Source organism: Streptomyces sp. AC555_RSS877, assembly GCF_019049245.1.
Lineage (GTDB): Bacteria > Actinomycetota > Actinomycetes > Streptomycetales > Streptomycetaceae > Streptomyces.
In genome coordinates this window covers 117,303-173,350 of the sequence record NZ_JAGMUK010000053.1, presented here as the reverse complement: position 1 = coordinate 173,350, position 56,048 = coordinate 117,303, and the positions used below count along the sequence as shown (strand labels likewise).

Annotated in this window: 51 protein-coding genes, 1 tRNA gene and 2 pseudogenes (1 of these 54 only partly in view); 29 read left to right on the top strand and 25 right to left on the bottom strand. The window is 71.9% G+C overall.

Annotated elements, in window-relative coordinates:
- A protein-coding gene (locus KUM49_RS23625; protein ID WP_217238913.1) for a glycerol-3-phosphate dehydrogenase/oxidase crosses the window boundary here: on the top strand, window positions 1-989 show its 3' portion. It extends 628 nt beyond the left edge of the window; only the last 989 of its 1,617 coding nucleotides appear in the window; its start codon lies off the left edge, out of view; it ends in the stop codon at window positions 987-989.
- A 99-nt stretch (window positions 990-1,088) separates the two neighbouring features.
- Here KUM49_RS23625 and mtnK read toward each other — a convergent pair whose 3' ends face one another.
- The 3 genes and pseudogenes from mtnK to KUM49_RS23610 form a co-directional block, all read right to left on the bottom strand.
- A complete protein-coding gene (mtnK, locus tag KUM49_RS23620) occupies window positions 1,089-2,249 on the bottom strand; it encodes an S-methyl-5-thioribose kinase (RefSeq protein WP_217238912.1) in 1,161 nt (386 codons plus the stop codon).
- Between the two features lie 12 nt (window positions 2,250-2,261).
- On the bottom strand, window positions 2,262-3,308 hold the full coding sequence (locus tag KUM49_RS23615) for an ABC transporter permease (RefSeq protein WP_217238911.1): 1,047 nt from the start codon (window positions 3,306-3,308) through the stop codon (window positions 2,262-2,264).
- Between the two features lie 76 nt (window positions 3,309-3,384).
- A pseudogene (locus KUM49_RS23610) lies at window positions 3,385-3,687 on the bottom strand (ATP-binding cassette domain-containing protein); the annotation flags it as partial.
- Here KUM49_RS23610 and mtnC point away from each other — a divergent pair.
- Window positions 3,638-4,324 carry an acireductone synthase gene (gene mtnC, locus KUM49_RS23605; protein WP_254401663.1) on the top strand — a complete coding sequence of 229 codons (687 nt, stop codon included), beginning with the start codon at window positions 3,638-3,640 and terminating at the stop codon, window positions 4,322-4,324. The pseudogene KUM49_RS23610 and the gene mtnC sit on opposite strands and share 50 nt — an antisense overlap.
- Window positions 4,321-4,929 (top strand): methylthioribulose 1-phosphate dehydratase, encoded by a 609-nt coding sequence (gene mtnB, locus KUM49_RS23600; RefSeq protein ID WP_217238909.1) that lies wholly within the window; start codon window positions 4,321-4,323, stop codon window positions 4,927-4,929. Before mtnC ends, mtnB begins: the two co-directional genes overlap by 4 nt.
- A gap of 64 nt (window positions 4,930-4,993) precedes the next feature.
- Here the strand turns inward: mtnB and KUM49_RS23595 are convergent, their stop codons facing one another.
- Both KUM49_RS23595 and mtnA read right to left on the bottom strand, forming a co-directional pair.
- Window positions 4,994-5,182, bottom strand: a complete 189-nt coding sequence (locus tag KUM49_RS23595) for a hypothetical protein (protein WP_217238908.1) — start codon at window positions 5,180-5,182, stop codon at window positions 4,994-4,996.
- 2 nt (window positions 5,183-5,184) lie between these two features.
- Window positions 5,185-6,245 (bottom strand): annotated as a pseudogene (gene mtnA / locus KUM49_RS23590) (S-methyl-5-thioribose-1-phosphate isomerase).
- Between the two features lie 86 nt (window positions 6,246-6,331).
- Here mtnA and KUM49_RS23585 point away from each other — a divergent pair.
- The 3 genes from KUM49_RS23585 (at window position 6,332) to KUM49_RS23575 (ending at window position 9,080) form a co-directional block, all read left to right on the top strand.
- Window positions 6,332-7,084: a purine-nucleoside phosphorylase gene (locus KUM49_RS23585; RefSeq protein ID WP_217238907.1), complete on the top strand. Its 753-nt coding sequence runs from the start codon at window positions 6,332-6,334 to the stop codon at window positions 7,082-7,084.
- Between the two features lie 159 nt (window positions 7,085-7,243).
- Window positions 7,244-7,915 (top strand): FadR/GntR family transcriptional regulator, encoded by a 672-nt coding sequence (locus tag KUM49_RS23580; RefSeq protein WP_217238906.1) that lies wholly within the window; start codon window positions 7,244-7,246, stop codon window positions 7,913-7,915.
- Between the two features lie 142 nt (window positions 7,916-8,057).
- Window positions 8,058-9,080 carry a PAC2 family protein gene (locus tag KUM49_RS23575; RefSeq protein ID WP_217238905.1) on the top strand — a complete coding sequence of 341 codons (1,023 nt, stop codon included), beginning with the start codon at window positions 8,058-8,060 and terminating at the stop codon, window positions 9,078-9,080.
- 50 nt (window positions 9,081-9,130) lie between these two features.
- Here KUM49_RS23575 and KUM49_RS23570 read toward each other — a convergent pair whose 3' ends face one another.
- The 5 genes from KUM49_RS23570 to KUM49_RS23550 form a co-directional block, all read right to left on the bottom strand.
- Window positions 9,131-10,084, bottom strand: coding sequence for an SMP-30/gluconolactonase/LRE family protein (locus tag KUM49_RS23570; RefSeq protein WP_217238904.1), 954 nt, complete (start codon window positions 10,082-10,084; stop codon window positions 9,131-9,133).
- Window positions 10,085-10,395: 311 nt separating this feature from the next.
- Window positions 10,396-11,625 (bottom strand): cysteine--1-D-myo-inosityl 2-amino-2-deoxy-alpha-D-glucopyranoside ligase, encoded by a 1,230-nt coding sequence (gene mshC, locus KUM49_RS23565; protein ID WP_217238903.1) that lies wholly within the window; start codon window positions 11,623-11,625, stop codon window positions 10,396-10,398.
- Between the two features lie 322 nt (window positions 11,626-11,947).
- The gene (locus KUM49_RS23560) at window positions 11,948-12,778 is read right to left on the bottom strand and encodes an SCO1664 family protein (protein ID WP_217238902.1); all 831 of its coding nucleotides are present in this window, start codon (window positions 12,776-12,778) and stop codon (window positions 11,948-11,950) included.
- Window positions 12,742-13,332: a DUF3090 domain-containing protein gene (locus KUM49_RS23555; protein WP_217238901.1), complete on the bottom strand. Its 591-nt coding sequence runs from the start codon at window positions 13,330-13,332 to the stop codon at window positions 12,742-12,744. Before KUM49_RS23555 ends, KUM49_RS23560 begins: the two co-directional genes overlap by 37 nt.
- 57 nt (window positions 13,333-13,389) lie before the next feature.
- Window positions 13,390-14,076, bottom strand: coding sequence for a histidine phosphatase family protein (locus KUM49_RS23550; RefSeq protein ID WP_217238900.1), 687 nt, complete (start codon window positions 14,074-14,076; stop codon window positions 13,390-13,392).
- Between the two features lie 62 nt (window positions 14,077-14,138).
- On the opposite strand from KUM49_RS23550, the gene corA reads away from it, so the two are divergent.
- On the top strand, window positions 14,139-15,134 hold the full coding sequence (gene corA, locus KUM49_RS23545; RefSeq protein ID WP_217238899.1) for a magnesium/cobalt transporter CorA: 996 nt from the start codon (window positions 14,139-14,141) through the stop codon (window positions 15,132-15,134).
- Window positions 15,135-15,192: 58 nt separating this feature from the next.
- Here the strand turns inward: corA and KUM49_RS23540 are convergent, their stop codons facing one another.
- Window positions 15,193-15,981 carry a ferritin-like domain-containing protein gene (locus tag KUM49_RS23540; RefSeq protein WP_217238898.1) on the bottom strand — a complete coding sequence of 263 codons (789 nt, stop codon included), beginning with the start codon at window positions 15,979-15,981 and terminating at the stop codon, window positions 15,193-15,195.
- Window positions 15,982-16,216: 235 nt separating this feature from the next.
- Entirely contained in the window at window positions 16,217-17,272 is a 1,056-nt protein-coding gene (locus tag KUM49_RS23535) for an LLM class F420-dependent oxidoreductase (RefSeq protein ID WP_217238897.1), read from the bottom strand.
- Window positions 17,273-17,468: 196 nt separating this feature from the next.
- Between KUM49_RS23535 and KUM49_RS23530 the strand changes: the two genes are divergently transcribed.
- Together KUM49_RS23530 and KUM49_RS23525 are read left to right on the top strand one after the other, a co-directional pair.
- Entirely contained in the window at window positions 17,469-18,452 is a 984-nt protein-coding gene (locus tag KUM49_RS23530) for an aldo/keto reductase (RefSeq protein WP_217238896.1), read from the top strand.
- Entirely contained in the window at window positions 18,449-20,749 is a 2,301-nt protein-coding gene (locus KUM49_RS23525; RefSeq protein ID WP_217238895.1) for a helix-hairpin-helix domain-containing protein, read from the top strand. Before KUM49_RS23530 ends, KUM49_RS23525 begins: the two co-directional genes overlap by 4 nt.
- Before the next feature lie 95 nt (window positions 20,750-20,844).
- Here KUM49_RS23525 and KUM49_RS23520 read toward each other — a convergent pair whose 3' ends face one another.
- A complete protein-coding gene (locus tag KUM49_RS23520; RefSeq protein ID WP_217238894.1) occupies window positions 20,845-21,579 on the bottom strand; it encodes a hypothetical protein in 735 nt (244 codons plus the stop codon).
- A gap of 47 nt (window positions 21,580-21,626) precedes the next feature.
- Here KUM49_RS23520 and KUM49_RS23515 point away from each other — a divergent pair, with 47 nt between their 5' ends.
- Window positions 21,627-21,815 carry a DUF5703 family protein gene (locus KUM49_RS23515; protein WP_005485166.1) on the top strand — a complete coding sequence of 63 codons (189 nt, stop codon included), beginning with the start codon at window positions 21,627-21,629 and terminating at the stop codon, window positions 21,813-21,815.
- 103 nt (window positions 21,816-21,918) lie between these two features.
- Here the strand turns inward: KUM49_RS23515 and KUM49_RS23510 are convergent, their stop codons facing one another.
- The 3 genes from KUM49_RS23510 to KUM49_RS23500 form a co-directional block, all read right to left on the bottom strand.
- The gene (locus KUM49_RS23510; protein ID WP_217238893.1) at window positions 21,919-22,719 is read right to left on the bottom strand and encodes a chaplin; all 801 of its coding nucleotides are present in this window, start codon (window positions 22,717-22,719) and stop codon (window positions 21,919-21,921) included.
- A 226-nt stretch (window positions 22,720-22,945) separates the two neighbouring features.
- Window positions 22,946-23,179 carry a chaplin ChpH gene (chpH, locus tag KUM49_RS23505; protein ID WP_217238892.1) on the bottom strand — a complete coding sequence of 78 codons (234 nt, stop codon included), beginning with the start codon at window positions 23,177-23,179 and terminating at the stop codon, window positions 22,946-22,948.
- 158 nt (window positions 23,180-23,337) lie between these two features.
- The gene (locus KUM49_RS23500; RefSeq protein ID WP_217238891.1) at window positions 23,338-24,663 is read right to left on the bottom strand and encodes a M20/M25/M40 family metallo-hydrolase; all 1,326 of its coding nucleotides are present in this window, start codon (window positions 24,661-24,663) and stop codon (window positions 23,338-23,340) included.
- 213 nt (window positions 24,664-24,876) lie between these two features.
- Between KUM49_RS23500 and KUM49_RS23495 the strand changes: the two genes are divergently transcribed.
- The 4 genes from KUM49_RS23495 to KUM49_RS23480 all read left to right on the top strand — a co-directional run bounded on the left by KUM49_RS23495 (window position 24,877) and on the right by KUM49_RS23480 (window position 30,930).
- Window positions 24,877-24,961, top strand: a tRNA-Leu gene (locus KUM49_RS23495).
- A gap of 275 nt (window positions 24,962-25,236) precedes the next feature.
- A complete protein-coding gene (locus KUM49_RS23490; RefSeq protein WP_217238890.1) occupies window positions 25,237-29,109 on the top strand; it encodes a Pls/PosA family non-ribosomal peptide synthetase in 3,873 nt (1,290 codons plus the stop codon).
- A gap of 89 nt (window positions 29,110-29,198) precedes the next feature.
- Window positions 29,199-30,542, top strand: a complete 1,344-nt coding sequence (locus KUM49_RS23485; protein ID WP_217238889.1) for a M1 family metallopeptidase — start codon at window positions 29,199-29,201, stop codon at window positions 30,540-30,542.
- 4 nt (window positions 30,543-30,546) lie between these two features.
- Complete coding sequence (locus KUM49_RS23480) at window positions 30,547-30,930, top strand: YchJ family protein (RefSeq protein ID WP_217238888.1); 384 nt, start codon at window positions 30,547-30,549, stop codon at window positions 30,928-30,930.
- A gap of 24 nt (window positions 30,931-30,954) precedes the next feature.
- Here the strand turns inward: KUM49_RS23480 and KUM49_RS23475 are convergent, their stop codons facing one another.
- Window positions 30,955-31,656 (bottom strand): FadR/GntR family transcriptional regulator, encoded by a 702-nt coding sequence (locus KUM49_RS23475; RefSeq protein ID WP_217238887.1) that lies wholly within the window; start codon window positions 31,654-31,656, stop codon window positions 30,955-30,957.
- Window positions 31,657-31,799: 143 nt separating this feature from the next.
- On the opposite strand from KUM49_RS23475, the gene KUM49_RS23470 reads away from it, so the two are divergent.
- From KUM49_RS23470 to KUM49_RS23455, 4 genes are read left to right on the top strand one after another with little or no spacing between them, the layout of a single operon-like run.
- Window positions 31,800-32,333, top strand: coding sequence for a gluconokinase (locus tag KUM49_RS23470; protein ID WP_217238886.1), 534 nt, complete (start codon window positions 31,800-31,802; stop codon window positions 32,331-32,333).
- Between the two features lie 43 nt (window positions 32,334-32,376).
- A complete protein-coding gene (locus KUM49_RS23465; protein WP_217238885.1) occupies window positions 32,377-33,774 on the top strand; it encodes a GntP family permease in 1,398 nt (465 codons plus the stop codon).
- A gap of 10 nt (window positions 33,775-33,784) precedes the next feature.
- Window positions 33,785-34,543 (top strand): SDR family oxidoreductase, encoded by a 759-nt coding sequence (locus KUM49_RS23460; protein WP_217238884.1) that lies wholly within the window; start codon window positions 33,785-33,787, stop codon window positions 34,541-34,543.
- Window positions 34,544-34,560: 17 nt separating this feature from the next.
- Window positions 34,561-35,586, top strand: coding sequence for an L-idonate 5-dehydrogenase (locus KUM49_RS23455; RefSeq protein ID WP_217238883.1), 1,026 nt, complete (start codon window positions 34,561-34,563; stop codon window positions 35,584-35,586).
- Window positions 35,587-35,658: 72 nt separating this feature from the next.
- Here the strand turns inward: KUM49_RS23455 and KUM49_RS23450 are convergent, their stop codons facing one another.
- The 4 genes from KUM49_RS23450 to KUM49_RS23435 all read right to left on the bottom strand — a co-directional run bounded on the left by KUM49_RS23450 (window position 35,659) and on the right by KUM49_RS23435 (window position 39,640).
- Entirely contained in the window at window positions 35,659-36,279 is a 621-nt protein-coding gene (locus KUM49_RS23450) for a cytochrome b/b6 domain-containing protein (RefSeq protein ID WP_217238882.1), read from the bottom strand.
- Window positions 36,263-37,021, bottom strand: a complete 759-nt coding sequence (locus KUM49_RS23445; RefSeq protein ID WP_217238881.1) for a molybdopterin-dependent oxidoreductase — start codon at window positions 37,019-37,021, stop codon at window positions 36,263-36,265. Before KUM49_RS23445 ends, KUM49_RS23450 begins: the two co-directional genes overlap by 17 nt.
- Before the next feature lie 93 nt (window positions 37,022-37,114).
- Window positions 37,115-38,653 (bottom strand): APC family permease, encoded by a 1,539-nt coding sequence (locus KUM49_RS23440; RefSeq protein ID WP_217238880.1) that lies wholly within the window; start codon window positions 38,651-38,653, stop codon window positions 37,115-37,117.
- A gap of 33 nt (window positions 38,654-38,686) precedes the next feature.
- On the bottom strand, window positions 38,687-39,640 hold the full coding sequence (locus KUM49_RS23435; RefSeq protein WP_217238879.1) for a hypothetical protein: 954 nt from the start codon (window positions 39,638-39,640) through the stop codon (window positions 38,687-38,689).
- Window positions 39,641-40,067: 427 nt separating this feature from the next.
- Here KUM49_RS23435 and KUM49_RS23430 point away from each other — a divergent pair, with 427 nt between their 5' ends.
- From KUM49_RS23430 to KUM49_RS23400, 7 genes are all read left to right on the top strand, one after another.
- Window positions 40,068-40,967, top strand: a complete 900-nt coding sequence (locus tag KUM49_RS23430; RefSeq protein ID WP_217238878.1) for a DMT family transporter — start codon at window positions 40,068-40,070, stop codon at window positions 40,965-40,967.
- Between the two features lie 31 nt (window positions 40,968-40,998).
- Entirely contained in the window at window positions 40,999-41,514 is a 516-nt protein-coding gene (locus tag KUM49_RS23425; RefSeq protein ID WP_217238877.1) for an NUDIX hydrolase, read from the top strand.
- A 202-nt stretch (window positions 41,515-41,716) separates the two neighbouring features.
- The gene (locus KUM49_RS23420; protein ID WP_217238876.1) at window positions 41,717-42,109 is read left to right on the top strand and encodes a DUF202 domain-containing protein; all 393 of its coding nucleotides are present in this window, start codon (window positions 41,717-41,719) and stop codon (window positions 42,107-42,109) included.
- Entirely contained in the window at window positions 42,106-42,438 is a 333-nt protein-coding gene (locus KUM49_RS23415) for a DUF202 domain-containing protein (protein ID WP_217238875.1), read from the top strand. The genes KUM49_RS23420 and KUM49_RS23415 overlap by 4 nt, the downstream gene beginning before the upstream one ends.
- A 185-nt stretch (window positions 42,439-42,623) precedes the next feature.
- Window positions 42,624-42,920, top strand: coding sequence for a hypothetical protein (locus tag KUM49_RS23410; RefSeq protein ID WP_217238874.1), 297 nt, complete (start codon window positions 42,624-42,626; stop codon window positions 42,918-42,920).
- Window positions 42,921-43,091: 171 nt separating this feature from the next.
- A complete protein-coding gene (locus KUM49_RS23405) occupies window positions 43,092-44,114 on the top strand; it encodes a phosphotransferase family protein (RefSeq protein ID WP_217238873.1) in 1,023 nt (340 codons plus the stop codon).
- A gap of 6 nt (window positions 44,115-44,120) precedes the next feature.
- Window positions 44,121-45,344: an acyl-CoA dehydrogenase family protein gene (locus KUM49_RS23400; protein ID WP_217238872.1), complete on the top strand. Its 1,224-nt coding sequence runs from the start codon at window positions 44,121-44,123 to the stop codon at window positions 45,342-45,344.
- A 289-nt stretch (window positions 45,345-45,633) separates the two neighbouring features.
- Here the strand turns inward: KUM49_RS23400 and KUM49_RS23395 are convergent, their stop codons facing one another.
- Genes KUM49_RS23395 through KUM49_RS23385 form a run of 3 tightly spaced genes read right to left on the bottom strand, consistent with a single transcriptional unit; the run spans window position 45,634 to window position 48,697 of the window.
- Window positions 45,634-46,227 (bottom strand): TetR/AcrR family transcriptional regulator, encoded by a 594-nt coding sequence (locus KUM49_RS23395; RefSeq protein ID WP_217238871.1) that lies wholly within the window; start codon window positions 46,225-46,227, stop codon window positions 45,634-45,636.
- A 41-nt stretch (window positions 46,228-46,268) separates the two neighbouring features.
- The gene (locus tag KUM49_RS23390; protein ID WP_217238870.1) at window positions 46,269-47,930 is read right to left on the bottom strand and encodes a class I adenylate-forming enzyme family protein; all 1,662 of its coding nucleotides are present in this window, start codon (window positions 47,928-47,930) and stop codon (window positions 46,269-46,271) included.
- Window positions 47,927-48,697 (bottom strand): SDR family oxidoreductase, encoded by a 771-nt coding sequence (locus tag KUM49_RS23385; protein ID WP_217238869.1) that lies wholly within the window; start codon window positions 48,695-48,697, stop codon window positions 47,927-47,929. The genes KUM49_RS23390 and KUM49_RS23385 overlap by 4 nt, the downstream gene beginning before the upstream one ends.
- A 201-nt stretch (window positions 48,698-48,898) precedes the next feature.
- On the opposite strand from KUM49_RS23385, the gene KUM49_RS23380 reads away from it, so the two are divergent.
- A complete protein-coding gene (locus KUM49_RS23380; protein WP_217238868.1) occupies window positions 48,899-50,131 on the top strand; it encodes an exo-beta-N-acetylmuramidase NamZ domain-containing protein in 1,233 nt (410 codons plus the stop codon).
- A gap of 102 nt (window positions 50,132-50,233) precedes the next feature.
- Window positions 50,234-51,553 carry a serine-threonine protein kinase gene (locus KUM49_RS23375; protein WP_217238867.1) on the top strand — a complete coding sequence of 440 codons (1,320 nt, stop codon included), beginning with the start codon at window positions 50,234-50,236 and terminating at the stop codon, window positions 51,551-51,553.
- Window positions 51,554-51,571: 18 nt separating this feature from the next.
- Here the strand turns inward: KUM49_RS23375 and KUM49_RS23370 are convergent, their stop codons facing one another.
- The gene (locus KUM49_RS23370) at window positions 51,572-54,370 is read right to left on the bottom strand and encodes a penicillin acylase family protein (RefSeq protein WP_217238866.1); all 2,799 of its coding nucleotides are present in this window, start codon (window positions 54,368-54,370) and stop codon (window positions 51,572-51,574) included.
- Window positions 54,371-54,590: 220 nt separating this feature from the next.
- Here KUM49_RS23370 and KUM49_RS23365 point away from each other — a divergent pair, with 220 nt between their 5' ends.
- Both KUM49_RS23365 and KUM49_RS23360 read left to right on the top strand, forming a co-directional pair.
- Window positions 54,591-55,193 (top strand): hypothetical protein, encoded by a 603-nt coding sequence (locus KUM49_RS23365; protein WP_217238865.1) that lies wholly within the window; start codon window positions 54,591-54,593, stop codon window positions 55,191-55,193.
- Window positions 55,194-55,290: 97 nt separating this feature from the next.
- Window positions 55,291-56,019: a 3-keto-5-aminohexanoate cleavage protein gene (locus KUM49_RS23360; protein WP_217238864.1), complete on the top strand. Its 729-nt coding sequence runs from the start codon at window positions 55,291-55,293 to the stop codon at window positions 56,017-56,019.
- Window positions 56,020-56,048: the final 29 nt, after the last annotated feature.

Genomic DNA, 56,048 nt, shown 5'->3' with positions numbered 1-56,048 from the left:
AGGTCACCGGCCTGCGCTTCACCAAGGGCCGGGTGACGGGCGCGGAGCTGCGCGACCGCCAGTCCGGTGACGAGTTCGGTGTGAACGCCCGTCTGGTGCTCAACGCGACCGGTCCGTGGGTCGACCACCTGCGCAGGATGGAGGACGCGAACTCCGCCCCGTCCATCCGGCTGTCGAAGGGCGCGCACCTGGTCCTGAAGCGCACCTCCCCCTGGAAGGCGGCACTCGCCACCCCGATCGACAAGTACCGCATCACCTTCGCCCTCCCCTGGGAGGACATGCTGCTGCTCGGCACGACCGACGAGGAGTACGAGGGCGACCCGGCGGACGTCACCGTCACCGAGAAGGACACGGCCCAGATACTCGACGAGGCCGCGTTCTCCATCCGCGACCAGCAGCTCGACCGTGACCTCATCACGTACGCCTTCGCGGGTCTGCGCGTGCTGCCGGGTGGCCCCGGCAGCACGGCGAAGGCCAAGCGCGAGACGGTGGTGACCGAGGGCAGGGGCGGCATGCTGTCCGTCGCGGGCGGCAAGTGGACGACCTTCCGGCACATCGGCCGTACGGTCATGCAGAAGCTGGAGGCGCTGCCGGGGCACCCGCTGGGCGACGACTTCGAACCGATCTCCTCGCTGCCGAAGAAGCTGCCGCTGCCGGGCGTCGCCAACCCGCGCGCGGTGGCCCACCGGCTGCTCGTCGACCACCCGGCGCCGGGTCCGCGCATGGGGGCCGACACGGCCAGGCACCTGGCCACGCACTACGGCTCGCTGGCCTTCGACATCGCCCGCCTCGCCAACGACAACCCCGAACTCGCCGAGCGCGTCCACCCGGACGCCCCGGAGATCTGGGCGCAGGTCGTCTACGCCCGCGACAACGAGTGGGCCGAGACGACGGACGACGTGCTGCGCCGCCGGACGACGCTGACGATCCGGGGCCTGGCTACGGACGACGTCCGTGCGAAGGTCCAGGACCTGCTCGACAAGGAGTAGGTCGTACGAGGCGAAAGGGGCGGCTCCACACCGACGGAGCCGCCCCTTTCGCGCGCCCGATGGGGTGGTTCGACGCCGGCCGGCACCGGCTGCCGACCGTCAGACCAGCGTCCGGACGTGGTCCGGTGTCGTCAACTCCGTACGCCGCACGATCAGTTCGCGGCCCAGCAGCAGGGCGCGGCGGGACGCGGGGACCGGGTCCGGCAGTGTCGTCAGGTCCGTCAGGTGGGCGAAGCCGATGATGCGGCGGACGATCTCCGTGCCGGCGTAGCCGACGGACTCCGTCCAGACGCGGCCCAGGAAGCGGTCGAGGTAGGCGTCGTCGAAGAACGTGTCGACGCGGGTCGGCCACAGGCGGCGGAACTCCGCCTCGAACGCCTCCCAGGACAGGCGGAGCTGGTCGGCGTGGTCGCTCAGGGTGCCGAGAGCGCGGGCCCGTTCCTCCGAGACCAGCGCGTTGGCCCAGTACAGACCGAGGTCGTAGCCGATCGGGCCGACGAAGGAGAACTCGGGGTCGAAGACCCGGACGACCGGGGCGCCTTCGCGTTCGCCGACCATGACGCTGCCGGTGTGCAGGTCGCCGTGGAGCAGGGCCTGGGCGCTGGTCATGAAGGTGTGGCGGAGGTCGGCGACCTCGGTGCGCAGACGGGCGTCCGCGCGGAACGTGGCCGCGAGGTCGTCCAGCCCCGGGTGCCAGTGGTTGTGCTCGTGCTCGACGTACGGCTCGGACAGGACGACGTCCTCGGTGATCTTGCAGAGCTCAGGGCTGACGGAGGCCGCGACGAGCGCCTTGCGTTCGGCTGACGGCATGCCGAAGTCGCTGGTCGCGAAGGAGAGTTGGGCGACCAGTTCGCCGATCCTCGCCGACGTGTGCGGGCCGTAGGCGGCGCCCTCGTTGAGGAGGGTGCGCAGGACCTCCAGGTCGGACATGTCCTCCATGACGAGGGCGTGGTTCTCGGGGTCGTACCCGTGGACCGCCGGGATCTTGTCGGGGGCGACCTTGGCCAGCTGCTCGTAGGCGCGGGCCTCGGCGTCGGCGCGGTCGGGGTTCATCGGCCAGGACGGGCCGGCGACCCGGACCCAGGGCAGGGCCTGCTTGACGGCGAGGCTGCGGGTGCCATCCGCGGACGAGGCGAGGAACACCCGGTTCATGTTGCCGTCGGAGACCTCGCGGACGTGGATGTCGTCCGGGTTCGCCCAGTGGCCCCGCTCGTGCAGGTGGCCGGGGATGTCGTCGGTCTCCAGAATGCGGTAGCCCATGTCTGATTTCCCTTATGCGGTACGGCGCTTGGACAGGGTGAAGCTGAAGACCAGGGCGAGGATGAGGACCGCGCCCTCGACGACGTCCTGCGTGCAGTACGGCAGGCCCTTGATGGTCAGGCCGGTGGTGATGATGCCGATGAGCACCGCGCCCAGGGCCGTGCCCCAGACGTTGGGACGTCCGCGGCCCAGCACCGACGTACCGACCAGGGCCACGGCGACAGCCTCCAGGAGCTGGGACGTGCCGGCCGAGACGTCGCCCTGGCCGATGCGGGACGCCAGGATCAGGCCGCCGACGGAGGCGAGGACGCCGGACAGGACATACGCCAGGGCCCGGTACGCGCCGACGCGGATGCCCGCCAGGCGGGAGGCCTCGGGGTTGGCGCCGATGGCGTACAGGACGCGGCCCCAGCGGGTGCGGGCGAGGAAGACCCAGGCGGCGACCGTGAGCGCGCCGAAGATCAGCACGGAGACGGGGATGCCGAAGAGCGCGCCGCGGTCGATGCGCAGGAAGCCCTCGGTGAACCGGCCGGGCGCGGTGGAGCCGTCGGACGTCGTCATGCCTGGGGTGATGGACTGGCCGTCGACCAGGATGAGCTTGCTGCCCTGGATGACGAACATGGTGCCGAGCGTGGCCAGCATGTCGGGGATCTTCAGGACCACGATGAGGAGGGCGTTGAGCAGGCCCGCCAGCGCGCCGGCCGCCAGCACCGCGATGATCGCGACCGTGCCGACCTGGTTGAAGACGACCATCGTCTGTGCGGCGACCGAGACACCGAGGCCGGCGACCGCGCCCACCGACATGTCCATTCCGCCGACGGCCATGGTGAGCGTGACGCCGAGGCCGAGGATGGCGGCGACGGAGACGTAGCGGAGGGTGTCGAGGAGGGTCGCCGACTCACGGAAGGAGCCCTCGCTCAGCGCGAAGTACGCGAAGAGCGCGACCGTGACGAAGATGAAGCCGTACTTGATCACGGCGTTCTGGACGCGTACGGCGGTGGAGGTCGCGGGCGGGAGCGCCGCCTTGGTGGGGACCTCGGTGCTCTGCGTGGTGGTCATGAGGTGCTTCCGGTGGTCATGAGGTGCTTGTGGTGGTCATGGAGTGCTCTTCCTCGGCGGCCGGTGTCGGAGGGGCTCAGACGGAGACGGCGATGGTCTGGATCACGCGGTCGCGTTCCGCGTCCTCGCCGTACGCGTCGAGGTGGATCTCGCCGGCGGCGAGGACGACGACCCGGTCGGCGACCTCGAGGATTTCGTCGACGTCGGCGGACAGGACGAGCACGGCGGCGCCCTCCGCCGCCAGGGCCCGGGCGCGACGGCCGATGTCCCGGCGGGCGCCGATGTCCACGCCTCGGAACGGTTCGTCCAGGATGAGGACGCGGGGGGTCTTGGCGAGCCAGCGGCCGACGACGACCTTCTGCTGGTTGCCGCCGGACAGTTACTCGCGCTCGCGCTTCGCCGCCCTGCTCACCGAGCGGGGCGACGATCCCGAGGTGGCGCGAGCGGTCGGGCAGGTAAGGGAGCTCACCGGGGCCCCGGACGCCGGCACCGCGGAGGTCGAGAAGACGCTGAACGCGTGGCTCGACGAGGACCGCAAGGCCACGCCCCTGAAGACGCTCCAGGGCCTCATCTGGTCCGAGGGCTTCGCGCGCGGCGACCTGGTCTCGCACTTCTACGACGACGTCGTACCGGAGCTGCGAGCGTGGCACGCGGCGGGCGTACGGCTGTACGTCTACTCGTCCGGGTCGGTGGCCGCGCAGCGGGCGTGGTTCACCAACAGCCCGGAGGGCGACCTGACGTCCCTGGTCTCCGGTCTCTACGACACCGAGAACGCGGGGGCGAAGCAGGAGCCGGCCTCGTATCGCCGTATCGCGGAGTCGGCCGGGATCCCCGGGGAACGGCTTCTCTTCCTCTCCGACCGGCCGGGCGAGCTGGACGCGGCCCGTGCGGCGGGCTGGTTCGCCGTCGGGATCCGGCGGCCCGGGGAGCCGTACTACGAGCAGGGCGTCGGGGACCACGCGCAGGCGGGGACGTTCGACGACATCAGCATCAGCACTCCTGGGAGCAGCACGTGACCGTCGACATCAGCGCACTGGACCTAAAGGAGGCGGGGGCGGTGCTCGCCGCCGAGGCCGCCCGTTTCGCGTCCTTCGGCTGGATGCGGGGGACCTCCGGCAACCTGTCCGTGGTGTTGTCCCGTGAGCCGCTGCGGCTCGCGGTCACCGCGAGCGGGCACGACAAGGGCGAACTGACCCCCGCGGACGTGGTGTTGGTCGACGGCCGGGGCGCGGCCGTACAGGGCGGCAAGCCGTCCGCCGAGGCCGAGCTGCACGCGCGCGTGGCCGCGCTGACGGGTGCCGGTGCCGTGGTGCACGTGCACACCGTGGCGTCGGTGGCGATGGGCCGCCGGGAGCCGGGCGGGATCGTCCTCAGGGATCTGGAAATGCTCAAGGGCGTCGGCCTGCCCGCCCACGACGTCGAGGTGACGCTGCCGGTCATCGCCAACAGCCAGGACATGACGGTCCTCGGGGACCGTCTGGAGGCGGCACGCGATCCGCGGATGCCGGCGGTGGTGGTGGCCGGGCACGGGCTGTACGTGTGGGGCGCGGATCCGCGGCAGGCCCGGCACCACACCGAAGTGGTGGAGTGGCTGCTGGAGTTGGAGCTGAGCCGGCGGTAGCCCGCCGCCGCGGCACAGTGTCGCCGTACGCCGTCCGGGCGGCCCTCCCGCCCGGACAGTGGTCCTAGCCGTCGTCGCCGCTGTGACCCGAACTCCGGTCTCCCCGCCCCGACACGCGCACCAGCTCACCGGCCGCCAGCGTGACGGTCGCCACCGCGCGCACCCAGGCCGGGCCGCCGCGCGAGGCCCACACGACGCAGGCGCACCCCGCGACGACCAGCACGAGCACGCCGGCCAGCACGAGCACGATCATGCTCACTCCCCTGCCCTCGCCGATGTACCGGCGTCCCGCAGGTGCTCCCCCGGCACCTGCCCCGCCGACACCTCCAGCACGCCCCGTTCCGTCACCAGCCCCGTCACCAGCCGCCCCGGCGTGACGTCGAACGCCGGGTTGTGGCCGCGGGACCCGGCCGGAGCGGTGCGCAGGCCCGCCCACTCCAGCACCTCGGTCTCGTCGCGGAGTTCGATGTGGATGTCGTCGCCCGTCTTGGCCGCCAGGTCGATCGTGGTGGTGGGCGCCGCGACCAGGAACGTGATGCCGGCGTCCGCGCAGGCCAGGGCGACGCCCACGGTGCCGACCTTGTTCGCCGTGTCACCGTTGGCCGCGATGCGGTCGGCGCCGACGACCGCCGCGTCGACCTCGCCGCGCAGGATGGTGCCGGCGGCGCCCCGTCGGCCTGGACGTAGTGCGGTATGCCCTCCTGGACCAACTCCCAGGCGGTCAGGCGGGAGCCCTGGAGCAGGGGGCGCGTCTCGTCGGCGTAGACGACCTCCAGCAGTCCGCGCGCGTGCAGCTCGCGGATCACGCCGAGGGCCGTGCCCCAGCCGGCGGTCGCCAGCGCGCCCGTGTTGCAGTGGGTCAGGATGCGCAACGGGCGGTCCGCGCCGAGCCGTTCGAGCAGCCAGTCGGCGCCGTGCGCGCCCATCGCCCGGTTGGCCTCGACGTCCTCGCGCTGGACGGCGGCGGCCTCCTCCAGCATCGCGCCGAGGCCTTCGGGCAGGCGGTCGGCGACCCGGTCGACGCAGACCATGAGGTTGACGGCCGTCGGCCGGGCCTCGCGGACGCGGGCGACGGCCGCGCGGATCTCGCGGTCCGTCCAGCCCTCCCGCTCCCCCTGGAGCTGGGCGAGCGCCACCCCGTACGCCCCCGCCGCGCCGATCGCCGGCGCCCCGCGCACCACGAGGCGCCTGATCGCGTCCACCAGAGCGTCCACGTCCTGGACGTGCCTCGTCTCGGTGCGGTGCGGAAGCAGCGTCTGGTCGATCAGCGCGATGCCGGAGCCCGTCCATTCGACGGCGCGGAGTTCGTGCGGCATGACGGGCCACTCCTGAGGTTCCGGGGGTGTCGCATACCGTACATGACCTCGGGGAACCCTTCTTCGGCATGTCGAGGAGCCATCGCATGACGCTGGACCTGTCGCCCGTCACCCGCATACCCCGCACCGGCCTTCCGGAGTACGCGGTCGTCGTCGGCGACCCGGCGCGGGCGGCGGCCGTGGCCGCGCTCCTCGACGTCGCCGAGGAGGTCTCGTACCACCGCGAATACCGTGTGTTCAGCGGCGGCTGGAAGGGCCTGCCGGTCCTCGTCGCCTCGCACGGGGTGGGCGGGCCGGGCGCGATCCTGCTGTTCCAGGAGCTGGCGGACGCGGGGGTGCGCACGCTCATCCGGTTCGGTACGGCGGGCGCGATGAAGCCCGGCATCGGGGACGGCGACCTCGTCATCGCGGAGGCGGCCGTGCGGGACGACGGGGTCACACAGCAGTTGCTGCCCCCGGAGTTCCCGGCCGTCTCCTCGCCGGAGGCGGTCCTCGCGCTCCAGCGCGCGGCCCGCGCGGCGGGCGCCCCGCACCACCGGGGCATCGTGTGGACGCGGGCGGCCTTCCAGCCGGGGCTCCTTCCCCTTTTCTCCTACGCCGGTGCCGGGCTCGCGGCCATCGAGATGGAGCTGTCGGCGCTGTTCGTGACCGCCTCGCTGCGCGGGCTCGTCGCGGGCGGCGTCCTCGTCGTCGACGGGGTGAACGCCGACGAACTGGTCGACGAGGAGATGACCGGCGGGTACGACCCGCACCGGGAGGTCGTCGCGGCGGGCATCCAGAAGGGCGCCGTCGTCTCGCTGGAGGCACTGCGGCTGCTGGCGGAGGAGTACCGGGCGTGACCGTCGGCCTGCCGGGGCAGGAGGGGCCGACGGCCGCGCGCCCCGTCCCGCCGCCTTGGCGGGGGCAGTGATCGCCTGGAGGCACTTCTCCGAGCAGGCCGCATAATGTGGCTGAGACATCCGATGTCTCAGGATCATGGGGTACGAGGGAGGCCGGTCATGGCAGTCACCGACGAGGCGATCGAGAAGATCAAGGGCATGATCGTCTCCGGCGCGCTGCGCCCCGGGGACCGGCTCCCCAAGGAGAGCGAACTCGCCGCCGAGCTCGGCCTGTCCCGCAACTCCCTGCGGGAGGCGGTGCGCGCCCTGTCCCTGATCCGGATCCTGGACGTACGCCAGGGCGACGGCACGTACGTCACCAGCCTCGACCCGCAGCTCCTCCTGGAGGCGCTGAGCTTCGTCGTCGACTTCCACCGCGACGACACGGTGCTGGAGTTCCTGGCCGTACGCCGCATCCTGGAGCCGGCCGCGACCGCGATGGCGGCCCTGCGGATCAGCGAGCAGCAACTGGACGCGCTCTCGGCACAGTTGGACAGGCTGGGCGACAGCCCGTCCGTGGAGGAGCTGGTCGCCTGTGACCTGGACTTCCACCGCGGCATCGTGCAGAGCTCCGGGAACTCCGTGCTGTGTTCCCTGCTGGACGGTCTGTCCGGGCCCACCACCCGGGCCCGCGTCTGGCGCGGGCTGACCCAGGAGGACGCGGTCAGCCGCACCCTGCACGAGCACCGGGCGATCCTGGCGGCACTGCGCGACCGGGACGCGGAGGCGGCACGGTCCTGGGCGACCGTGCACGTCGCGAGCGTCGAGCAGTGGCTCAGGTCGAGCCTGTGAGGAGCACCCCACGAGTGGTGTCCCGAGGTGACGATCGGGGCAGTGATCCGTTCACTCCCCCGTGCAAGGGGGCTGCGGGCGCCCCCGCCGCACGCCGTAAGGTTGGGTCGTTAAGCGAGGGCACGTCGGAAGGAGGCGCTGGGTGATCGAGCTGGAGGGAGTTCCCGAGCTGATCGACCCAGTCATGGTGGCCGCGTTCGAGGGCTGGAACGATGCCGGCGACGCCGCCTCCGCCGCGGTCGCGCACCTGGACCGGGAGTGGAAGGGCGAGGTGTTCGCGGCGCTGGACGCCGAGGACTACTACGACTTCCAGGTGAACCGCCCCACGGTGTGGCTGGACGCCGGTGTCCGCAAGATCACGTGGCCCACGACCCGGCTCTCGGTCGTCCGGGTCGGCGGCGAGAAGCCGCGCGATCTCGTGCTCGTCCGAGGCATCGAACCCTCGATGCGATGGCGCTCGTTCTGCAACGAGATCCTCGGCTTCGCCCATGAGCTGGGCGTGGAACTGGTGGTGGTCCTGGGCGCGCTGCTCGGTGACACCCCGCACACCCGTCCGGTCCCGGTCAGCGGCGTCACGTCCGACCCGGACCTGGCCCAGCGCATGGATCTGGAGGAGACCAAGTACGAGGGCCCCACAGGCATCGTCGGCATCCTCCAGGAGGCGTGCACGCACGCGGGCGTACCGGCCGTGTCGCTGTGGGCGGCCGTCCCGCACTACGTGTCGCAGCCGCCGAACCCGAAGGCGACGCTGGCCCTCCTCAACCGCCTGGAGGACCTGATCGACGTACGCATCCCGCTGGGCGAGCTGCCCGAGGACGCGCGCGCCTGGCAGGTGGGCGTCGACCAGCTGGCCGCCGAGGACAGCGAGGTCGCCGAGTACGTCCAGTCGCTGGAGGAGGCCCGGGACACCGCGGAGCTGCCGGAGGCATCGGGTGAGGCGATCGCCCGCGAGTTCGAGCGGTATCTGCGGCGCCGGGACGGATCCGGGCCGGGCGGCTCCGGTGGGCACGCCACGGCCGACGGCAGCGACAGCACGCCCTACCTCAGGGACAACCCCGGCGGTCGTACGAAGCCTCCCAAGCCGCCGAAGCCGGACGCCGAGTCGGCGGACGCGGCGGACGCGGACACAGAGGCGGACGACGGGGATTCCTCCTCGGAGGACTGAACCGGTGAGGGCGGTGCGCCGGCCGGCGCACCGCCCTTCCGTGTCGGACGTCAGACCTGGCGCACGGCCACCGCGTCGTAATCGGTCCCCGGTGTCGGCTCCACGTCGAAGCGCGCGTTCGGCAGGTAGAGCCGCCTGCCCCACGCCGCCGCCGTCGTCGGGATGCGGAAGCGCGGGTCGGTGATCCGGGCTATCGCCGTGCCCTTGGTGCCGGTGTCGTTCAGCCGGAACACGTCGATCGCGTTCTGCTGCTGCTGGACGGCGTAGAGAATCCGGCCGAGCAGCAGCAGGCCGTCCCCGTTGGGGAGCTTCGCCGTGCCCAGGTCTACGGTGCGGGCGACCCCGGTACGCGGGTCGACCCGCATGAGGCCGCCGCCGTTCGCGAAGGCGTTGACCACCAGCAGGGCGCTGCCGTCGGGGGTGCGCTCGATGCCGTTGGCGGTGAAGTCCGGGCCCTGCTCCCAGTCGCCGGTCAGAGGAAGGGCGTCCACTGCCTCGGGCGGGCGGTGCCCGCCACGGGCCAGTCGGTAGAGCTGCGGCTTGAAGGAGTCCGTGAACCAGGCGGCGCCCGGGGTGAGGATCACGTCGTTCACGAAGGCGCCGCCAGTGGCGTACACCTTCAGGATCTCGCCGGTGCGGGCGTCGACCGTGCGGATCTCGCCGCTGCCGCCGCCGGCCAGGAAGAGCGTGCCGTGCCGGTCGGTCTTCAGGCCCACGACGGCGTGTCCGGTGCCGAGGCCCTTGCTGATGACGGAGCCCCGGCCCGTGGCGAGACTCGCCCGGTAGATGTCCCCGTTGTCGAGCGAGCCGAAGTAGGCGACGGGGTGCGCGCCGATCGTGATGCCCTCGGGCTGGAAGCCGTCGGGCAGGGGGAACTGTGCGGGCCACGGGTGCTGTCGGGTCTCGGCCGCGTGCGCGGTGCCGCCGACAAGGGCCGCGCCCGAGAGCGCGGCGGCCGTGGTGAGCAGTCTTCGTCGTGCGAAGGAACGGTCTGCGGGTGCCACTGTGCGTCCTTCCGCAACAGGGCCGGACACTGCCGGCCGTACGGTCAACAGGCGCTCTCACCCCACCACATGACCGTGGCCCCCGCAGCCCTTGATGGGATTGTGACGTTGCGTCCGCTTCAGAGCGGATTGTCAACGTTGCCCAATTCGACTTCTGGCAAACCGAGTTGCTGAAGACGGGGTGGACCGACCGCTGTGGGACCGGAAGAACGGAAGGGGCGCTTCCTCTGCGGCGAGGAAGCGCCCCTGTCCCCTGTCCTGCTCTCCTGTGTCCTGGTCTCCTGTGTCCTGCTCTCTTGAGTCCTGCGGCGCTACAACGCCACGCCCAGCAGGGCGTCCACCGCCCGCGACACCACGCCGGGCGCGCCCTCGTCCGTACCGCCCCGCTCGTTCTGGAGCGCCGCCCACCGGTCCACGGCGGCCAGCGCCGCCGGCGCGTCCAGGTCGGCTGCCAGGGCTTCACGGATCTCGTCGACGAGCGCTTCGGCGGGCGGGCCGTCGGGCCGGGAGACGGCGGCACGCCAGCGGCCGACCCGGTCGAGGGCGTCCTGCAGAACCTGGTCGGTCCACTCCCAGTCGGCCCGGTAGTGGTGGGCGAGGAGCGCGAGCCGGATGGCGGCGGGGTCGACGCCGTCGCGCCTCAGCTGCGAGACGAAGACCAGGTTGCCCTTGGACTTGGACATCTTCTCGCCGTGCAGGGCGACCATGCCGGCGTGGACGTACGCCTTGGCCATGGGGAACTCGCCGGTCAGCGCCTGGGCGTGCGAGGCGCCCATCTCGTGGTGCGGGAAGGCGAGGTCGGAACCGCCGCCCTGGACGTCGAAGCCCATGCCGAGGTGGTCCAGCGCGATGGCGACACACTCGATGTGCCAGCCGGGCCGGCCACGTCCGAGCGAACCGCCGTCCCAACTGGGCTCGCCCTCGCGGGCGGCCATCCACAGCATCGGGTCGAGCGGGTTCTTCTTGCCCGGCCGGTCGGGGTCGCCCCCGCGCTCGGCGGAGAGCAGCCGCATCGCGGCGGCGTCCAGGTGGGAGACCTCGCCGAAGTGCGGATCGGACTCGACGGAGAAGTAGACGTCCCCTTCGAGCTCGTACGCGGCGCCCGCGTCCCGCAGGCGTTCGACGAGCGGCACGATGCCGGGTATCGCCTCGACCGCGCCGATGTACTGCCGCGGGGGCAGCATCCGCAGGGCCGTCATGTCCTCGCGGAAGAGGGCCGTCTCCTTCTCCGCGAGGGCGGCCCAGTCGATGCCGTCGCGCTCGGCCCGCTCCAGCAGCGGGTCGTCGATGTCGGTGACGTTCTGGACGTAGTGGACCTGCCGCTTGGTGTCGAGCCACACGCGTTGTACGAGGTCGAACGCGTTGTAGGTCGCCGCGTGACCCAGGTGGGTCGCGTCGTACGGCGTGATGCCGCAGACGTAGATACGGGCGACGGGACCGGGGTCGAGGGAGACCAAGCCGCCGGTCGCGGTGTCGTGGATCCTCAGGTCGCGGCCCTGACCAGGCAGGGCGGGGACCTCGGAAGCGGGCCAGGCATGCATGTCATGAGCCTAACCGGACGGATGTTCCGTATACGAACCGGACCGGGCCGGATGGCCGGTAAGGCGTTCTTGCGCGATATCGCACGGCGTGCCCTGCCGCCAGGGTCTGTCCGGCGGATCATGCCGCAGACGCGGGGCCTGGCACGCCGATCTGCGGCGTTGTCGTCGGTTGCCGACTCCCGCACTCTCGACCTCGCTCGACCGGGGGGACCTCCATCGCGTCGACGCCCTCCTCCGCCTTGCGGCTCGACGCACCAGGCCCCGCTCACCAGCGTCGACGAGGCGCCGCGGATGTCCTGCGACCTGATCCGCCGGACAGGCCCTAGACGGGCGGCCAGGGAATGGCCGGCCAGTCCCCGCTCGGCTCCGGGTGCGTTCCGGCGGCCAGCAGCGCGTCGACACGCGCGCGCGTGGCGTCGAGTTCGGCGGGGGTGATCAGTTCGGCCAGCCGGGCGGTCAGCGCCCCGTCCGCGCCGAGCGCCGCCCTGAGGCCTGTCAGTACGTCGACCGCCTCACCGGTCAGCGGCTCCCCGGCCCACCCCCACAGCAGCGTCCGCAACTTGTTCTCGACGTTGAAGGTGACCCCGTGGTCGATGCCGTACAGCACGCCCCCGGCGGCGGGCAGGAGGTGCCCGCCCTTGCGGTCCGCGTTGTTGATCACGGCGTCGAGCACGGCGAGCCGGCGCAGCCGCTCGTCGTCGGCGTGCACGAGCAGCGCGGTCCGCCCCTCCCCGACCTCGGCGAAGCCGATCGCCTTCCAGCCCGCCTCGGGCTCCTCGCCGTCCACCAGGGCGAGCAGTTCGGCCTCGGGTGTGACCTCGATCCACAGCTGGCACATGCCCTCGCCGTACGGCCCGTCCCGCAGCACGGTGGGCGGTACGAGGCCCCAGCCGGTGGCTTCGGAGACCTCGTAGGCCGCGACCTCACGGCGGGCGAGGTTGCCGTCGGGGAAGTCCCACAGGGGCCGCTCACCGGCCACCGGCTTGTAGATGCAGGCGGCTTCCCGGCCGTCGTGGGAGACCGTGCAGTACAGCGCGGCGTTGGACGCCTCCCGGATGCGGCCGCGCACGGTGAGCTCGCCCTCGGCGAGCAGTTCGGCCGACATCGCTGTCGTCGTCACGCCCCGCGGCGGTATCCGTTCTGGCGCGGACATACGTGTCCTTCCGGGTCGAGCGGGAGGCTGCACAGCGGACACGGCGGCCGCCCCGCGTTGACGACGTCAAGGGCGCGCTTGGCGAAGGCTCGCGCCTGCGCGCCGGTGAGCCGGACCCGCAGCATCGGGGGACCGTTCTCCTCGTCCTGAAGCAGCCGCTCCTCGGCCTCGGCGAGGTCCTCGTCGGTGTCGGCGTCGAGTTCGACGAGGGCCTGCGCCTCGACGATCATGCGCTGCTCGTCACCGTCCCAGGCCAGAGCCATGGTGCCGACCCTGAACTCCTCCTCGACGGGGGCATCCAGGGGGCGGGTGTCGGCGACTTCGGTGGGCGCCACCGCCGGGACGGCGGCACTTCCGCCGCTACGGCGTACGACTTCGTCCAGCAGCTCGTCCATGCGCTCGGCGAGCGCGGCGACCTGGGTCTTCTCCAGGGCCACGCTGGTCACCCGGGGGCCGGCCGTGGCCTGGAGGAAGAACGTACGGCGTCCGGGCAGTCCGACCGTACCGGCCACGAACCGGTCCGGGGGGTCGTAGAGGAACACCTGACGGGACACGTCCTGTCTCCATTGAAATCGTGGGTGCGAACCGCTTCACCCTACTGCGCCCGGCGATCACGGTGCGCCCGCACCACCCCCGACCGTCGCCTCGTCGGCCGGAGGCTCCTCGCGCGGCACCAGGGACGTGAAGTCGCCGGTGTCGCCGAGGCGGACGAGAAACGGCCTCAGACGGGTGTAACGGATCGCGGTGATGGAACACGGTTCAACGGAAATCCGCTGGAAGAGGTCTAGATGAAGTCCGAGTGCGTCCGCCACCAGAGACTTGATGATGTCGCCGTGAGAGCACATGAGGTAGACCGCGTCGGGGCCGTGGTCGCGCTCCACGCGCGCGTTCCACTCGCGCACCGCCTCGGCGGCGCGGGTCTGCATCGCCCGCATCGACTCGCCGCCGGGGAACGCGGCCGCCGAGGGGTGCGCCTGCACGACCTCCATCAGCGGCTCGCCGCTGAGCTCGGCGAGCTTGCGGCCGGACCAGTCGCCGTAGTGGCACTCCCCGATCCGTTCGTCGGAGTGCGCGGCGAGGCCGGGCCGGGCGTCGAGGAGTGGCCGGATCGTCTCCTGGCAGCGCTGCAGCGGGCTGCTGACGACCTCGGCGAGCGGCAGCTCGGCGAGCCGTCCGGGCAGCGCGGCGGCCTGCGCGGCCCCGCGCTCGTCGAGGGCGACGCCGGGCGTCCAGCCGGCGAGCAGCCCCTCGGTGTTGGCGGTGGAACGTCCGTGCCGGACGAGGATCAACGTGGGCATGCGGCCCAGAGTAGGCGCACGCCCGAACGTGGCGGCCCGTGGAGGACAGGGGAACACACTCAGTGATCGTCGACTGTGCCATCTACCGCGACGGACACCGGTCGAAAGGCCCCGAGGATCTTTCCGACGCGCTCGCCGAGGCCCGGGCGGCCCACGGATTCGTCTGGATCGGGCTGCACGAGCCGTCCGAGAAGGAGTTCGACCACGTCACCCGGGAGTTCGGCCTGCACCCGCTGGCGGTCGAGGACGCCCTGAAGGCCCACCAGCGGCCCAAGCTGGAGGTCTACGACGACTCGCTGTTCGCGGTCCTCAAGCCGGTCGTGTACGAGCCGCAGAGCGACGCCGTCTCCACCGGCGAGGTCATGCTCTTCCTCGGCGACTCGTTCGTGGTGACGGTGCGCCACGGCGAGGGCTCCCCGCTGGGCGCCGTACGGCAGCGTATGGAGCAGGAGCCCGAATTGCTCGGCAAAGGCCCCACCGCCGTGCTGTACGCGGTCGCCGACGCCGTCGTCGACCACTACCTGGACGTGGCGACCGAATTGCAGACCGACCTGGAGGAGCTGGAGACGGAGGTGTTCTCGCCGGACGGCGGCGGCTCGCGCCACACCGCGTCCCGGATCTACACCTTCAAGCGGCAGATCCTGGAGTTCCGCCGGGCGACCGGCCCGCTCGCCCTGCCGCTGACCCGCCTGGCGGGCGTGGGGCAGTTCGGCGGGGCCGTGCCCTTCGTGGACGACACGGCGCGGCCCTTCTTCCGGGACGTCAACGACCACCTCACGCGCGTGAACGAGTCCGTGGAGGGCCTGGACCGGCTGGTCTCGGACGTCCTGTCCGCGCATCTGGCGCAGATGAGCGTCCGGCAGAACGACGACATGCGGAAGATCTCCGCGTGGGCGGCCATGGCCGCGATCCCCACGATGATCGCGGGGATCTACGGCATGAACTTCGAGCACATGCCCGAGCTGCGCTGGGAGTGGGCGTATCCGGCGGTGATCGTGCTGATGGTCGCCCTGGAGGTGCTGCTGTACCGGCTGTTCAAGAGCCGGGGGTGGATGTAGCCGGGGTGGATGCAGCCGGGGGTCCGGTCGCGGGTGGAGGCCGCGGACGGTTCCTGGTTCAGGCGAACTCGGGGGCCGCGCTCGCCGGGCCTCCGAGGGCGTCCCGGCGTTCCGGCATCTTCAGGGACACCATCCGGCGCCAGCCCGCCAGGCGCTCGTACGCGTACATCGCGTGGATGCCGGCCGCGAGCATCGCCGACTTCGCCTTCGGCCAGCCCAGGATGCGGCCCATGTGGGCCATGACGGCCAGGCTGACGTCCCGGTAGATGCCGATCTCGGCGAGCGCGCAGTCGCGCAGCGTGCGCTGGATGAGCCGTCCGTGCCCGGCGGCCGCGAAGCGCAGCAGCTCCTCGTGGGTGTACGCGAGGTGGTTGTCCTCGTCGTTGGAGATCATCCGGACCGCCTTGCCGACCAGGGGGTCGTCCGCGAAGTGCTTGCGCAGCATCACCATCTGGTCGGCGGCCCGCTGCTCCGTGACCCGGCTGTGCGCCAGGTAGGTGACGATGTCCGCCACCGTGAGCGGCTGGTCGCCCTTCAGCTTCTCGTGGGCGAGCCCGATGCCGTGCTTCTCCAGGAGGGCCGTGTAGTCGGTCTCGGGCGGCACGGGGACGGGCTCCAGAGCACGCTTCTTCAGGAGGGCGTTGAAGATCCGCCCGTGCTTGTCCTCGTCCGCTCCGTGCCGGGTGATCTTGGGGGCCATGTCCCGTTCGCTCGCGGGGACGAGCGCGGCGATGCGGGCGTTCTCCCAGCCGCCCTGCGTCTCCCCGCTGGCCGCGATGGAGCAGAACAGGCGGAAGGACTCGTCGTTGTCGATGATCTCCTGGAACAGACTCTTGGCCGAAAGCATCGTCAGCACCTCTCTGCAGGACTCTCCGCAGGGTCCGCAAAGAACGAGTCAAATGCGGTGAGAGGGGTGTTGCAACAGCTGTGTCGGACAACTCCGCCAAAAGGAGGACCCTCGGGGTCGCTTCAGGGCGTAACCACGCGGGCCCGGGCGCGTTGTGCTGCATGACGGCCGTGGCGGGGAAGACCCCCGAGCCCCCACCACGGCCGCTGTAGACCTCCGGCGGTTGAACCAGGTGCTACGCGAGTCCCGCGCGCTCCATGGCCTCCGCGCCGGCGCGGAGCGAGGCGAGCCGCTCGTCGAGCGTGAAGCCCGCGGGAGCGAGGCTCAGGGTCGTGACCCCGACCGCCGCGTACGCCTTCATCCGGTCCGCGATCCGGTCGACCGAACCCAGCAGGGTCGTCTTGTCGATCAGCTCGTGCGGTACGGCGGCGGCCGCGCCCTGCTTGTCGCCGGACAGGTACTTGTCCTGGATCTCGGCGGCTTCCTTCTCGTAGCCCATGCGGCGGGCGAGCTGGTTGTAGAAGTTCTGCTTGCTGCTGCCCATGCCGCCGACGTACAGCGCGGTGTACGGGCGGAAGGTGTCGGCGAGCGCGGCCACGTCCTTGTCGTCGCCGACCGCGAGGGGCAGGGTCGGGCACACGTCGAAGCCGTCGAGGGTCTTGCCCGCCTTCTCGCGTCCCGCGCGCAGGTACGTGATCGCGGTGTCCTCGAGGTGGTCGGCCGAGGGGAAGATCAGCAGTGCGCCGTCCGCGATCTCACCGGTCTGTTCGAGGTTCTTCGGGCCGATGGCGGCGATGTACAGCGGGATGTGCTCGCGCTCGGGGTGCACGGTGAGCTTGATGGGCTTGCCGGGGCCGCCGGGCAGCGGCAGCGTCCAGTGCTCGCCCTCGAACGACAGCCGCTCGCGGGTCATCGCCTTCCGCACGATCTCGACGTACTCGCGGGTGCGGGACAGCGGCTTGTCGAACTTGACGCCGTACCAGCCCTCGGAGACCTGCGGACCCGAGACGCCGAGACCGAGGCGGAAGCGGCCGCCGGAGAGCGAGTCGAGGGTGGCGGCGGTCATCGCGGTCATCGCCGGCTGCCGGGCCGGGATCTGGAAGATGGCCGAGCCGACGTCGATGCGCTCGGTCTGGGCGGCGACCCAGGTGAGCACGGTGGCCGCGTCGGAGCCGTAGGCCTCGGCGGCCCAGCAGACCGCGTACCCGAGCCGGTCGGCCTCCTGGGCGACGGCCAGATTGTCCGCGTCCATGCCGGCACCCCAGTAGCCGAGGTTGATCCCGAGCTGCATGCCGAATCCCCTTACCGATCAGTAACGTCCTTGTCCGCAGACCTTAGCGCGGGGGTGGGGGTTCGGGTACGGCGAGGACCCGGCCGCCGCTTCGGCCGTCCGGTCCGCCGCCCGGCACCGCCCCCGGCCGCATCGGCGGAAACTGGTTATCCGCAGGCACCCATCTGACAGGTTCTGGCCAGTAATCTCGGCGTCCATGGAGCAGAGGCATCTCGGCCGCACCGGCCTGCGTGTGTCCCGCATCGGGCTCGGCACCCTCACCTGGGGTCGGGACACCGATGAGCACGACGCCGCGGACCTCTTGAAGACGTTCTGGGAAGCCGGCGGGAGCCTCGTCGACACGGCGGACGTGTACGGCGACGGGGAGGCCGAATACCTGCTCGGACGTCTCATCGAAGGCCTCGTGCCGCGCCGGGATCTGGTCATCTCGACCAAGGCCGGCAGCGTTCCGGACCCCGACCGCCGGTTCGACGGCTCGCGCGGCCATCTGCTCTCCGCGCTGGACGCCTCGCTGGCCCGGCTCGGCACGGACTACGTCGACGTGTGGCACATCCACGCCTTCGACCCCGACACCCCGCTGGAGGAGACGCTGCAGGCGCTGGACCTCGCGGTCAGCAGTGGACGAGCCCGCTATGCCGGGGTCTCCAACTTCTGCGGGTGGCAGCTCGCCAAGGCCGCGACCTGGCAGATCGCCGCGCCGGGCACGCGGACCCGGCTGGCGAGCACACAGCTGGAGTACTCGCTGCTGCAGCGCGGCGTCGAGCGCGAGGTGCTGCCGGCCGCCCTGGATCTGGGCATCGGCATGCTTCCCTCGTCCCCGCTCGGCCGCGGTGTGCTCACCGGCAAGTACCGGAACGCCACACCGGCCGACTCGCGGGGCGCCTCGGAGCATCTGGCGCCGTTCGTCGCGCCGTACCTCGACGACACGGCGACGCGCATCGTGGACGCCGTGACGACGGCGGCGGACGGGCTCGCGGTGACGCCGATACAGGTCGCCCTCGCGTGGGTGCGCGACCGGCCGGGCGTGGCCGCGCCGATCGTCGGCGCGCGCAACGCGCAGCAGCTCACGGCGGCATTGTCAGTGGAGGCCCTTAGTCTTCCTGACGAGATCTGCCGGGCGCTCGACGACGTGTCGGCGCCCGTGCACCGCTATCCCGATCACGACTGGAGCACGCTGTGAGCACGGAGCCGGAGCCCGCTGAGCACGCCGAGGACGCCGAGCCGGGGACGCCGGGCACCGCGGCGGAGGGCGCCGCCCCCGAGACAGGCGTCGAGACCGATGTCGCGCAGGACGCTGTCGCGGAGGACGGCGACGCCCCGGACGGCGAGACCACGAAGGCCGGCGACACCCCCGACGGCGAGACCGCGGAGACCGGCGCCGCCGCCGGGGGTGAGACCGCCGACGACGCCGAAGAAGCGAAGAAGCTGTCCGAGGCGGAGGCCGAGCTCGCCGCCCAGCGGTTGGAGCGGGAGCGGATCGAGCAGCGGAAGGCCGAGAAGAAGTCGCCCATCGCCGCCGGGACCAAGCTCAGCGGGAAGGCCGCCGACCTCCTCGCGGCCGTACGGGCGGTGGAGAGCGGCGAGAAGCCCGCGGCCGCCGTCTTCAGCGAGCCCGCACCCGCGCCGCGCCGCACCGCCCCGGAGTCGAGGCCGCAGCCCGTGCCGACACCCCCGGGGAGCGCGACTGCCGCCCCGGAGACCGTCGAGTCCGTGCGGCGGGTACTGACCGAGGGCGGCGCACCGGACGCGCTGGCGGCGCAGGTCGCCGCGGCCCTCGGAGAGGGGGCCGACGAGCAACTGCGGGCGGATCCCTGGCAGTTGCTGCGGGTCGCGAGCGTGCGGCCCGAGCAGGCCGACGGATTCGCGCGGGCCCTGCTCGGCGCGGACTGCGCTCCGGACGACGAGCGCCGCGGCCGGGCGGTCACCGTCTGGCTGCTGGAGCAGGCCGCCCTCGCCGGGCACACCGCCCTGGAGATGCCGGCGCTCACGGCCGCGCTGGCCCAGCGGAATGTGCCGGATGCCGACGCGGCCGTCCAGAGCACCCTTGCCGAGGGCGAGGCCCTGGTCTTCCAGGACGCCCTGGACGAACCCGGAGCACCGCCCCGGCGCGAGCAGGACGACGACGCCGAGGGCGGCGAGGAGGGCGAGGAGCGCCCGGTGCGTGTCCTGGTCGGTCTGGAGCGGTACGCCCTCGCGGAGGAGAGCCTTGCCGACGGTCTGGCCCGGCTGATCAACTCGGTGCCGAAGGAGGACGGTTCGGCCGCGGACTGGGAGCAGGCCGCCGCCTCGGCAGGGGGTTCCGCCGCCGAGCTGATCCGGGCGGTCGCGGGCCACGGTCTGGTCCTCCATGCGGGTGGCGAAGCCTCCCTGGCCGAACCGGCGGCCCTGCTGAGCGCGGCTCGCGGGCTGGGGCTGCGCGCCTGGGCCGCCACGCACGGGCCGATCGGCCGTGACCGTTTCGGGGCGCGGGCCGCCCGTGCCGACGCACCGCAGAGCGCCGGGGCCACGGACGCCCCCGAGGTGGCCGTCGCCACCGTCGCCGGGTTGCTGTCCGGTGCCGAAGGGCCCGGCCGAGACGCCGAGGGAGCGCTGGACCTCGACCTGCTCGTGGTGCTCGACGCCCCGCAGCTGGACGTCGAGACGGCGGCGCTGCTCACCGAGTCGCTGCCGGACGGCTCCCGGCTGGTGCTGGCCGGGGACCCCGCGGTGCTGTGGTCCGTGGGTCCCGGGCGGGTCTTCGCGGATCTGCTGGCCGCGCGGATCTGCCCGCAGGTCGCCTCCCGGCGCCCGGACCCCGGCCCGCTGGGCGAGCTGGTCTCCGGGGTCGGCATCGGCGAGCTCAACCAGGTCGAGGCCCCCGGCAAGGAGGTCGTGATCGTGCCGGTGCGGGACGCGGGCGAGGCCGTGCACCGGACCGTGCAGCTCGTCGCGGACTCCGTGCCCCGGGCGATCGGGGTGCCCGCCGAGGAGACGCAGGTGATCACGCCGGGCCACGGCGGCGCGGTCGGCACCCGCGTGCTGAACGCGGCTCTCAAGGAGCGGCTCAACCCGGGACCCGGCCGTTTCGGCGGCTTCGACCCGGGCGACCGGATCGCCTACTCCCCCGCGCCGGGCCGTACGCTGCCGGGCCACGTCGTCAAGGCCGACGCCGAGGGGCTGCACCTGTCCTGCGCCGGCGAGGCCGTCGTCGTACCGAAGGAGCGGGTGGAGCAGTCCGTGCGGCACGGGTGGGCGCTGACCGCGCACCAAGCGGTGGGCGCCCGGTGGCCCGCGGCGGTCGTGGTGCTGCCCGGCGACGCCGTGCAGGCCCTCAGCCGGCCCTGGGTCTACACGGCGTTCGGCCGGGGGGACCGCCATCTGTCCGTGGTCCACGGCGCGGACCAGGCACTCGCCCGTGCGGTGGCGGAGATCCCGGCGAAGCCGCGCACGACCCGCCTGCCCGCGCTGCTCGCTCCGCAGATCCCGACGGCCGGCTGACCACACACCCGGGGGTACGACCACGGCGGCCGCGGAAGCCCGGCCGGGCTTCCGCGGCCGCCGTGGTCATGGACGGTCTCGCGGCGAGGGGGCGCTCAGCGGCCCGCTGGGCGATCCGCGTCCAGCCGCTTCAGATCCCCGTCCACGGCCGCTTCGTCGATCTCCGCGACGTCTTCCACGTCCCCGTCGTCCTCGTCGTCCTCGTCGTCTTCGTCATCGATGTCGTCCACGTCGTCGTCGAAGACCGCGCTGACGTCGAAGCGGCACACCACCCGCTGCGGGTCGACCTGCTCGAACGGCGCCTCCAGCCACTCGCCGGGCACGGCCGTCTCGTCCGCCGCCGTCACCCAGAGCGTGGAGTCGCCCTCCTCCAGGCCGAAGTCCTTGTGCCGGGAGGCGATCTCGTCCGCCTCGAACTCGCCGAACAGGATGCCGAGCGCCCCGTGCACCGTGCCGGAGGCTTCCCCGCTCTCGTCGTAGTCCGCCGCCTCGACCCGCTCGGCCTGCGCCAGCAGCCGCTGGGGCTCCGCCACGGTGTAGTCGCGGCGGATCAGCACGCTGAGGGCGTTCGGCTCCTCCGGACCGATGTACGGCGGCAGCGAGTCGTCCGCGCCGGGGATCTCGAAGGGCGTGACCTCGTCGTAACGGTCGTAGAGCAGCTCGTCGTACGCCTCCGCGGCCGCGGCCAGCTCGTTGAACGCCTCGTAGACAGCCGGGTCGTCCTCACCCGACCGGCGTTCGACCGCGGCCAGGTGGCGGTCGAGCGCGGTCTTGACCGCCTCGGCGGCGGCGCGTACCTCGGCAGCGGTGGGCTGCGCAGCATCAGACATAGTGCAGACGCTATCCGTACCGGACCCCAGACCGCACAATAGATGCGATGCCGGAATACGAATTTGTCGACGTGTACGTACCGCGCGGGGTCTCCCGCAAAGACGCCACACGTCTGCTGACGGACCATGCCGAGTACGGACACTGGGAGTTGGACCGCCTGAGCCTGCTGCGCGACGGCAGCCGCAGGGTGCGGCTGCGCCGGCGGATCATCCGCCAGGTCCGCGCCACGTGGTGATCTGAGGCGACGGAAACGGAGCGGGCCCACCGACACCGGGCCCGCTCCGTCGTCCGCCACGCCGGGGGATTTCGTGGTGCTGTGAATCCCCGCTGCCCCAGGGTTATGCCGAGGCGCGCCCCTTGCGGTAGAGCAGCGCGCCCGCCAGCAGCGCCCCCGCGCCCACGGGGAGCGCGAGGCCCATCGGCAGCTCACTGCCGGTGTGCGCGAGCTGTGCGGCGGCTCGCGGCTGGGTGAGGGACTGCGCCCCGGGCTGGTTGGCGCGCGAGGAGCCGCCCGGTGTCTCGTCGCCCGAGGCGGGCGGCGTGTTCGGGGCGCCGGGGCGACCCTGCTCCACCGGGTTGCCCGGCTGCTCGGGGCCGCCGGGCGGAGTCTCCTGACCGCTCCCCGACGGCACGGTGCCGCCGGGCGGAGTCTCCTGACCGCTCCCCGACGGCACGGTGCCGCCGGAACCGCCCCCGTTCCCGCAGTCGTTGCCCGTGGTGGGGTTGCCGATCCCGATGACGTCGACGCTGTTGTCGCAAACGTTCACCGGTGCGTCGATCGGCACCTCGACGTGGTTGCCGGAGCCGACACCGGGCGAACCGCCGTTGTCCCCGCCCGCCTGTCCGCCGTGCCCGCTGTACCCACCGGACGAGCCGCTGCCGCCGCCGCTCTTGACGCCGGTGTTGACACACTTGTTGCCCATCGCCGGGTTGAGGAGCCCGATGACGTTGACCGTGTTGCCGCAGACGTTCACCGGCGCGTACACCGGCGCCTGCACCGAGTTGCCCGACAGTACGCCGGGCGAGTTCGCGCCCGATCCGCTCGCGGCCGAGTCCGCGTGTGCCGCGCCACCGGTCGCGGCGATCACGCCGGTGGCGGCGGCCATGGTCATCAGGCCTTTGCGGGTGACCTGTCGCATTGCTGAATCCCTGCTTTCGACCTTGTCCCGAATTCCCGAAGTTCGCATTCTCGACGGTCGAGTTCGCGGCGATCAAGTTCTCGAAGTCCGGTTCCGGCATTCGAGTTCCGACGTGCGCGTCTCGCCGTTCGAAAAGAGTCGTTCCGAAAAGGCCGGTCGACCCCGGAGCGCATGGCGCGCACTCCGGGGCCGACGGGCTCAGCCCCTGACGGGGCGAGGCACAACGTCAGTTGTTGACGCAGGTGTTGCCGAAGGCCGGGTTCAGCAGCCCGATCACGGAGACCGTGTTGCCGCAGGCGTTCACGGGGACGTGAACGGGAACCTGGACGACGTTGCCGGAAAGGACACCCGGGGAGTTCACGGCCGCACCCTGGGCGCCCGAGTGGGCGGCGGCCATGCCCGCGCCCGCGAGAACCAGACCACCAGTGGCAACGGCAGCGGCGACGATCTTCTTGATCATTATTCTCTCCTTGTTGGCAATGCGATCCCCATCAGCGGATCACGTCAGCAGTAACGAGGAGGGAGTAATGGAGCTACGAGCGTATCGTCGTATTCACTCTTCCCAGTAGGTTTCCGCACACTCGAGCGAATACTGCGGTTTCGTTTCAGTGAGGCAATTCAGGACGCGTCGATGAACCGGTCGAGCACGCGCACGCCGAACCGCAGCCCGTCCACCGGCACCCGCTCGTCGACACCGTGGAACATCCCGGCGAAGTCCAGCTCCGGCGGCAGCTTGAGCGGGGCGAAGCCGAAGCCCCGGATGCCGAGGTCGTCGAAGGACTTGGCGTCGGTCCCGCCGGAGAGCATGTAGGGGATCGCCTTCGCGGCCGGGTCCTCGGCGACCAGCGCCGACTGCATCGCCGCCACCAGCGGCCCGTCGAAGGTGGTCTCGACGGCCTTGTCCGCGTGCACGTCCTCGCGCCGCACCTTCGGCCCGAGGATCCGGTCGAGGTCGGCGAGGAACTCCTCCTCGTGGCCCGGCAGGAACCGCCCGTCGACGTGCGCGGTGGCCTCCCCCGGAATGACGTTGACCTTGTAGCCGGCGCCGAGCTGTGTGGGGTTGGCCGTGTTGCTCAGGGTCGCGCCGATCAGCTTGGCGATGCCGCCGAGCCGGGCGAGCGTCGACTCCATGTCCTCGGCGTCGAGCTCGACGCCGAGCGCGTCGCCGAGTTCGTCGAGGAAGGCCCGGGTGGTCTTGGTGACCCGCACCGGGAACGTGTGCCGCCCGATCCGCGCGACCGCCTCCGACAGCTCGGTGATGGCGTTGTCCCGGTGGATCATCGATCCGTGGCCCGCCGTGCCGGCCACGGTCAGCTTCATCCAGTGCATGCCCTTCTCGGCCGTCTGGATCAGGTAGAGCCGCCGCTCCTCGCTCACCGTGAACGAGAACCCGCCCACCTCGCTGATCGCCTCGGTGACACCCTCGAAGAGATCGGGGTGGTTCTTGACGAGGTGCTTGGCACCGTACGTGCCGCCCGCCTCCTCGTCCGCGAGGAACGCGAGGACGATGTCCCGGGGCGGCTTGCGCCCGCTGCGCAGCCGGTCCCGTACGACCGCGAGGGTCATCGCGTCCATGTCCTTCATGTCGACGGCCCCGCGGCCCCACACGCACCCGTCCGCGACCTCGCCGGAGAAGGGGTGGTGGGTCCAGTCGGCCGCGTTGGCCGGTACGACGTCGGTGTGGCCGTGGATGAGCAGCGCGGGCCGGGACGGGTCCGCGCCCTCGATGCGGGCCACGGTGGACGCGCGGCCCGGGTGGGACTCGAAGATCCGCGGTTCGAGTCCCACCTCGGCAAGCTTCTCGGCGACGTACTCGGCCGCCTTGCGCTCCCCCGGGCCGGAGTTGTCCCCGTAGTTGCTGGTGTCGATCTGGATCAGCTCGCGGCAGAGGTCCACGACCTCGTCCTCGCCGGTGACGCCCCTGGCCGTGTCCGACTCGCTCACGCTGCTTCCTCCCACGCCTTCGCTGCTGGTGGTTCCCCCCGCATCCTCCTCCTCCCACGGCGCACACCCCAAGACCGGTCCCGGCCCGTCACACGTCGTTCACGCCCGGCCGGGGGTGCGCCGAGGGGCGACGGGGGTGCCCCGAGGGCACTCGAAAAGCCTGGTAATGTTTCCTCCGTCGCCGCGAGGGAAACCCCGCACGACAGACACCTTGTCCGGGTGGCGGAATGGCAGACGCGCTAGCTTGAGGTGCTAGTGCCCTTTATCGGGCGTGGGGGTTCAAGTCCCCCCTCGGACACACGAGATGAGCGAGGGTCGCGATCACTGGATCGCGGCCCTCGCTCGTTGTGTGGGCCATCTCTCCTCTGTCTGAAGATCACCAGGTCAGCGCCCCCGGGCTCGGCCCTCGCGCCCCCGGAAGGCCGCTTTGAAGTGGCCGACAGAAAGGGCCGAGCCTACCGTCGTACTAAAATTTCCGGCTTGTTACGGAACGGAGCTGGATCCGGACAACCCCAGGCAGACCTGCGGACCCGCCAGCGCCCCGGATTTCCGGGATCGAGACGCGAGGGCCCGATGGCAGCCATACACGAGAGCAGTGCTCTCGGTCTGGACGAAGAGATCCGCGAACGGTTCGGCGACAGGGCACGTTTCTCCGGTGGGCCGGCGGCCTCGCCGCGCACCCTCGTCGACGTCTTCGACGCGTCCGTACGGTCGTATCCCGACGAACTCGCCCTGGACGACGGGACGACGCGGCTCACCTACCGGCAGCTCGCCGCCGAGGTGGAGCAGCTGCGGCGCGCGCTGGCCGGAGCCGGGGTCGGGCTGGGCGACCGGGTGGGGGTCCGGGTGCCGTCCGGCAGCAATGAGCTGTACGTCGCGATTCTCGCCGTACTGGCCGCCGGGGCCGCCTATGTGCCCGTGGACGCCGAGGACCCGGACGAGCGGGCCGAGCTGGTGTTCGGGGAGGCAGAGGTGCGGGCCGTCGTCGGGGGCGGGCACGCGCTGACCGTGTTCTCCGAGAGCGACGTTCCCGCGGCCCGGCCCGGCACGGAGCACGACGCCTGGATCATCTTCACCTCCGGGTCCACCGGGAAGCCCAAGGGCGTCGCCGTCAGCCATCGCAGTGCCGCCGCGTTCGTGGACGCCGAGGCCGCGCTGTTCCTCACCGAGGATCCGATCGGGCCCGGGGACCGGGTCATGGCGGGGCTGTCGGTCGCGTTCGACGCCTCCTGCGAGGAGATGTGGCTGGCGTGGCGGTACGGGGCCTGTCTGGTGCCGGTGCCGCGTGCGCAGGTCAGGAGCGGTGCCGATCTCGGGCCGTGGCTGGTCGAGCAGGAGATCAGCGTGGTGTCGACCGTGCCGACGCTGGCCTCGCTGTGGGAGCCCGAGCACCTGAACGACGTACGGCTGCTGATCTTCGGCGGTGAGGCCTGCCCGCCGGAGCTGGTGCAGCGGCTGGTGACGGAGGGGCGCGAGGTCTGGAACACGTACGGGCCCACCGAGGCGACCGTCGTGGCCTGCGCGTCGCTGATGAGCGGTGCGGAGCCGATCCGGATCGGGCTGCCGCTGGACGGCTGGGAGCTGGCCGTCGTGGACGAGGCCGGCGAGCCCGTGCCGATGGGCGGCACGGGGCAGCTGGTGATCGGCGGGGTCGGGCTCGCGCGGTATCTCGACGCCGGGAAGGACGCGGAGAAGTACGCGCCCCTGGAGTCGCTGGGGTGGGAGCGGGCGTACCGGAGCGGGGACCTCGTCACGGCGGAGCCCGAGGGGCTGGTCTTCCTCGGGCGGGCCGACGAGCAGATCAAGCTCGGCGGGCGGCGCATCGAACTCGGTGAGGTGGACGCGGCCCTGCAGGCGCTGCCCGGGGTGGCGGGGGCCGCCGCCGCGGTGCGCACCGCCCGGAGCGGCAACCAGCTCCTCGTCGGCTATGTCGTCACCCAGGACGGCTGGGACCACGCGGCGGCCGTGGAGAAGCTGCGCGCCGAGCTGCCCGCCGCGCTGGTCCCGCTGCTCGCGCCGGTCGACGACCTGCCGACCCGGACCAGCGGCAAGGTCGACCGCAAGGCCCTGCCCTGGCCGCTGGAGGGGCTGGCGACCGGCGGCCCGGCCGAGCAGCTGTACGGCACCGAGGCCTGGCTCGCCGAGCAGTGGAGCGAGATCCTCGGCATCCCCGTGGCGAGCGCGCGGGACGACTTCTTCGCGATCGGCGGCAGCAGCCTCGCCGCCGCCCAGCTGACCACGCGGCTGCGCAGCCGCTACCCGAGCGCCGCCGTCCTCGACATCTACCAGCAGCCCGTGCTGCGGAAGTTGGCGCGGCATCTGGAGAAGTCGGCGCAGGACGACGGCGCCGAGCGGACCGTCGCTCCGGTGCCGGTCCGCGCCCAGGTGGTCCAACTCCTGGTGCTCCTCCCCCTGTTCACGCTGCTGGGGCTGCGCTGGAGCGTGGCGCTGGCCGCGCTCGGGAACCTGCTGCCCGCCTACTCCTGGCTGCCGAGCGCACCTTGGTGGCTCGTCGGGGCCGGGGCGCTGCTCTTCTTCAGCCCGCCGGGGCGGCTGGCGCTCGCGGCGGGCGGGGCCCGGCTGCTGCTGAGGGGTGTGCAGCCGGGGCGGTACCCGCGCGGTGGCAGCGTGCATCTTCGGCTCTGGTCCGCCGAGCGGCTGGCCGAGTTCAGCGGGGCGACCTCGCTGACCGGGTCGTGGCTGGAGCGGTACGCGCGGGCGCTCGGCGCCAAGGTCGGTCCTGACGTGGACCTGCACTCGCTGCCGCCGGTCACCGGCATGCTCAGGCTGGGGCGGGGCGCGGCCGTGGAGTCCGAGGTGGACCTGTCCGGCTGGTGGCTGGACGGCGACCGGCTGGAGATCGGCCCGGTCAGGGTCGGCGGGCACGCCGTCGTCGGCACACGCAGCATGCTCTTTCCCGGTGCCCGGGTCGGCAAGCGGGCCGAGGTGGCGCCGGGCTCGGCCGTCACCGGTCAGATCCCGACCGGACAGCGCTGGGCGGGCGCTCCCGCGGTCAAGCTCGGCAAGGCCAAGCGGAACTGGCCGAAGGAACGGCCGGTGCGGGGCACGTACTGGCGTGTCATGTACGGCGTGGCGGGCTTCGCGCTGACGCTGCTGCCGGTGCTGTCGGGCGTGGTGGCGCTGCTGGTGGCGCGCGTGTTCGTGGAATCGGGCGCCGGGCTCGGCGAAGCGCTCAAGGGTGCCGCGCTCGCCCTGGTCCCGGCGACGCTCGCCTTCGGGCTGGCGTACGCGCTGCTGCTCCTGATCGCCGTACGACTGCTGAGCCTGGGCCTGCGTGAGGGCACTCACCCCACCCACAGCCGGATCGGCTGGCAGGCCTGGACGGTCACGCAGCTGATGGACCGCTCGCGCGAGACGCTGTTCCCGCTGTACGCCGGGCTGGTCACGCCGGTGTGGCTGCGGCTGCTCGGCATGCGGATCGGGCGCGGTGCCGAGGTGTCGACGGTGCTCGCGCTGCCGAGCCTGACGACGGTCGGCGAGGGCGCGTTCCTGGCCGACGACACGCTGACCGCGCCGTACGAGCTCGGCGGCGGCTGGATGCGGATCGGGCGGGCGGAGATCGGGCGGCGGGCCTTCCTCGGGAACTCGGGGATGACCGGGCCGGGGCGGTCGGTGCCGGACGGCGGGCTGGTGGGTGTGCTGTCGGCGACGCCGAAGAAGGCGAAGAAGGGCAGCTCCTATCTGGGGCTGCCGCCGGTGAAGCTGCCCCGCTCGGCGGCCGGCGGTGACCAGAGCCGGACGTACGATCCGCCGGCGCGGCTGCTGTGGGCGCGCGGGCTGGTGGAGCTGTGCCGGATCGTGCCGGTGTTCTGCTCGGCGGGGATCGCCGTGCTGACGGTCACGGCGCTGAGCGCGCTGAGCACCCTGGGTGCGTGGGCGCCGCTGCTGTCGGGGCTCGTGCTGCTCGGGGCCGGGATCGCGGCGGGGCTGCTGTCCGTCGTGGCGAAGTGGGCACTCGTGGGGCGGCACCGCAGCGGGGAACACCCGCTGTGGAGCGGCTTCGTGTGGCGCAACGAGCTGGCGGACACGTTCGTCGAGGTCGTGGCCGTGCCGTGGCTGGCCGGTTCGGTGCCGGGTACGCCGGTGATGACGGCGTGGCTGCGCGGGCTCGGGGCGCGGATCGGGCGGGGCGTGTGGGTGGAGAGCTACTGGCTGCCCGAGACGGACCTGGTGACGCTGGAGGACGCGGCGACGGTCAACCGGGGCTGTGTGCTCCAGACGCACCTCTTCCACGACCGGATCTTGCGGACGGATACTGTGGTCCTCCGTGAGGGCGCGACGCTGGGTCCTGGCGGCATCGTCCTGCCCGGCAGCACGGTCGGGGCCCGTACGACTCTGGGTCCGGCGTCGCTGGTGATGGCGTCGGAGTCCGTTCCCGACGACACCCGCTGGCTGGGCAATCCGATCGAGTCATGGCGTTCCTGAGGACGCCGCGCGGCTCGTTCGGGTCGGGGCCTGACGAGGACGGTGCACCGGCACGACGTTCGAGCACAGCGCAGGGAGCAGACGCAGCAGTGACCGTTCAGCAGGCAGTGGGTCCGGACCCGTACTTTCCGGCCAACGGTGATTCCCGTTACCGGGTGCACCGCTACGAGCTCGCGCTGGACTACCGCCCCGGCCCCAACCGGCTGTCCGGGACGGCCCGGATCAACGGCATAGCGGGGCGGTCGCCGCTCGCGGAGTTCGTGCTGAACCTCGCCGACTTCAAGATCGGCCGGGTCCGGGTGGACGGCCGTCAGACGCACTACACCCACCGGGGCGGGCGGCTGCGGGTCCGCCCCGCGAAGCCGGTCCGCGCCGGGGCCGCCTTCACGGTGGAGGTGCACTGGTCGGGCAACCCCAGGCCGGTGACCAGCCCCTGGGGCGGGCTCGGCTGGGAGGAGCTGGCGGACGGGGCACTGGTGGCGAGTCAGCCGGTCGGGGCGCCGTCCTGGTACCCGTGCAACGACCGGCCCGCCGACAAGGCGTCGTACCAGATCTCGGTCACCACGCCGTCCGCGTACGCGGTGGTGGCGGGCGGGCGTCTGCTGACCCGCACGACGAAGGCCTCGACGACCACCTGGGTGTACGAGCAGTCCGCGCCGACGTCCAGCTATCTGGTCGGGCTGTCCATCGGCAAGTACCAGACGGTGCTGCTGGGCGATCCGGGCCTTGGCGGCGTCCCGCAGCACGGGCACATCCCGGCGCATCTCCTGCCCGAGTTCTCCCGGGACTTCGCGCGGCAGCCGCGGATGATGGACCTGTTCCAGGAGCTGTTCGGGCCGTACCCCTTCGACGAGTACGCGGTCGTGGTGACCGAGGAGGAACTCGACGTCCCCGTCGAGGCACAGGGGTTGTCGCTGTTCGGCGCCAACCACGTGGACGGGGCGCGGGGTTCGGAGCGGCTGGTCGCGCACGAGCTGGCCCACCAGTGGTTCGGCAACAGCGTGTCCATCGCCGACTGGCGGCACATCTGGCTGAACGAGGGGTTCGCCAAGTACGCCGAGTGGCTGTGGTCGGAGCGCTCGGGCGGCCGCACGGCCCACCAACTCGCCTCGACCGCCCACCGTCTGCTGTCCTCCCTCCCCCAGGATCTCCGGCTTGCGGACCCCGGCCGCAAGTCGATGTTCGACGACCGCCTCTACGAACGCGGCGGCCTCACCCTGCACGCGGTGCGGTGCGCGATGGGCGACCCCGACTTCTTCCGGATGCTGCGCGGGTGGGTCTCGCTGCACCGGGGCGGTTCGGTGAGCACGACGACGTTCACCGCGCACGTGGCCCGCTTCGCGCCCGAGCCGCTGGACGAGCTGTTCGAGGCGTGGGTGTACGGGGCGTCGTTGCCGCCCCTGCCCCTGCCCGAGCGACGGGCGGCCGTCTAGCAGAATGACCGGCATGACCACGCGTTCCTGCCCGTGCGGGCTGCCTCAGGCGTACGACCAGTGCTGCGGCCGCTACCACTTGGGCGCCGCGGCGCCCACCGCGGAGGCGCTCATGCGGTCGCGGTACAGCGCCTTCGTGAAACGGGACGAGGGGTATCTGCTGCGGACCTGGCATCCGCGGACGCGGCCCGCCCGGGTCGAGTTCGATCCGGGGATGCGGTGGACGGGGCTGGAGATCCTCGGCACGGGCGACGGGTCCGCGTTCCACACCACCGGGAGCGTGACCTTCCGCGCCTCGTTCCGGGGCGGGTCGCTGCATGAGCGGAGCCGGTTCGAGCGGGTGGCCGGGGCCTGGGTGTACGTCGACGGGGAGTTCCTCGACCAGTAAGGCGGACCGGGGAACCGGCGAGGGCTACGGCGCCAGGATGTCCAGTTCCTGCAGCGCGCCCACGGTGATCTCCCGGGTCAGGGCCTCGGCGCGGGTCGCGTCGCCCCCTCTGACCGCTTCGGCGACCTGGACGTGCAGGGTGACGGCGGCCGGGTCGGGGTCCTCGAACATGACCTCGTGGTGGGTGCGCCCGGCCAGGACCTCGGCGACGACGTCACCGAGGCGGGCGAACATCTCGTTGCCGGAGGCGTTGAGGATGACGCGGTGGAAGGCGATGTCGTGGATCAGGTAGCCCTCGAGCTGGTGCCCTCGTGAGTGGGCCACCATCCCCAGGGCGCACTCGGTGAGTTCGGCGCACTGGTCGGCCGTGGCGTACTTGGCGGCGAGGCCCGCGGCGATCGGTTCGACCGCGGAGCGCAGGACCGTGAGGGAGCGCAGCTGGCGGGGGCGGTCGGCGCCGGCCAGGCGCCAGCGGATGACCTGGGGGTCGTAGACGTTCCACTCCTTCGTGGGACGGACCGTCACGCCCACGCGGCGGCGGGACTCGACGAGGTGCATGGACTCCAGGACGCGGACCGCCTCGCGCATCACGGAACGTGAGACGTCGAAGCTCTGTGCCAGCTCGTCGGTGCGCAGGACACTGCCCGGCGGGTATTCGCCCGCGGTGATCGCGGGGCCGAGTGTCTCCAGTACACGGCCGTGCAGCCCGCGGCCCGATGTGCTCATGCACTCAGCGTACGGGGCACGTCACAGGACCAAAAAGTCAGACTTATTTGTCACAGGCTCTTGAATTCGTCGTACCTAATGCGTTTCAGTGTGGCCGACGTCAGATGTCGGCGTCGGATGTCGAGGAAGACAGCGAGGCAGTGATGCGTACCCCTCACGTCGTCGTGGTGATGGGCGTCGCCGGCACGGGCAAGACCACGATCGGTCCCCTGCTCGCGGCCCGGCTGGGCGTTCCGTACGCCGAGGGCGACGACTTCCACCCTCAGGCCAACATCGACAAGATGTCGGCCGGCACCCCGCTCGGGGACGCGGACCGGTGGCCGTGGCTCGACGCCATCGGTGACTGGGCGCACGGGCGGGCCGGGCTCGGCGGAGTGGTCAGCTGTTCGGCGCTGAAGCGGTCGTACCGCGACCGGCTCAGGGCCGCCGCTCCCACGGTCGTGTTCGTGCACCTCGCGGGCGACCGGTCACTGATCGAGGACCGGATGGCACACCGCCAGGGTCACTTCATGCCGACCGCGTTGCTGGACTCCCAGTTCGCCACGCTCCAGCCGCTCCAGGCGGACGAGGCGGGAGTCGCCGTGGACGTGTCCGGCAGCCCGGAGGAGATCACCGAGCGAGCCGCCCGGGCGCTGGACGCGCTTGCGACGACGCCCCTCCCCGACGCACCCCAGTAACACCCCTCCCCCCCCATCCCCGTACCTGCAAGGGAACTCCCCCGTGACCAGACTCAGTGTCGAGATGCTGGCAGCGGACGCACCCGAGCCGATCACCTCGGCCGGCCACGCTCAGCTGGGCATCGCCGTACTGGCGGGCATCGCAGTCATCGTCCTGCTCATCACGAAGTTCAAGCTCCACGCCTTCCTGTCGCTGACCATCGGGTCACTGGCGCTCGGCGCGTTCGCCGGAGCACCGCTCGACAAGACCATCACCAGCTTCACCACCGGACTCGGCTCCACGGTCGCCGGTGTGGGCGTGCTGATCGCGCTGGGCGCGATCCTCGGCAAGATGCTCGCCGACTCGGGCGGCGCCGACCAGATCGTCGACACGATCCTCGCGAAGGCGAACGGTCGCACGATGCCCTGGGCGATGGTGCTGATCGCCTCGGTGATCGGTCTGCCGCTGTTCTTCGAGGTCGGCGTGGTGCTGCTGATCCCGGTCGTGCTGATGGTCGCCAAGCGGGGCAACTACTCGCTGATGCGGATCGGCATCCCGGCGCTCGCCGGTCTGTCCGTGATGCACGGTCTGGTCCCGCCGCACCCCGGTCCGCTCGTCGCGATCGACGCGGTCCAGGCCAACCTCGGCGTCACGCTGGCGCTCGGCGTCCTGGTCGCCATACCGACCGTGATCATCGCCGGTCCGCTGTTCTCCCGGTACGCGGCCCGCTGGGTGGACGTCCCCGCCCCGGACCGGATGGTCCCGCAGCGCGCCTCCGAGGAACTGGAGCGGACTCCCGGCTTCGGCGCCACCCTCGCCACGATCCTCCTGCCGGTCGTCCTGATGCTGTCCAAGGCACTGGTCGACATCGTCATCGACGACCCGACGCACAGCGTGCAGCGCGCCTTCGACGTCATCGGCTCCCCGCTGATCGCATTGCTCGCCGCCGTGCTGGTCGGCATCTTCACGCTCCTGCGGCCCGCCGGGTTCGGCAAGGAGCGGGTCTCCCAGCTCGTCGAGAAGGGCCTCGCACCCATCGCCGGCATCCTGCTGATCGTCGGTGCGGGCGGCGGCTTCAAGCAGACGCTGATCGACTCCGGCGTCGGCCAGATGATCCTGGACATCTCCGAGGACTGGTCGATCCCGGCGCTGCTGCTGGCCTGGCTGATCGCGGTGGCGATCCGGCTGGCGACCGGTTCGGCGACGGTGGCCACGATCTCGGCGGCCGGTCTGGTCGCCCCGCTCGCGGCCGACATGTCGACGACCCACACGGCCCTGCTCGTCCTGGCCATCGGCGCCGGCTCGCTGTTCTTCAGCCATGTCAACGACGCCGGGTTCTGGCTGGTGAAGGAGTACTTCGGCCTGACCGTCGGGCAGACGCTCAAGACCTGGTCCGTCATGGAGACGATCATCTCGGTGGTCGCCGGAGCCGTGGTCCTGCTCCTCTCGCTGATCATTTAGGGGTACGAGGATGAGTCACCCTCTGTTCGACATCAGCGGCCGAACCGCCCTGGTCACCGGCTCCAGCCGGGGCATCGGCCTCGCGCTGGCCCGCGGGCTCGCGGAGGCCGGCTGCCGGGTCGTCCTCAACGGGCGCGACGGCGACCGGCTGGCCAAGGCCGCCGCCGAGTTGCCCGGAGACGTCCACACGGCCGTGTTCGACGTGACCGACGGGGCGTCGGTGCGGGCCGGGGTCGCGGACGTCGAGGAACGGGTCGGCCCGCTCGACATCCTCGTCAACAACGCGGGCATGCAACTGCGGGCCCCGCTTCTGGAGTTCACCGACTCGGACTGGCACCGGATCCTGGACACCAACCTGACCAGCGCGTTCCTGGTCGGCAGGGAAGCCGCGCGCCGGATGACGGAACGCGGCCACGGCAAGATCATCAACATCTGCTCGCTGCAGAGCGAGGTGGCCCGGCCCGGCATCGCGCCCTACGCGGCCACCAAGGGCGCGCTGAAGATGCTCACCAAGGGCATGTGCGCGGACTGGGGGCCATGCGGCGTCCAGGTCAACGGCCTCGGCCCCGGCTACATCGAGACCGAGCTGACCCAGCCCCTCGTCGAGGACGAGGAGTTCAGCGCGTGGGTGCGGCGACGCACCCCGGCCGGGCGCTGGGGCCGTACGGAGGACCTGGTGGGCGGGGTGCTGTTCCTGGCCTCGCCCGCCGCGGACTTCGTCGGCGGGCAGGTGCTGTATGTCGACGGCGGCATGACGAGCGTGCTGTGACCTGCGGGGAGACTGTGATGCTGGGTTGTGTGATCCACGGTCAGGACGATCTGCGGGTCGATGAGCTGAAGGTGCCCGCGCCCGGTCCGGGGCAGGCGCTGGTCGCCGTCCGCTACGGCGGCATCTGCGGCTCCGATCTCCACTACTGGCGGCACGGCGGGGTCGGTGACTTCCGCCTGCGGGAGCCGATGCTGCTGGGCCACGAGGTGGTCGGGACGGTCCTGTCGTACGGCGACGGCGCCTCAGGTCCGGTCGCCGGTACGGCCGTTGCCGTGCACCCGGCCAGTCCCTGCGGGGTGTGTCCGGAGTGTGCGGACGGGCGGCCCAACGTCTGCCGGGACACCCGCTACCTCGGCAGCGCGGCACGCTTCCCACACGTCCAGGGCGGCTTCGCGGCCCAGGTGGTCGTCCCCGCCGAGCAGTTGAGGCCGCTTCCGGCCGGTCTCGGCCTGCGCCGCGCGGCGCTCGCCGAGCCGCTGTCGGTGGCGCTGCACGCGGTGCGGCGGGCCGGGGACGTGCGCGACCGGCACGTCCTGGTCACCGGGGCGGGCCCCATCGGGTGCCTGGTGGTCGCGGCGGCGAAGGCCGCGGGCGCCGCGCACGTGACGGCGACGGACCTGCTCCCGGCGGCGCTGCGGTACGCCCGGGCGGCGGGCGCCGACACCGTCGTACGGGCCGACGCCCCGTCCGACCCCGGCTGGCCGCCCGAGGTCGACGTCGCCGTGGAGGCGTCGGGGGTGGCCGCCGGGCTGAACACGTGTCTGGGGCGGGTGCGGCGCGGTGGGCTCGTCGTGCAGCTCGGGATGCTGCCGCAGGGGCCGAGTCCGTTCGCGGGGAACCTGGTGGTGAGCCGGGAGATCGAACTGCGGGGCGCGTTCCGCTTCGACGGCGAGTTCGACGAGGCACTGGAACTGCTCGCCGCGGAGCCCGCCTTCGACGGCCTGGTCAGCTCGGTGGTGCCGGTGACGGAGGCGGAGACGGCGTTCGCGCTGGCCGCGGACCGGGGCCGGTCGTGCAAGGTGCTGCTGGACTTCGGCGTCTGAGGCCCTCCCGAGGGCACTTTCCGAAGACGCCGACGAGGACGCCGGCCGGTGCTGTCCGCTTCCGGTCGGCGTCTAGGGCCGCCACAACCGGTGTTCGCGCTCCGCCCACTCCCGGCTCACCGAGCCGGTGCGCATCCCCCGTCGCGCCTCGGGGTCGCCCAGAGCCATCCCGATGTGGCCGGCCAGGACGATGCCGATGGTCAGTGCCAGCCAGTCGTGGACGAAGGTCGCGCTGGTGCGCCACATCAGCGGGGTGAGGTGGGTGAACCACATGATCAGGCCGGTGCCGAGCATCACCAGGGTCGCGCCGGCGATCCAGGCGGCGTAGACCTTCTGCCCGGCGTTGAACTTGCCGGCCGGCCGCGCGGCGGGGCGCCGGTCGCGGCGCAGGGCGGCCCGCAGCCAGCGGCGGTCGTGCGGCCCGAAGCGGTTGAGGAAGCGCAGGTCGGTGCGGAACGCGCGGGAGGCGAGACCGGCCAGGACCGGCACGGGCAGGGCGAGGCCGGCCCACTCGTGGACGCGGACCACCAGCTCGCGGCGGCCGACGAGTTCGGCGAGCTGGGGGACGTACAGACAGGCCGCCGTCACCACGCACACGCCCATCAGGACGGCCGTGGTGCGGTGCACCCAGCGTGCGGCGCGGGTGAAGCGGCGGACCCGGATGGTCACCGGGGTGTCAGCTCGTAGGGTCATCGTCCCGCCCGTTCGAACGGCCCACCCAGGCGTCGATGTCATAGCCGCGCTTCTCCCAGTAGCCCGGCTTCACGTCCTCGGTGACGGTGATGCCGGAGAGCCACTTGGCGGACTTGTAGAAGTACATGGGGGCCACGTAGAGGCGGACCGGTCCGCCGTGGGAGTGGCCGAGGTCCTTGTCCTGCATGCGCAGGGCGACCAGGACGTCCGCGCGGCGGGCCTGGTCGAGGGTCAGGCTCTCGGAGTAGGCGCCGTCGAAGCAGGTGAAACGCACCGCCCCGGCCGAGGGGCGCACTCCCGCGGCGTCCAGGAGCCGGGACAGGCGTACCCCCTCGAAGGGGGTGTCGGGGACCCGCCAGCCGGTGACGCACTGGACGTCCTTGACCATGCGGGTCTGGGGCAGGGCTCGGAGGTCGGACAGCGTGTAGGTCTTGGGGCGGTCGACCAGGCCGTCGATGGTGAGCCGGTAGGTGTCGGCGTTCTTGCGGGGCACGGAGGACGTGACCGAGTAGTAGCGGAAGCCGCCGCCGTTGGGGAGCAGGCCGGTCAGGCCGGTGGGGTCCTTGTCGGCGGCGGTGCCGAGGAAGGCCTCCAGACCGCGTTGCAGGGTGGGCGCGGCGACGACGCCCAGCGCGCCCAGGCCGAGGGTGCCGAGGAAGACCCGGCGGCCGACGGGGGTGCCGCGTGCCTCGGACCGACCTGTGCCCGTTTCGTCCGCTTCTTCGGGCTGTTCGGTGTTCACGGGTTCATTCGAGCACCCGCGACCCGGGGGCGGCCAGGGGTCACGGGTGTTCGTCAGACTTCCGTCATCACTTCTTACGCGGTTCTCAGGTGGTCACCACGTCTTCTCGGCCGCCTTCTCCAGCTGGAACGCCTCGTTGCCGAGCCCGATGCGGGCGTGCGCCTCGGGTGACCTGGAGCGCAGGAGCAGGCCCTGGACGAGGCCGGCCACCAGGGCGAGGCCGATGACGCCGGGCAGGACCCAGCTCAGGGCCGAGCCGGGGCCTGCGCCGACCAGCACGTCGAAGTCCTTGACCGTGTAGGCGGCGATCACCAGGAGGGCGGTGCCCGCGACGGCCGAGGTGACCAGGCGCCAGGCCTGGGCGCCCGCGGCGCCGCGGCGGGTGAAGAACACGACGACCGAGAGGGAGGCCGCCGTCATCAGCACGATCACGCCGAGCGCGCCGATGTTGCCGCACCAGGTGAACAGCTGCAGTACGGGGGCGGTGGGGTCCCCGGACGGCTTGTCGTCGGCGACCGCGAAGGCGGCCACGACCAATACGGACACGGCCGTCTGGAGCAGGGAGCCGGTGCCGGGGGCGCCGCTCGCGCCGGTGGTGCGGCCGAAGGCGGCGGGCAGCAGGCCCTCGCGGCCCATGGCGAAGGCGTACCGGGCGACGACGTTGTGGAAGCTGAGCAGGGCCGCGAACATGCCGGTCACGAAGAGGATGTGCAGGACGTCCGTGAAGGTTCCGCCGAGCCGGGACTCGGTGAGGGTGAACAGCAGTCCGGCGCTCTGCTGCTGTGCCTGGCCGACGATCGCCGAGGGACCGGTGGCGACGGTGAGGGCCCAGCTGCTGAGCGCGAAGAAGACGGCGACCCCGCCGACCGCCAGGAACATCACCCGCGGCACCAGGACGTGCGGGCGGCTGGTCTCCTCGGCGTACACGGGCGCCTGCTCGAAGCCGAGGAAGGCGGCGATGCAGAAGCACAGCGCGGTGCCGAGGCCGGCGCCGGTGAGCGTGTCCGGGTTGAAGGCGTGCAGCGACAGACCCTGGGGGCCGGGGTCCGCGACGGCCGCGATGTCGAAGATCACGACCAGGGCGACCTCGACGACCAGCAGAACGCCGAGCACGCGCGCGTTGACGTCGATCTTCAGCCGGCCCAGCGCGCCGACGGCGAGGGCGGCCACCAGCGCCGGTATCCACCAGGCGACCTCCAGGTCGGCGTAGGTGGCGAACAGGCCGGAGACCTCGAACCCGAAGATCCCGTAGATGCCGACCTGGAGTGCGCTGTAGGCGACGAGGGCGACCAGGGCGGCGCTCGCGCCGGCGGTGCCGCCGAGGCCGCGGGAGATGTACGCGTAGAAGGCGCCGGCGTTGTGGACGTGCCGGCTCATCTCCGCGTAGCCGATGCCGAAGAGGGCCAGGACGACGCCGAGGACGACGAACAGCAGCGGCTGCCCGACGATGCCCATCACCGCGAATGTGGTGGGCATGACACCCGCGACGACCATGAGGGGGGCGGTCGCGGCGAGGACGGAGAGCAGCAGGCCGCCGGTGCCGAGGCGGTCCGAGCGCAGGGCACGCTCCTCGCCCTTGAACGTGCTGATGCCGTCGGTGGTTCTGCGCGTGCTCGAGCTGTCCGTCGTCATGGGGGGTGACCGTCCTTTTCCGGGAAATGGGGATTACGCCGTGCCGAGCGCGCCCGCGCGTGCGGCACGGAAGGCGGGGTAGGGGTCGCGGTCCGGGTACGCCCACGGCGCCGGGGTCGCGTGGTCGCCGATGCGGTGGAAGAGGGCGGCGGCCTCGGCGCCCCGGCCCTCGCAGACCTTGGCGTGGGCGAGGAAGTTGAGGTCGACCAGTCGGCGCGGGTGCCCCTCGTGCTCCCACTCCAGCCACCAGTCGAAGGCGGACTTCATCACCTGCCGGGCCCGGCGTCCGCTCCAGTGCCCGGAGGCGGCGGGGTCGGAGGGCTCGTGCCCGTCGGCGGCCAGCACGCGGTAGCGCTCGGCGTGTGCGACGACCGGGAGGATCGCGAGCGGGGAGTCGGCGGGGGCCTGCTCGGCGGCCCAGTGGGCGAAGTCGTACACCCCGTGCAGGGGGTCCGGGCCGGTGCCGGAGCGGCTCTCGGCCAGGTGGGCGACCATCAGGTGGTGGGCGTGGTGGTGGTCGGCGTACCGCGCCCGGACCTCGCCGAAGAGCCGGACGACCTCCTCGCCGGCGCGGAGCCTCTTCGCCAGCATGAGCAGGCCCAGCCAGGGGGTCGGGTCGGCCGGCGCGAGCGCGGCGGCCGACCGGCAGGCCTCGCGGGCCCGGTCCGCCTTCTCCTTGCCCCGCAGGGCCCGCCGGACCTGGGCCAGCGCGAGCAGGACGGCCGCGTCGACGGAGTCGGGCTCGGCGAGCAGCCAGTCACCGGCCCACGCGGCGCTGGAGGGCTCCAGGGCGAGCACCGTCAGCCGGTGCCCCCGCCGGTCCCAGTCGTCCCCCGTCCTCGCGAGCAGCGCACGAGCGGCCTGCCACCGCCCCTGCCTCAGTGCGGCCCGCGCGGCGACGAGCTCGGCGTCGTCGAGGGCGGCGTCGAGCGCCTGGGCGGCGGCGCGGTGACGACTGCGCCCGAGGGGTGGCGGGGGTGGGGACACCGCGGGGACTTCCTCACGCGGCACGGCTCACTGTCGGTGTGCGGCCGACGTGGCGGCCGGCCTTCTGGTCTGGACTTTTCGGCTTGCCATCAACTGATCACGCACAGCCAACCCCCAGCCAACGCTTTCCGTCAAGGGCTCCACGGGTGTTACACGCGTCAACTTCCGTTACCTGAAGGGGACTTGCGAGGGCGCCGGACATGCCATGCACGAATCGCCGGAAATGTCTGTGGTCCACGCCATAGCGCGGACGCGCGAGGGCCCGCACGATGGCAGGACGGTCACGCACCTCCCCCGGCCGGGCGAGGACGGCGGGACCGAGTCAACCGCCCGGACCCCGGGGCACTCCCAGGGGCATGGCGGGCCCGGGGCGCTGCAGTCGACGCCGACCCCGTGGCCCCTCCCGATCGATCGAGGTATACGCAGCGTGTCGGTTCTGGTACTTGTTCTCGCCGTGAGCGCGGCCTGCTGTCTGGGCTTCGGGTTCGTGCTCCAGCAGAACGCCGCCCGGCAGGCTCCGCTGAGCGACTTCCTCTCTCCCCGGCTGCTGCTCGACCTGATGAAGGTGCCGCGCTGGCTCGGCGGCATCGGCCTGATGGTGGCCGGCATGGCCCTCGGCGCGATCGCGCTGAGCCAGGGCGAGATCTCCTTGGTGGAGCCCCTCCTCGCGACCAACCTGGTGTTCGCCCTCGCCCTGTCCCGCAAGCAGAGCAAGCAACCGCTGGGCCGCCAGGGCTGGGCGGGCCTCCTGTTGCTCGCGGGCGGAGTGACCACGTTCATCGTGGCGGGCGAGCCGCGCGGCGGCACCCCGGTCACCGACCCCCTGCGCCCCTGGCTGATCATCGGCGTGATGATCGGCCTCGCCCTGCTGCTCACCGCCTACGCCAAGCGCTCCCGGCTGAGCTCCGGCCCGGTCCTGCTCGCCCTGGCCGCCGGTCTGCTGTACGGCGTCCAGGACGCGCTGACCCGCGTGAGCGGCCAGCGCTTCTCCGAGGGCGGCCTCGTGGAGCTGCTGACCGGCTGGCAGCCGTACGCCGTGCTGGTGCTCGGCGTCACCGGCCTCATCCTCGTGCAGAGCGCCTTCGAGACCGCTCCCCTGCGGATGTCGCTGCCCGCCCTGACCGCGGCCCAGCCGCTGGCCGGGATCATCTGCGGTGTCGGCTTCCTCGGCGACCGGCTGCGCACCGACACGGGCGCGCTGGCCTGGGAGGCGGCGGGGCTCGCGGCGATCGTCGGCGGCATCGTGCTCCTCGGCATGCACCCGGCGATGCCGTGCACGCAGACCGAGCGGGCGCGGGACCCTCAGCCGGCCGAGGTCCGGGCCTGAGGCTGCCTGCGGCCCCTGCTTGGATGGGGCCATGAGCGCTGCTGACGAGATCCTCGACATCGTCGACGAGAACGACAACGTCATCGGACAGTCCCCGCGCGGCGAGGCCTACGCGAAGGGCCTGCGCCACCGCTGCGTCTTCATCCAGGCCCGGGACGCCGAGGGCCGGATCTTCGTACACCGCCGCACGCCGACCAAACTCGTCTTCCCGTCCCTGTACGACATGTTCGTCGGCGGAGTGGTCGGCGCGGGCGAGTCCTACGACGACGCGGCCCTGCGCGAGGCCGAGGAGGAACTGGGCGTGAGCGGGCTGCCTCGCCCCGGGCACCTCTTCACGTTCCTCTACGACGACGGCGCCGGCCGGACCTGGTGGTCCTCGGTGTACGAGGTCCGCTGCGACCTTCCGGTCAGCCCGCAGGCCGAGGAGGTGGCCTGGCACGACTTCCTGCCGGAGGACGAGGTGCGGCGCCGGCTGACGGAGTGGGAGTGGGTGCCGGACGGGCTGGCCGCGTACGAGCGACTGCGGGCCTACCGTTCGATGGGCTGAGCCGGCGAGCCGCCGGCTCCACTGATCAGACCGGCCCAAGTACGCCGGCCAGAACCCGGGCAGGTCGAGCAGGGGCTCGGCGGGGGCGATGCCGTACCCCGGCTGCGCGTATCCGGCCAGTGACGTGGGCACATCCATGCCCCCGAACGGTAGCGGGCGGCACCGACAAGCCCCGTGACAGTGCCCCGGTAGGGTCCTGCCCGTGATCGGTTTCGCACGCAACGTCCGGCTGTGGTTCGCCCCCCAGGAGATCCGGCGGGAGGGCAGCACCCCCGACTACCGCTTCTCGCTGGCGAACGAACGCACCTTCCTGGCCTGGCTGCGCACCGCGCTCGCGCTGATCGGCGGCGGCTTCGCCGTGGACCAGTTCCTGCCGGACCTGCGCTGGGGCTGGCGGGTCGGCCTCGCGCTCGCGCTGCTCGCGGCGGGCGTGCTGTGCGCGCTGCGGGCGGTCAACCACTGGGTCCGCTGCGAGCGGGCCATGCGCCGGGGCGAGGACCTGCCGGTGTCCCGGTTCCCGGCACTGCTGAGCCTCGCCGTCGCGGTGGTGGCCGTCGCGATGGTCGTCGTGGTGCTCTTCGGGTGGGAGGGATGAGCGCGGCACCCGTCCGGGAGGCCCCGGACCGGGACCCCGGTCTGCAGCCCGAGCGGACCCGGCTGGCCTGGCGGCGCACGACCCTGTCCAGCACCGCCGCCGCCCTGCTCGCCCTGAAAACCACGCTGCACGGCGGGACCTCGGTGTCCGGGATCGTCCTCGGCGCCCTGTCCTGCGGCCTGTGGATGGCCTTTCTGCTGATCGCGCACCGACGCATCCGCGTCCTGTCCGCCACGAGCAGCCCGGCGGCACTCTCCCCCCGGCACGCGTCGGCGGGGGCACTGCTCACGGTCGGCCTCGCGGTGTGCGCGGCGGCGCTGATCCTTTAGGCCCTGTTGTCGGGTTCCACCAGGCCACCCGGGGCGGATCCCCGTACGCGAATCCGCGCGGGCGACTCCATGGGCCCGCCTCCCTGCGGGTACCCGGACGCCACACAGGCCCGAATCGCCCGATACGCGGCGTTCGCGTGGCAGCCTGTCCGACGTCATCGCCCGCACCCTTGAAGGTGAGCACCATGACCACCCTTCACCAGGAACACGCCTCCCACCCGCACACGCACGGCCCGGACTGCGGCCACGCCGAGGTGCCGCACGGCGACCACGTCGACTACGCGCACGACGGGCACATGCACCGCGAGCACGGCGGCCACTGGGACGAGTGCGAAGCCGACGCGCATGTCGCCCACGAGGGCCACGACCACCGGCACGGCCAGGACTGCGGGCACGAGAGCGTCCTGCACGGCGACCACGTGGACTACCTCCACGACGGCCACCGGCACGCCCAGCACGAGGGCCACTGGGACGATCACTGAGCCGGCCCGGCCGAGAAGTCACCCCCGACACCTCCCCGGCCGCCCTGCGCGGGGAGTTGTCGGCCTAGGGTGGCCCCGATCACGTTCCGGGTTCCGCTCCACTACTGGACGACATACCGACCGGTCGGCATCATTGGTCGTGTTGAATTCGTCCGTCCGTAGGAGCAACGAATGAGCCCCGACCACCCGCCCGGACTCGATCTCGACCGGCTGCGCGGCCTGCTCGACCGCGAGCGGCCCGGCCTGGTGCACGGCCCCCTGACCGGCCGGCTGATCGAGGGCGGACGGTCGAACCTCACCTACAAGGTCTCCGACGGCACGTCGAAGTGGGTCGTACGACGGCCTCCGCTCGGCCATGTGCTCGCCACCGCGCACGACATGAAGCGCGAGCACCGGGTGATCAGCGCGCTGCACCCGACGAACGTGCCGGTGCCCCGCCCCGTGCTGCTGTGCGAGGACGACGAGGTGCTCGGGGCGTCCTTCTACGTCATGGAGTTCGTGGAGGGGACGCCGTACCGCACGGCCGACCAGCTCGCCCCGCTCGGCCCGGAGCGCACCCGGGGTGCCGTGCTGTCCCTGGTGGACACGCTCGTGGAACTGCACGCGGTGGACCCGGCCGAGGTGGGTCTCGGCGACTTCGGCCGCCCGGAGGGCTTCCTGGACCGCCAGCTGCGGCGCTGGGGCAAGCAGCTGGACGCCTCCCGCAACCGTGAGCTGTCCGGCATCGACGAGCTGCACGCGGCCCTCGGCCGTCAGCTGCCCGACTCCCCCGCCCCGACCGTGGTGCACGGCGACTACCGGCTCGACAACGTCCTGATCGGCGACGACGACCGGATCAAGGCGATCCTCGACTGGGAGATGTCGACCCTCGGCGACCCGCTCACCGACCTCGGCCTGCTGGTGATGTACAGCATGCCGCTCGGCACGCCCGACTCACCGGTTTCCACGACCGCGGAGGCCGCCGGGCACCCCACGCCCGCCGAGCTGATCGAGCGGTACGCGGCCCGCTCGGGCCGCGACGTCCTGGCGGTCTCCTGGTACACGGCGTTCGCCTGGTTCAAGCTCGCCGTGATCCTGGAGGGCATCCACTACCGCTACACCCTGGGCCAGACGGTCGGCCCGGGCTTCGACCGCATCGGTGAGCTGGTCCCCGTCTTCATCGGGCACGGCCTGACCACTCTTCAGGAAGGCTGACAGAACATGGACTTCGCGTTCGACGCGCGCACCGAGGAGCTGCGCGCCAAGCTGCTCGCCTTCATGGACGAGTACGTCTACCCGGCCGAGGCGGTCGCGGAGGAGCAGCGCGCCCTGCTCGCCTCGCCGTGGGACACCCCGGCCGTGGTCGAGGAGCTGAAGGCCGAGGCGCGCCGGCAGGGCCTGTGGAACCTCTTCCTTCCCGACGCCGAGTACGGCGCCGGCCTGACCAACCTGCAGTACGCCCCGCTCGCCGAGATCACCGGCCGTTCCCCGCAGTTGGCGCCCACCGCGCTGAACTGCGCGGCGCCCGACACCGGGAACATGGAGGTGCTCACGCAGTTCGGCGACGAGCAGCAGAAGAAGCAGTGGCTGGCGCCGCTGCTCGCCGGTGAGATCCGCTCGGCGTTCGCGATGACCGAGCCGGAGGTGGCCTCCTCGGACGCCACGAACATCACCACGCACATCGAGCGGGCCTCCGACGGCACGGACGACTACGTCGTCACCGGCCGCAAGTGGTACATCTCCGGGGCGATGAACCCGGACTGCAAGATCTTCATCGTGATGGGCAAGACGGACCCGGACGGTGCCGACATCCGCCGTCAGCAGTCCATGATCCTCGTCCCCCGCGATACCCCGGGGGTCACGGTCGAGCGGGCGATGCGGGTGTTCGGCTACGAGGACCACTCCCACGGCGGCCACGCCGAGGTGATCTTCGACCACGCGCGCGTGCCGGCGTCGAACCTGATCGGCGAGGAGGGCGGCGGCTTCGCCATCGCGCAGGCCCGGCTGGGTCCCGGCCGTATCCACCACTGCATGCGGCTGATCGGCATGGCCGAGCGGGCGATCGAGCTGATGTGCAGGCGGGCCGTCTCACGTGACGCGTTCGGCAAGGCGCTGGCCCAGCAGGGGGTCGTCCACAACTGGATCGCCGACGCGCGGGTGACCGTCGAGCAGCTGCGGCTGCTGGTGCTGAAGACGGCCTGGCTGATGGACACCGTCGGCAACCGGGGCGCCCACGCGGAGATCCAGGCCATCAAGATCGCCACGCCCCGCGCGGTCGTCGACATCATCGACCGGGCCATCCAGCTGCACGGCGCGGGTGGCGTGAGCCAGGACTTCCCCCTCGCCGAGCTCTACGCCGGTGCCCGGACCCTGATGATCGCCGACGGGCCGGACGAGGTGCACCAGCGGTCGCTGGCGCGCCGGGAGCTGAAGAAGTACCTGTGAGGTGACGCGGGTGAGGGGCGGCTGCCGGTGGCAGCCGCCCCTCACCCGCGTCACCCGCGCGCGGCCCTAGGGCCTGTCCGGCGGATCAAGTCGCAGGACATCCGCGGCGCCTCATCGACGCAGGTGAGCGGGGCCTGGTGCGTCGAGCTGCAAGGCGGAGGAGGGCGTCGACGCGATGGGGGTCCCCCCGCTCGAGCGAGGTCGAGAGTGCGGGAGTCGGCAACCGACGACAACGCCGCAGATCGGCGTGCCAGGCCCCACGTCTGCGGCATGATCCGCCGGACAGGACCTAGGGCCGCAGTGCCCGCAGCAGGAGGTCCGCGAGGTGGTCGGCGACCTCCTGGGGGCTGAGCGGGCCGTCGGGGCGGTACCAGGTGGACAGGTGGTGGACGGAGCCGAAGTGGTAGTCCACGACCAGGTCGGCGGGGGTCGCCTCGGAGAAGACGCCGGCCTGCTGGCCCTCCTCGACGAGCGCGCGGAAGCGTTCGTGGTAGCGCCGGCGTTCGGCGCGCACCTGCTTGTGCTTCTCGGGGCTGAGGTGGTGCATCGAACGGAAGAAGATCGACGCGTCGTCGAGGTTGTCGATGGTGGTGACGACGACGTCGGCCGCCGCGCCCCTGAGACGCTTCTCGATCGGCTCGTCCGCGTTCGCGAACGCGTCGAGTCTTTCCTGCTGGACGCGCAGCACGCGCGCGTACACCTCGTGCAGGAGGTCGTCCTTGGAGCCGAAGTAGTGGTAGAGCGCCCCCTTGGTGACGCCCGCCGCCTCGACGATCTCCTGCACCGAGGTGCGGTCGTAGCCCTGCTCGGCGAAGAGCCGGGTGGCTGCGGCGAGGAGCCGCTGCGGCACGGGGGTCCCGTCACCGTCCGTAGTCCTGGGCACTGCCGCCACCTGCCTTCCGAGGCATGCTTGTGTTGTTGTCTCTAGTCGTGCGTGCGGGAACGCAGTTCCCGCCGGAGGATCTTCCCACTCGCCGTCTTCGGCAAGTCCGGCAGGATCTCGACCTCCCGCGGGTACTTGTAGGCGGCCAGTCTCTCCTTGCAGTACGCGGCGAGCGCATCCGGGTCCGTGTCGGAACCCGGACGCAGGCTGATGTACGCCTTGACGGTCTCCCCCCGGTACCCGTCGGGCACGCCGACGACGGCCGCCTCGCGCACCGCCGGGTGGGTGTAGAGCACGTCCTCGACCTCGCGCGGCCACACCTTGAAGCCGGACGCGTTGATCATGTCCTTCTTGCGGTCGACGACGTACAGCCAGCCGTGCTCGTCCATGAAACCGATGTCCCCGGTGCGCAGCTCCCCGTCCGGGAAGGTCTCGGCGGTGGCGTCGGGGCGCCGCCAGTAGCCGGGGACGACCTGCGGCCCCCGTACGAGGATCTCGCCCTGTTCTCCGAAGGGCACCTCGCCACCCTGGTCGTCGACGATCCGGACGACCGTGTCGGGGCCGGGCGCGCCCACGGCCAGCGTCCCGGAGACCGGGTCGACGGGCGCTTCCAGGGCCGGCGGTACGGAGGCGCAGGGCGCGGTGCACTCGGTGAGCCCGTAGCCGTTGCGGATGTACGGCCCGAAGCCGGTCCGGAACTTCTCCACCAGGGCGGGCGGAAGGGGTGCACCGCCGGAGGAGATGTTGACGAAGGAGGAGAAGTGGTCCGGGGTGACGGACGGGTGGGCGGCCAGCGCCATGAAGGCGGTCGACGGGCCGACCGTGTAGTGCGGCCGGTGTTCGGCGAACGCGTCCAGGACGACGCCCGCCTCGAAGCGGTACGCCAGGACGAGCGTGCCCGCGCTGTTCAGGCAGGCGCCCAGCTGGCAGACCATGCCGGTGATGTGGAACAGCGGCGCCATCGCGAAGTAGACGGGCGCCTCGGGCAGGCCGAGGCCGGTCCGCTGCCGCTCGGCGTTGTACATGATGTTGCCGTGGGTGTTGGTGGCGCCCTTGGGGGTGCCGCTGGTGCCCGAGGTGTAGCTGATCAGCGCGATGTCGGCGGGGGCCGGGTCGCGGCCCTCCGGCGCCTGGTGACCGGCCCGGGCGACAACCGTCAGGTCGTCGGCGTCCGCGGCCTGCGCAAGCCGCTCGAAGGTCAGCACGCGCGCGTCCTGGCGGGTCTGGAAGTCGAGCTCGCAGGCGGTCAGCACGATCCGCGGGGGCGAGTCGGCGGCGGTGTCCCGCAGATAGGACTCCCAGGCGCGGTCCGAGCAGACCAGCGCGGCCACCTCGCCGTCCCGCAGGACGTGCCCGACCTCCCCGGACTTGTACATGGGGTTGACGGGCACGACGATCGCGCCCGCCTTCCAGGCGCCGAGCAGGGCGAGCACGAAGTGCGGTGAGTTCTGCAGCAGGATGGCCACCCGGTCGCCGGGCTCCAGGCCGCGGGCGGCCAGGTGACCGGCCACGGAGTCGCTCAGCTCGTCGGCCTCGCGGTAGGTCAGGCGGCCGTCGAAGTAGGCGAGGAAGGTGCGGTCGGGGGTCTGTTCGACCGCCTTGCGCAGGGCGTGGACGAGGGAGCCGGCCGGCTCTATGGGCCCACGCTGGGCGTCGTCGAGCAGGCCGAGCCAGGGCTTGGCCGCGTAACGGGAGTCGGTCACCGGGCGGCCTCCCACTTGCGCTGGAGGTGGTTCATGTTCGTCAGCCAGCGGTCGGGCTCGGCGGCCCTGGCCTGGTAGTACCCGGCGACCTCCGGGTGCGGCAGGATCAGGAAACGGTCCTCCTCGATGCCCTTGAAGAGGGCGTCCGCCACCTCCGCCGGGGCGATCGCGGTCGGCTGGAGCACCAGGTCGCCCGCGCTGCCGGTGGCCGCCAGCATGTCGGTGCGCACGCCCTGCGGACAGATCGCGTGGACCTTCAGACCGCGGTGGCGGTACGTCAGCGACAGCCACTCGGCGAAGGCGTACGCGCCGTGCTTGGTGACGCTGTAGGGGGCGGCGCCGATCATGGTGAGCAGTCCGGCGGCGGACACGGTGGAGACGAAACGGCCGCTGCCGCGCTCCAGCCAGTCCGGGAGCAGTTCGTGGGCCGCGCGGACGTGCGCCATGACGTTCACGTCCCAGGACAGCGCCCAGGGCCGCTCGTCGAACGCCTCGCCGCTCTCCCCGCCCTCGAAGGCGACGCCCGCGTTGGCGCAGTACACGTCGACCGTGCCGCCGAGGGCCTTCCGGGCCTCGGTGACGATCGCCGAGGCGTCGCCCGCGACGGCGATGCCGCCGATCTCCTCGGCGACGGCCTTCGCCCGCTCGGCGTCCAGGTCGTTGACGACGACCCGGGCCCCCTCGGCGGCGAAGCGCCGGGCCAGCGCGGCTCCGATGCCGCCCCCCGCTCCAGTGACGACCACTCCCGCATCCTGCGCTTCCACCATCGGTCTCCTTCGACACGACACGATTCGGCTCTGCCCCCCGCAGGGACCAGACTAACCGGTCGGTATGTTGCAGGGAAGGTGACTGGACCCACTCAGGGGCGCGGGGAACTGCGCGACAAGCCACAACGAACCCGCAGCCTCCACACAACCCGCGGAAGCGAATACCGTGCCCATGCCGACGTCCACTTTCCAGGAGGTCACATGCGCCTGACCAGACGCAGCCTGCTCGCAGCAACAACGGCAGCGGCAGTACTCCCCACCGCGTCAGCAGCTTCCGCGGCCACCCGCCGCAGGCGAACCGGCTTCGAGAACCTGGCCGCAGACGGCTACGCCCAGCTCAGCGGCCGGCGCATCGGTGTCGTCACCAACCCCACCGGCGTCACCCGGGACGTACGTCACATCGTGGACGTCATGCACGCCGACGACCGCGTGGACCTGATCGCGGTCTTCGGTCCCGAGCACGGCTTCCGCGGCACCGCGCAGGCGGGCGGTTCCGAGGGCCGCTACGACGATCCGGCGACCGGCCTGCCCGTCTACGACACGTACCTGAAGAGCGGCCGGCCGCTCGCCGACGTCTTCACCACGTCCGGCGTGGACACTGTCGTCTTCGACATCCAGGACGTGGGCGCGCGCTTCTACACCTACATCTGGACGCTGTACGACTGCATGGAGGCCGCCCGGCTCGCGGGGAAGCGGTTCGTGGTCCTCGACCGGCCCAACCCCGTCACCGGGCGGGCGGCCCTCGGCCCCGTCCTGCACAAGGAGTTCGCGACCTTCGTCGGGCGGCAGCCGATCTCGCAGGCGCACGGGATGACGGTCGTGGAGCTGGCGCGGCTGTTCAACGGGGAGTTCCTGGCGGCGCCGGTGGAGCTGGACACCGTACTGATGAGCGGGTGGAAGCGGACCGCGTGGTTCGACGACTCGGGACTGCCCTGGGTGCCGCCGAGCCCGAACATGCCGACTCCGGAGACCGCCCTCGTGTACTCGGGGACGTGCCTCTTCGAGGGGACGAACCTCTCGGAGGGCCGGGGGACGACCCGCCCCTTCGAACTGCTCGGCGCGGAGGGCGTCGACGGGCGGTGGGCCGCGGCGGCGAACGGACTCGGCCTGCCGGGCGTGCACTTCAGGGAGGCCTATTTCGCGCCCACCTTCTCCAAGTTCCAGGGGAAGACGATCGGCGGTGTGCAGGTCCATGTGCACGACCGGGACGCCTACGACCCCGTACGCACCGGGATCGCGCTCCTGGTGACCGCCAAGAAGACGTGGAGCGGCTTCGCCTGGCGCCCCGACAACTGGATCGACAAGCTCACGGGCTCCACGCGGGTGCGCACGATGATCGACGCGGGGGCCGGTGCCGACGAGGTGGTGGCGGGCTGGGAGGAGGAGCTGGCCGCCTTCCGGAGGGTGCGGCGGGAGTACCTCGTCTACCGGTGAGCCGATGAATCACCCGGATGAGTCATGACGTATGGCCAACCCCGACCGGCAGCAGGACGATGCGCCCACATCGCACCACTCCGGGGGATGAGGGGGCCTGTCATGGCAGAGCCGGCAATGAGCGTGAGTCCGTACTGGGAGCTCACCTTCGACGCGGACGGGGACACGGACGGCGGGAAGCGGGGCCGGCTGTTCGCCGGGGTCGCCGAGCACGGCGTCCGTCACCTCGTCGTCTTCGCTCATGGCTGGAACAGCGACCGTTCGGGGGCCACCCGGCTCTACAGCCGCTTCTTCGCGCCCATTCCGGCGCTCGCCCCGGCGGCCGGGCTCGGGTTCGTCGGTGTCGTCTGGCCGTCGATGCGGTTCTCGGACGAGCCGATCCCGGACTTCCCGCGGGCCGTGGCCGCCGAGATGCCCCCGCGGCCGGCGCTCGACAAGGACACCCGGCACGCGCTGCTGGAGACCTTCCCCGGGCGGGCGACCGTGATCGACCAGATCGCGCGGATGCTGGACCAGCAGCCGCGCGAGGAGGCCGAACTGGAGGAGTTCGGGCGGCTGGTACGGCTGCTGGTGGACGTGGTGCCGCCGGGGCCGCAGGCGCTGTTCGCCGCGGACACGCTGGCGGAAGGGGTGCCGCAGAGCGAGCCGTTGATGTTCTCGGGGTCCACCGCGGAGATCTGCGAGGAGTTCGCCCGGGCGCCGGCGTCGTTCGAATCGCCCGGCGAGGTGGCGCGGCTCTCGTTGCCCAACCCGTGGGAGGGCGCGCACGAGCTGCTGCGGCAGGCGACGTACTACGCCATGAAACGGCGCGCGGGGACCGTCGGCGAGCGCGGGCTGGGGCGGGTGGTCGGGCAGCTGGCCGCGAAGGCGCCGCATGTGCGGGTGCACCTGGTGGGCCACAGCTTCGGCGCACGGCTGGTGTCGTTCGCGCTGCGCGGACTGCCGGAGGGCGTGCACACCGTGAAGTCGGTGACCCTGCTCCAAGGGGCCTTCTCCCATTACGCGTTCGCGGCCCGGCTGCCGCACGACCCGCGCGCGGGAGGCGTCCTCCAAGGACAGCACCTGCGGATCGACGGCCCTCTGGTGTGCTGCCACTCCCGGCACGACTCGGCTCTCGGGACGATCTACCCCCTGGCCTCGCGGATGGCGGGCGACGCGCAGGGAGCCGCCGCCGAACCGGCCATCGCCCGAGGGCTCGGTGCCAGGTGGGGGGCGATGGGGTACGACGGCGTGCAGGCCGTGCCGGACACGCGGGCTTTCGAGCTCGCGGCCGCGTTGAAGGGAAAGCTGCCTGTGTCGGGGTGCGTCAACGTCGACGCGGCCAAGGTGGTCAAACGGGGTGGGCCGCCGTCCGGCGCGCACAGCGACATCCTGCACCGGGAGCTGGCGCAGCTGGTGGTGGCGGCGGGCCGCATCCGCTGACCCGCCGCCGTCCGTGGCCTACCGGTGTGACGTGAACTCCACGACTTGCTGGAACGTCGGCCGGTTCTGCCAGCTGATGTTGCCGTGCTTGATACCGCCCAGGGTGCGCTGGACGATCGAGTCGGCGCACCACTGGTCGCCCGCCGAGCACAGGCCGTCACCGGGGTAGACCTGGGCCGCGGTCCTGCCGGCCGCCTCCTTCAGGGTGCTGACGAGGACGTCCCGGCAGGCGGTGAGGCTGCCGCCGCCGCAGTACTTCCGTGCGAGCGGCCCCTGGACCGACTCGCCCAGTACGGCCCGGATGTCCTTGTCGACATAGCTCCACCAGCCGTACTGGAAGGAGCTTCCGGCGTGCGCGCCGGTCGGGCCGTGGGCGGCCGACGGGGTCTCGTCGACGGGCAGGTTGCTGGTGAAGGCCGTGTACAGGTCGCTGCCGAGGCCCGGTTGGAACTCGGCCTTCACCAGCAGCGGCCACCACGCGTCCAGGATGCGGATCGCGTCGGCGTCGGCGTACTTCTTCGAACCGGCGGTCGTCTCCGTCCGCTTGCCGCCCGCGGTCAGCCACGCCTGGAGTTTGCTCACCGCCGCCGCGGCCGCCGAGTCGGTCACCGGCGAGCTGTTGACCACCTTCAGGAGGTCCGGCAGCACGTCCTGCGCCCTGAGGTCGGCCAGCCCGGCGTCGGCCATGGCCTTCACCAGCGCGGCCCGGGTGACCCCGCCCGCGGCGACCAGCTTCTTCACCCGGTCGTCGAGGAGGTTGCCGCGGTGGACCGAGCCGTCGCCCCAGGAGGCGGTCGTGTAGTCCTTGGCCTGCTTGTTGTTCCAGGAGATGTAGTAGTCCTGGTCGATCGAGTTCGGGTGGGCCGAGGCCGGTGTGTACTGGGCGGTGTTCGTCGTCGGGTCCCAGTTCCGCCACTCGTACGCCGGCCGCGCCCACACCGGGAACTCCGCGTCGACGCCGGTCGCGCGCACCGGGTTGTCGCCGCTGTTGTAGTACGCGGTGTGCTCGGAGTCGGCGTAGAACCAGTTGAACGTGTAGTTGATGTGCTGCACCGCGCTCTGGAAGGTCTGCGGGCTGTTGACGTAGTCCGGGTCGTTCAGCATCTGGAAGCCGATGATCGAGTCGGCCTCGTGCATGAAGGAGGAGCGCAGGGTGGTGTAGGCGACCTTCTTGCCGCCGACCGTCGCGCGGTACTCCACGGGGCCGTACCTCGTACGCCACACCCGCATCGTGTACGAGCCGGCCGCGGTGCCGTCGGCCGTGGTCGGGGTCCAGGCGTTCTTCTGCTCGATCTTCTCCATCGCCGTGCAGGTGCCGCGGTACAGGTAGTGGTAGTCGTCCTGGCACAGCTCCACGGCGTACGAGTCGATGATGTCCTGGCCGGAGGTGGTGGCACTCCACGCGTAGTCCTGGCCGCGGCCGAGTTCGACGTACATGCTCAGGCCGGCGAAGGAGGCGCCGCGGGCGCTGAGGCCGGGGCCCTGGATCTCCTGGAGCATGAGCAACTGCGGTGCGAAGTAGCCGGTCTGCGGGCCGAACACGGCGACCGGGTTGCCGCTCGCGGTGTGTTCGCCGCTCACCACTAGGGCGTTGGACATGCCTCGCTTGGCCGAGGTGACGGCGGTCTTCGCGGCCGTGGCGGACACGCCGGTGGCGCTCGACGTGGCCGCGCTGCCGGTGCGGTCGTGGACCAGTTGCTCCTCGGTCACCGAGCCGGCGTCGGGCAGGGCCAGCCCTTGCGGGTCGGCGGGCTTGGTGGCGTAGGGGAAGCTGCCGTCGTGGAGGGTGAGGACCGCCTCGGGGTCGTTGCGCTCGCGGAAGGACTCCCAGACCTTGGTGCCCTCGGTCACCCCGTACTTCTGCTGCGCGGCAAGCAGGGACAGCGCGTTGTTGACCTCGCCGCCGCCTCCTGAGCCGAAGAGCGCGCCGATGACGGAGGCCAGCGCGACCAGGTCGGTGGGTTTGAAGTGGTCGATCGTGCCGGCGTTGGTGACGGAGTCCTTGTGGCCGGTCAGGACGTACTCGCCGGGGAAGGAGCGGCCGCTGTCGGAGGCGTCGATGTAGGCGTTGATGCCGGCGACGTAGGCGTTCACGTCGGCGAGGGCCTGCTGCCCGCGGGCGCCGTTCGTGGTGACCGCGTTGTCGATCTGGGCCTGGAGCTCGGCCTCGGTGTACGGGGCGGTGCGCCAGAACTGCTGCTCCAGGCCCTGGTTGGACGGGGCGCCGCCCGCGAAGGAGGTGAGCTGACCGCGTCCGACGTGCCGGAAGACGTCCATGAGCCACAGCCGGTCCTCGGCCGCGGCATAGCCCGCTCCGAACTCCGTGCCGTATCTGGTGGTACCGGTGATGTGCGGGACGCCCGTCTTCTTGTCGCGGACGATCGTCACGTCGCCGCGACCGGCGGGCTTGACCGTGGAGGCGACCTGATCGGCGGCGACCCCGAAAGACGCGTCGTTGAAGAAGGTGTTGATCGTGGCATTGGTGAGCGAGGGATAGCCCTTCGCCAGGTTGGCGTACGGGCCGAGCTGGTCCCCGGCGTGGTCGGGCTGGGCGCCGAATGCCTGGTTGAGCAGGATCTGCGCGAGGGTGGCGTTGCCGTTCTGGCCCGGCGGCAGGATGTCGGAACACCGGCCTCCGCAGTGGTCGTTGGCCGCCGCCGCCCCCACCGCCTCGGACTTGGCGGCCGCGGCCGCCTGGGAAAGCGGAGACAAAAGACCGGCGATCAGGACGCATACCGTTGCGCTCTTCAGGAACCCGGTGAATCCGCCGGGAGTTCTCAGTGTGTCGAGGACGGTGCGTGAGGTGCGCCGTGGCATGGCAGCTCCTACCGACGGGGGTGGGCCGGACGTTACCGCCGGTATCCCCGGGATTGAAGGTGAACATGCGTCACTTTTCAGAGTCGGCGACATCGCTTATGGGAGTCATCGGAAATCGGATGGAGCCAAATCGCTTGTCGATACGTCTATTCGGCGACGTCCGAGCGACGACGCCGAAGTGACCGAAGTACAGCTGCAGGTGTGACGGAGGTGCAGGGCGATGGCCGGTTTCCGGAGTCTGGCGAGACAGGTGCGCGATCCGCGGTGCGATCTGGCGCTCCGGCGTTATTCGCTGCGCAAGTGCCTTGAACGGTTCGCTCCTTACGGACACAGGGCGACCTGGGACCACTTGTGCTCCCGGGCCGGGTTCGGCCCCGAGGACCGGTCCCCCGACCCAGCGCGGCTCGTGGCCGCACTGGAGGAGTTGGAAGAGGCGCGTTCGGTCTGGCTGGCCTACGAGGTCGGGTTCGCCGAGCGACGCAAGAAGGAAAAGCACGACGGGCTGCGCAGGCCCGGCAGCGTGGACGACTGGCACCGGCTGACCTGGGGCGGCTTCGGAGTCGCCTGGTGCGACGACCCACGCGTCCATCCGCACGAGCCGCTGGCGGAGGTGCTGCGCCGGCTGATCTCCGCGCTGGAGCGGGAGCCGGGCGCCGAGTGCCCGGTGTGCGGCGGGGAACGCCTCGTCTGGAAGTACGAACTGGACCACGAACCCTCCACCGGTCCGGTCTGCACGGACTGCGGAATTCTCGTGCCGCGGCCCGTTCTCACACCCGAGGCCCTGGCGGACGCCAGGCGCGGACGGCTGCTTGTGTCGGCCTGACCGAACCGACCGAACCGAACCCAGGAACGGTGCTGCGGGGGTGCGCCGGGGATGCCGCACCCCCTGTTCTGTCAGCGGTGCCTGGCACCATCGAGGCATGGTGCAGGTGTGTCTCAACGGGCCCCGAGGGGCCGCCGACGGTGCGATGGTGCCGCTCACTCCGCAGGCGTCGGCCGAGTCCGCGGCCGAGGCCGTCGCGGCCGGGGCCACGGACGTCCATGTCCACCCCAAGACGCCGTGCGGTCAGGACAGTCTGTCGCCGCGTGTGGTGGCGGCGACGCTCGAGGCGATACGTGCGCGGGTGCCGGTGCCGGTCGGTGTGACCACGGGCGCCTGGACCGAGCCGGATCCGGCGGCCCGCGTGGAGCGCGTCCGGAGCTGGACCGTGCTGCCGGACCACGCCTCGGTCAACTGGCACGAGCCGGGCGCCGAGGAGGTCGCCGCCGCCCTGATCGGTCTCGGGGTGGGCGTGGAGGCCGGCATCTGGTCGGGTACGGACGCGGCGGCGAGGTTCGCCGTCTCGCCGCTCGGCCCGAAAGTGCTGCGGGTCCTCGCGGAGGTGACGGACCCGGCAGCCGAGACGGCCGAGGACACCGCACGTGCGCTGCTGGCCGACCTGGGCTCCGCACACGGCCGCCCGGTGCTGCTGCACGGTGAGGACGCCGGCGCGTGGCCGGTGCTGCGGCTGGCCGGGCGGCTGGGACTGGCGACCCGAGTGGGCCTGGAGGACACCCTGCTCATGCCCGACGGACAACGGGCCTTGTCGAACGCCCGGTTGGTGGCGGAGGGGCTGGCCCAGTACGGGTGGGCCCAGCGCTCCTCGTAGCGGGAACGGGGCCGGCGGCTGGGGCCTGT

Coding starts and splice junctions, on each gene's coding strand:
- mtnK (WP_217238912.1), bottom strand. CDS start 2,249: ATGGGCTACCGCATTCTGGAGACCGACGACATCCCCGGCCACCTGCAC.
- KUM49_RS23615 (WP_217238911.1), bottom strand. CDS start 3,308: ATGACCACCACGCAGAGCACCGAGGTCCCCACCAAGGCGGCGCTCCCG.
- KUM49_RS23595 (WP_217238908.1), bottom strand. CDS start 5,182: ATGATCGTGCTCGTGCTGGCCGGCGTGCTCGTGCTGGTCGTCGCGGGG.
- KUM49_RS23585 (WP_217238907.1), top strand. CDS start 6,332: ATGACGCTGGACCTGTCGCCCGTCACCCGCATACCCCGCACCGGCCTT.
- KUM49_RS23580 (WP_217238906.1), top strand. CDS start 7,244: ATGGCAGTCACCGACGAGGCGATCGAGAAGATCAAGGGCATGATCGTC.
- mshC (WP_217238903.1), bottom strand. CDS start 11,625: ATGCATGCCTGGCCCGCTTCCGAGGTCCCCGCCCTGCCTGGTCAGGGC.
- KUM49_RS23560 (WP_217238902.1), bottom strand. CDS start 12,778: ATGTCCGCGCCAGAACGGATACCGCCGCGGGGCGTGACGACGACAGCG.
- KUM49_RS23550 (WP_217238900.1), bottom strand. CDS start 14,076: ATGCCCACGTTGATCCTCGTCCGGCACGGACGTTCCACCGCCAACACC.
- KUM49_RS23540 (WP_217238898.1), bottom strand. CDS start 15,981: ATGCTTTCGGCCAAGAGTCTGTTCCAGGAGATCATCGACAACGACGAG.
- KUM49_RS23535 (WP_217238897.1), bottom strand. CDS start 17,272: ATGCAGCTCGGGATCAACCTCGGCTACTGGGGTGCCGGCATGGACGCG.
- KUM49_RS23530 (WP_217238896.1), top strand. CDS start 17,469: ATGGAGCAGAGGCATCTCGGCCGCACCGGCCTGCGTGTGTCCCGCATC.
- KUM49_RS23520 (WP_217238894.1), bottom strand. CDS start 21,579: ATGTCTGATGCTGCGCAGCCCACCGCTGCCGAGGTACGCGCCGCCGCC.
- KUM49_RS23515 (WP_005485166.1), top strand. CDS start 21,627: ATGCCGGAATACGAATTTGTCGACGTGTACGTACCGCGCGGGGTCTCC.
- KUM49_RS23510 (WP_217238893.1), bottom strand. CDS start 22,719: ATGCGACAGGTCACCCGCAAAGGCCTGATGACCATGGCCGCCGCCACC.
- chpH (WP_217238892.1), bottom strand. CDS start 23,179: ATGATCAAGAAGATCGTCGCCGCTGCCGTTGCCACTGGTGGTCTGGTT.
- KUM49_RS23490 (WP_217238890.1), top strand. CDS start 25,237: ATGGCAGCCATACACGAGAGCAGTGCTCTCGGTCTGGACGAAGAGATC.
- KUM49_RS23480 (WP_217238888.1), top strand. CDS start 30,547: ATGACCGGCATGACCACGCGTTCCTGCCCGTGCGGGCTGCCTCAGGCG.
- KUM49_RS23475 (WP_217238887.1), bottom strand. CDS start 31,656: ATGAGCACATCGGGCCGCGGGCTGCACGGCCGTGTACTGGAGACACTC.
- KUM49_RS23470 (WP_217238886.1), top strand. CDS start 31,800: ATGCGTACCCCTCACGTCGTCGTGGTGATGGGCGTCGCCGGCACGGGC.
- KUM49_RS23460 (WP_217238884.1), top strand. CDS start 33,785: ATGAGTCACCCTCTGTTCGACATCAGCGGCCGAACCGCCCTGGTCACC.
- KUM49_RS23455 (WP_217238883.1), top strand. CDS start 34,561: ATGCTGGGTTGTGTGATCCACGGTCAGGACGATCTGCGGGTCGATGAG.
- KUM49_RS23450 (WP_217238882.1), bottom strand. CDS start 36,279: ATGACCCTACGAGCTGACACCCCGGTGACCATCCGGGTCCGCCGCTTC.
- KUM49_RS23440 (WP_217238880.1), bottom strand. CDS start 38,653: ATGACGACGGACAGCTCGAGCACGCGCAGAACCACCGACGGCATCAGC.
- KUM49_RS23425 (WP_217238877.1), top strand. CDS start 40,999: ATGAGCGCTGCTGACGAGATCCTCGACATCGTCGACGAGAACGACAAC.
- KUM49_RS23415 (WP_217238875.1), top strand. CDS start 42,106: ATGAGCGCGGCACCCGTCCGGGAGGCCCCGGACCGGGACCCCGGTCTG.
- KUM49_RS23410 (WP_217238874.1), top strand. CDS start 42,624: ATGACCACCCTTCACCAGGAACACGCCTCCCACCCGCACACGCACGGC.
- KUM49_RS23405 (WP_217238873.1), top strand. CDS start 43,092: ATGAGCCCCGACCACCCGCCCGGACTCGATCTCGACCGGCTGCGCGGC.
- KUM49_RS23400 (WP_217238872.1), top strand. CDS start 44,121: ATGGACTTCGCGTTCGACGCGCGCACCGAGGAGCTGCGCGCCAAGCTG.
- KUM49_RS23385 (WP_217238869.1), bottom strand. CDS start 48,697: ATGGTGGAAGCGCAGGATGCGGGAGTGGTCGTCACTGGAGCGGGGGGC.
- KUM49_RS23380 (WP_217238868.1), top strand. CDS start 48,899: ATGCGCCTGACCAGACGCAGCCTGCTCGCAGCAACAACGGCAGCGGCA.
- KUM49_RS23375 (WP_217238867.1), top strand. CDS start 50,234: ATGGCAGAGCCGGCAATGAGCGTGAGTCCGTACTGGGAGCTCACCTTC.
- KUM49_RS23370 (WP_217238866.1), bottom strand. CDS start 54,370: ATGCCACGGCGCACCTCACGCACCGTCCTCGACACACTGAGAACTCCC.
- KUM49_RS23365 (WP_217238865.1), top strand. CDS start 54,591: ATGGCCGGTTTCCGGAGTCTGGCGAGACAGGTGCGCGATCCGCGGTGC.
- KUM49_RS23360 (WP_217238864.1), top strand. CDS start 55,291: ATGGTGCAGGTGTGTCTCAACGGGCCCCGAGGGGCCGCCGACGGTGCG.